This window comes from Rhodovulum strictum (assembly GCF_009649175.1).
Taxonomy (GTDB): domain Bacteria; phylum Pseudomonadota; class Alphaproteobacteria; order Rhodobacterales; family Rhodobacteraceae; genus Rhodovulum; species Rhodovulum strictum.
In genome coordinates, this window is record NZ_WJPO01000012.1 from 55,117 (window position 1) to 96,369 (window position 41,253).

The following is a 41,253-nucleotide window of genomic DNA, read 5'->3' on the forward strand; positions in this document are numbered from 1 at the left end:
GCCCAATGGCGGCACGATCCTGACGCTGACCTATCAGGGCTCGAACCGGGTGACGCCGTTCTACAACGCGATGGGCGTGGCCAAGGCGGCGCTGGAATCGGCGGTGCGCTATCTGGCGTCCGATCTGGGGCCCGAAGGGATCCGGGTGAACGCGATCAGCCCCGGCCCGATGAAGACGCTGGCGGGCGCGGCCATCGCAGGCGGGCGCAAGACCTTCCGCCATACCGAGATGAACGCCCCGCTTCAGGCCAATGCGTCGCTGGAATGTATCGGCGGAACAGCGGTCTACCTGGCCTCGGATTTCGGCGCCTGCACCACGGGAGAGATCATCACCGTGGATGGCGGCTATCACGTCCTCGGCATGCCGCGCTTCGAGAATATCTGAGGCACCCGAAATCGCTCCAGCCCCGGCCTTGTGCCGGGGCGGGCTTGCCGCGCCGCCGCCTCAGCCCGGCTTCTTCTGCAACAGCGGCATCAGGTCGGCCATTTCGGGGCCGCTCGCCCGGCCCGTGACGGCCTTGCGCAGCGGCAGGAACAGCCCCCTGCCCTTGCGGCCGGTCCGTTCCTTGACCGCGGCGGTCCATTCGCCCCAGCTTGCCGCCGTGTAGGGCGGCTCCCCCAGCAGCGCCAGCGCCTCGGCCACGAAGTCGCGGTCTTCGTCGTCCACCAGCGGCGCAGCACCGTCACGGCACAGCGCCCACCATTCGGCGATCCCGGCGCGGGTCTCGATGTTTTCGCGGATCACCGACCAGAACCCTTCGGCCAGCGCGTCCGGCACGCCCAGCGCCGCAAGCTCGCCCTGCACCGCCGCAAGCGGCAGCCCATGCAGGTAACGCGCGGTCAGCGGGAACAGGTCGGCCGGGTTGAAGCTGGTCGGCGCGGCGCCGAACTGGCCGAGATCGAAGCCCGCCGCCAGTTCCTCGATGCTGCCCGCCAGTTCCACCGGCTGCGAGGATCCAAGCCGCGCCATCAGCGACAACAGCGCCATCGGTTCCACCCCCTGCGCACGCAGATCGCGCAGCGACAGGGTGCCAAGTCGTTTCGACAGCGCCTCGCCCTGCGCGCCGGTCAGCAGCGAATGATGGGCAAAACCGGGCGCCGTTCCGCCCAGCGCCGCGATGATCTGGATCTGGGTGGCGGTATTGGTCACATGGTCGGCGCCGCGCACGATATGGGTAACGCCCATCTCGATATCGTCCACCACCGAGGCCAGCGTATACAGCACCTGCCCGTCGCCGCGGATCAGCACCGGGTCCGAGATGCTGCCGGAGTCGATGGAGATCTCGCCCAGGATGCCGTCGGTCCATTCGATCCGCTGCTGGTCGAGCAGAAACCGCCAGTGGCCGGGGCGTTCGGCGCGCAGCCGGGCGCGCTCCTCGTCCGACAGCGCAAGTGCTGCACGGTCATAGACGGGCGGCTTGCCCATGTTCAGCAGTTTCTTGCGCTTCAGATCCAGTTCGGTCGGTGTCTCGAAACACTCATAGAACCGCCCCGCCGCGCGCAATTCATCGGCCGCCGCATGATAACGGTCCAGCCGGGCCGATTGGCGTTCCAGCCGGTCCCAGCGCAGCCCCAGCCAGTCGAGATCCTGCATGATCCCGTCGGCATATTCCTGCGTCGAGCGTTCGGTATCGGTATCGTCGAGGCGCAGGATGAACTGCCCGCCGGTCTTGCGCGCGATCAGATAGTTGAACAGCGCCGTGCGCAGGTTGCCCACATGCAGGAAACCGGTGGGCGAAGGGGCAAAGCGGGTGACGGTGGTCATGGGCATACTCCTGGGACGCCGTCGCTCTTTCACAGAAGCGGGCTTTTGTCCATATGAGGGCCAGCGAGAGAGGACCGCCCGATGACCGAGTTGCGCGTGCTGACCACCCCCCCGAGCCTGGACGAGATCGCCGCACTGGCGCATGAGGCGCGCGAAACCCTGCCCGAGCCGTTTCGCGGCCCCGCGCTGGCGGTGGCGATCCGGGTCGAGGATTTCGCCCCGGACGACATCCTGGACGAAATGGAAATCGACGATCCCTTTGAGTTGACCGGCCTTTATGACGGGATCCCGCTGACCGAGAAATCGGTGATGGACCAGCCCGACCGGCCCGACACGATCTGGCTGTTCCGCCGGCCGATCCTGGACGAATGGATCGAGCGCGAGGATGTCGACCTGCCCGCGCTGGTCGCGCATGTGCTGGTGCATGAATTCGCCCATCATTTCGGCTGGTCGGATGACGATATCGCCGCGATCGACCGCTGGTGGGAATGACGCCCTCGCGGTCTCGTGACATGGACGGGGGGGCGGTCGGGGCTATCCTTGCGCCCTGACGCCACAAGGGAGAGAGCCGATGACCGCACCCAGATTGACCCGCCGCCACGCGCTGATGGCCGGGGCCGCCCTGCCGCTGGCCGCCGCAACCGCCGGAACCGCACGCGCCGCAGCCCCGATGCTGGGCGCCGCGATGGCGCCATTCCACCGCTTCACGCTCGGCGGTTTCGAGGTCACGACGCTGCTCGCGGGAACCCGGACGGTCGAGGATCCGCAGACCATCTTCGGCATGAATGTCGCGCCCGAGGAATTCGCCGAAGTGTCTGCCGCGCACCGGATCCCGACCGACAAGGCGCAGTTCTTCTTTACCCCCACCGTGGTCAATACCGGGTCCGAGCTGATCCTGTTCGATACCGGCCTGAACCCCGAGGGGATCACCGGCGCGCTGGCGGCAGCGGGCTATTCCGCCGATCAGGTCGACAAGGTGGTGATCACCCACATGCATGGCGATCATGTCGGCGGCCTGATGGGCGCGGGCGGCGAGACCTTTGGCAATGCCGCCTATTATACCGGTCAGGTCGAGTTCGATGCCTGGAACACCGCGGGCGACGAGAATTTCGAAGCCAAGGTCCGGCCGCTGGCCGAGAAGATGACGTTCCTGGACGATGGCGGCAGCCCCGCCTCGGGCATCACGGCGATGGCGGCCTTCGGGCATACGCCGGGGCATATGGTCTACATGCTGGAAAGCGAGGGGCGGCAGATCGTGATCGCGGCGGATTTCGCCAATCACTATGTCTGGTCGGTCGGCCATCCCGACTGGGAAGTGCGCTTTGACCGCGACAAGGAGGCCGCCGCCGCGACGCGGCGGCGATTGCTGGGGATGATGGCCGCCGACGGGGTGCCGTTCATCGGCTATCACATGCCCTTCCCCGGCTTCGGCTATGTCGAGACGCAGGGCGAGGGGTTCCGCTATGTGCCCGCAAGCTACCAGATGATGCTGGGCTGATCGGCGCGGGCGGGGTGCGGCCCGATATGGGCTTGGCGGCGGCGGTCCGGGGTGGCACTCTCGCCCGGAAGTTGACAACTGGTGCCGCGCCCGATGCCGGAAATCCTGACCGTCACGCTGAACCCGACCGTGGATCTGTCGACCTCGGTCGATCATGTCGTTCCGGGCGAAAAGCTGCGCTGCACCGCCCCGGTGGTCGATCCGGGCGGCGGCGGCATCAACGTGGCCCGCGCGATCCGGCTTCTGGGCGGCGAAAGCCGGGCGCTGGTCGCGCTGGGCGGGCATAATGGCGACAAGTTGCGCTGCCTTCTGGAACGCGAAGGGATCCGGCTGATCCCGCTACAGGCCCCGGGCGAGACGCGACTGAGCCTTGCGGTGATGGAAGAGGCGACCGGCCAGCAATTCCGCTTCGTGCTGCCGGGGCCGGAATGGAACGCGGCGGGGCTCAAGGCGGTGCTGGCCGCGATCACGACAGCAGTTCCCGACGAGGGATATGTGGTCCTGTCGGGCAGTGTACCCAGCGGGTTGCCCGATGATATCGCCTGCTGCATCGGCGCCAAGCTGGCCACCCGCGGCGCGCGGCTGATCGTGGACACCTCGGGCCCGGCGCTGACCCGGCTGGCCGAGGGGGACGGGGCGCCGCCCTACCTGCTGCGGATGGATCAGGCAGAGGCGCAGGCCCTTGCCGGCCACCGGCTTGAAACCCGCGCCGACAGCGCCGCCTTTGCCGCCGGTCTGGTGGCGCGCGGCGTTGCGCCGGTGGTGGTGCTGGGGCGCGGCTCGGACGGCTCGGTTCTGGCGGCCGAGGGGATGCGGCTGCATGCGGCAACGCCGCCGGTGCCGGTGCGTTCCAAGGTGGGGGCGGGCGACAGTTTCCTGGGCGCCTTTGCCCTGTCGCTGAGCCGGGGCGAGGATCTGGAAACCGCCCTGCGCTGGGGCGTGGCGGCGGCAAGCGCGGCGGTGATGACCGATGCGACGGGGCTCTGCACCCGCGAGGATACCGAAGCACTGTTCGGCCATTGCAGCGCAACCAGCTTGCCCCCGGTCTGACGCGGAATTTCCGGCCCATTATCGCGCAGGCACAATGCGGCGGGAAATGCCGTCCGAATAGGCGACAATGGAACAATTGCAATTCCAGAATGTGCCCATTGGCCCGAATCAGCTTCATCGGAGGACTGATTCACGATAAGTTCATTCTGGGGCATTTCATTATGAACGAGTGCGATTTCGACGACCCGATCGAGGTCTGGCTTGCCGCCGAGGGTGATTCCTCAGCCCTCGTGGTTGTTTTATCGAGCAACCTTGTTCTATCCCGCCGCATGCGGGATGCTCTTGCGGCATGGCTGTCCGGCGCATTCGACGCCGAACCCACGATCAGAAGAAACCATGATCCGCCGCCGCTGACACCCGACAGCATCAGGCTTCTGAACGCGGCCGAAGACTATCTGCGGGTTGCCGACTGGGTCGCAGAGCGCGGCTTCGATATCGACGCCAACAGCCTGCTGACCCAGGTCGCGCAGATGTGGCACCTCAGCACCCCGACCCTGAACGCTGCCGTCGCCAACCTGCGCAGGACCGGACGGCGCAATCCCCTGCGGATCGAGGCGCAGGCCTTCCGCAACTGGCAGCAACAGGGCCGCCCCGGCAAAGGCAGAACCAAGGTCTGACGCGGCGGGAACGGGTTCAGCCCGGATCGCGCCAGCGGTTGACGATGGGATAGCGGCGATCCAGCCAGAACGCGCGCGGCGTCAGGCGCGCGCCGGGGGCGGACTGGAAACGTTTGTATTCGCTCAGATAGATCAGCCGCTCCACCCGCTTCACGGTATCGCGGTCGAAGCCTTCGGCAACCAGATCGGCAATGGCGCAATCGCGGTCGATCAACCCTTCGAGGATCGCGTCGAGCACCGGATAGGGCGGCAGGCTGTCCTCGTCCTTCTGATCGGGGCGCAGCTCGGCGCTGGGCGGCTTGTCGATCACGCGCGGCGGGATCACCTCGCCCGCCGGGCCCTGCATCCAGTCGCGGTGGTTATCGTTGCGCCACCGGCAGGTCTGGAACACGCGCGTCTTGTAGAGATCCTTGATCGGATTGTAGCCGCCCGCCATGTCGCCATAGATCGTGGCATAGCCCACCGCCACCTCGGACTTGTTGCCCGTGGTCAGCAGCATCGCGCCGAACTTGTTGGACAGCGCCATCAGGATCAGCCCGCGCAGGCGGGACTGGATGTTTTCCTCGGTGATGTCGGGGGCGGTGCCCGCGAAAAGCGGCGCCAGCGCCTGCGTGACGGCGGCGCGCGGCCCGTCGATCGGCACCTCGTCCAGACGGCAGCCCAGCGCGCGGGCCACGGCGGCGGCGTCCTCCAGCGACTCGGGCGAGGTATATTCCGAGGGCAGCATCACGCAATGGACATTGCCGGGGCCGATGGCATCGGCGGCAATCGCCGCCACCAGCGCCGAGTCGACGCCGCCCGACAGCCCCAGCAGCACGCGGGAAAACCCGCTTTTCGCGAGGTAATCGCCCAGCGCCACGACCATCGCCCGGTAATCCTGTTCCCATTCGTCGGGATGAACCGCGCGCGCCCCGGTTTCGGCCCGCCAGCCCCGGTCGGTGCGGGTGAAATCGACATGGATCATGGCCTCGTCGAAAACCGGGGCCTGCACCGCCAGTTCCCCGCCCGGGTTCAGCACGAAGGACCCGCCGTCGAACACCTGATCGTCCTGCCCGCCGACAAGGTTCAGATAGGCCAGCGGCAAGCCGGTCTCGACCACGCGGGCGACCATGTGCGACAGCCGCAGATCGGCCTTGCTCCGGTGATAGGGCGAACCGTTGGGCACCAGCAGGATCCCGGCCCCGGTCTCGGCCAGCGCCTCGGCCACATCCTCGAACCAGGCATCCTCGCAGATCGGGGTGCCGATGCGGACCGGCCCGACCGTGTAGGGGCCGTTGATCGGGCCGCTGTCATAGACGCGCTGTTCGTCGAACACGCCGTCATTGGGCAGGTGATGCTTGAAGATCCGCGCCGTGACCGCACCGTTCTGGCAGATGTAATAGGCATTGTAGAGATGCCCATGCGCGGCAAAGGGCGCCCCGATCCCCAGCGCGGGGCCTTGCGCACACTCTCGCGCCAGCGCCTCGACCTGCGCCATGGCATCGGCGGTAAAGGCGGGTTTCAGCACCAGATCCTGCACCTGATAGCCCGCAAGGAACATCTCGGGCAGCGCCACCATGTCGGCGCCCGCGCGGCGCCCCTCCTCCCAGGCGGCGCGGGCCTTGGCGGCGTTCTCGGCCAGCGCCCCGGTGGTGGGGTTCAACTGGGCCAGTGTCAGGCGAAACCTCTCTTCCATGGGCGTTCCCTTGATGCCTGTCCGTGACTTAGCAGACTGACGCGCAAGTGAAAGCAGGCAGAGGGCGAAAACCGTTGTAAGCCCCGCCCCGCTCAATTACGGTTTGGGCGCTTTCACAAGATCGGGGCAAAGGGGGCTCGGGTGCACAAGGCTGGCAAGGCACTGGCACGTCTGGCAATGACAGGCGTCCTTCTGGGTGCAGGCGCTGCGGCGGCCCAGACCGGGGGCGATGTCGTCACCCGGCAATATGACGATGGCGGCATCTACGAGGGCACCTTTCGCGACGGCAAGCAGCACGGGCGCGGCACCTACCGGCTGCCCAACGGCTACGAATATACCGGCGACTGGATCGAGGGCCGGATCGAGGGCGAAGGCACCGCGCGTCTGGTCAACGGCTCGGTCTACGAGGGCCAGTTCCTCGACGGCAAGCCGCATGGCGTCGGCAAGATCATCTTTGCCGATGGCGGCACCTACGAGGGCGAGTGGGAAGACGGCAAGATCACCGGCACCGGCATCGCGATCTATGCCAACGGCGTGCGCTACGAGGGCGAGTTCCGCAATGCCGTGCATCACGGCGTCGGCACCATGCAAAGCCCCAACGGCTATGTCTACGAAGGCACCTGGATCAACGGCATCAAGGAGGGCAAGGGGCGCATCACCTATCCCGGCGGGCGCTTCTACGAGGGAGAGATGAAGGGCAACCAGCGCGCCGGCAAGGGTACGCTGACCACGCCCGAGGGTCTTGTCTATTCCGGCGCCTGGAAGGATGGCGAGATGAACGGGCTCGGCACGCTGACCCAGCCCAATGGCGACATCTACGAGGGGCTGTTCCTGAACGGCGAACGGCACGGCACCGGCAAGGTCACCTATGCCAATGGCGATGTCTACGAGGGCGACTATCGCGCCGACAAGCGCCACGGCAAGGGCGTGTTCCGCGGCGCGGACGGCTATCTCTACGAAGGCGACTGGGTCGCGGGTCGGATCGAGGGCACGGGCCGACTGACCTATCCCGACGGCTCGGTCTATGAAGGAACCTTCCGCGAGGATCTGCCCGACGGCACCGGCAAGGTCACCTATGCCGACGGGGCCACCTATGAAGGCGCCTGGAAGGCCGGCGTGATCGAGGGCCAGGGCCGCGCCACCTTCCCCAACGGGCTGACCTACGAGGGCATGTTCAAGGACGCCGCCTATGACGGCGAGGGCACGATGACCCATGAGGGCGGCTATGCCTATACCGGGCAATGGCAGAACGGGCTGCGCCACGGCCAGGGCTCGGCCAGCTATGCCGACGGGTCGGTCTATTCGGGCAGCTTCGTCAAGGGCCAGCGCGAAGGCCAGGGCACCATCACCATGCCCGACGGCTTCAGCTATTCGGGCGGCTGGCAGGACGGCAAGTTCCACGGCCAGGGCACGGCCACCTATGCCAATGGCGACGTCTACGAAGGCACCTTCTCGATGGGCAAATACGAGGGCGAAGGCGTGATGCGTTATGCCGACGGCGAAATCCGCTCGGGCACCTGGCGCAACGGCGTCCTGACCACCGGCACCGCACCCGCCCAGCCCGAATAAGGGCGCGGCCCGGACCTGCGCGCGGGCGGGCGGTGGGTTGGCACCGACCCTGCGGGCCGCACCCCTCAGTCGCCCTGGCTGGCGCGTTGCAGCTTGACCGGTTCACTGCGGGCAAGCCGGATGAAATGGGCGATATAGGGCCGCGCTGCGTCCTCGGTGCGGGTGGCGGCATAGATGCGTTTGGTCAGGCCCGGTTCGGTCACCCGGCGGATCGCCAGATCGGCCGCGCCCCGCGCATCGCGCACCACCCAGTCGGGCAGCACCGTGACCCCGCGCCCCGAAGCCACCAGCATCAGGATCACCGCCGTCAGTTCCACCACCCGCACCGCCAGCGGTTCGACCCGCGCGGGCCCCAGAAGCCCGGTAAAGATATCCAGCCGGCTGCGGTCCACCGGATAGGTGATAAGCGTCTGGTCGCGGAAATCCTCGGCCTCGACAAAGGGTTTCGCGGCCAGCGGATGGGTGGCGGCACAGACGAAGACGGGTTCGTAGTCGAAAAGCGGCGCAAAGGTCAGGTCGTCGTGATCCTCGGGGTCCGACGAGATCACCAGATCGACCTCCTCGCGGGCCAGCGCGGGCAGCGCGTCAAAGGACAGGCCGGGGCGGATATCGACATCGACCTCGGGCCAGACCTTGCGAAAGGATTCGAGCACCGGCAGCAGCCAGTCATAGCAGGCATGGCATTCCAGCGTGATATGCAGCCGCCCCGACCGGCCCGACCGCAGACCCTGGAACTCCGCCTGTAGCGCGGCAATCTCGGGCAGGATCCGCTCGGCCGCCCGCAGCAGCCGCAGCCCCGCCGCCGAAAGCCGCAAGGGCTTGGTGCGGCGGACGAAAAGCTCCATCCCGACCTGTTCTTCCAGCCCCTTGACCTGATGCGACAGCGCCGACTGGGTGATGTTCAGCCGCTCGGCCGCGCGCGCCAGCCCGCCCGCATCATGGATGGCCTTGATCGTGCGCAGGTGGCGAAGTTCGAGGTGCATATTGTCGCGACACTCATATTGATCTTGAGAACTATGAGTTTGTTTCACAACCCGCATCATGCGACAAGCGTGCGAAGCCGAATCCAGCCGGAGCAAGTGCCATGTCCGCCCCCCGTGTGTCCTTCGAGTTCTTTCCGCCGAAATCGCTTGAGGCGAGTTTTCAGCTCTGGGAAACGGTGCAGGCACTGGCGCCCCTGAAGCCGCAATTCGTGTCGGTGACCTATGGCGCGGGCGGAACCACGCGCAAGCTGACCCATGAGGCGGTCGAGACGATCCATAACCGCTATGGCGTGAACGTCGCCGCGCATCTGACCTGTGTGGATGCCACCCGGGCCGAGACGCTGGAGATTGTCGACGCCTATGCAAGGGCCGGGGTGACCGAGATCGTGGCGCTTCGGGGCGACCCGCCGCAGGGGCAGGGGGCCTTCGTGCCGCATCCCGAGGGCTTTGCCAATTCCTGCGAGCTGATCGAGGCGCTGGCGGCGCGGTCGCTGTTCCGCATCCGCGTCGGCGCCTATCCCGAACCGCATCCCGAATCGCGCGGCGTCGGCCATGACGTGCAATGGCTCAAGCGCAAGTTCGAGGCCGGGGCGGATTCGGCGATCACCCAGTTCTTCTTCGAGGCCGAGACTTTCTTCCGCTTCCGCGAGGAATGCGATGCGGCCGGCATCGACGGCTCCAGGATCATCCCCGGCATCCTGCCGATCGAGAAATGGGCGGGCGTGCGCCGCTTCGCCGAACGCTGCGGCACCAGAATCCCCGCCTGGCTGGACGAGGCGTTCGACAAGGCCGTGCGCGACGGGCGCGAGGATCTGCTGGGCAAGGCGCTGGCGACCGAGCTTTGCACCGAACTGATGGAGGGGGGCGTGCAGGATTTCCACTTCTACACGCTCAACAAGCCGCACCTGACGCGCGACATCTGCCACGCGCTGGGCGTGCTGCCCGCAGGCCATCTGGAAAAGGTCGCCTGAGCCCCGGCCCGCACGGGGCCAGACCGGGGGCGGCGTTCAGTGCTGGTGCCCGTGCGAGTGGCCCGTGGCGGGCGCGGCCGGGCTGTCGCGGGTCACGTCGACCGGGATCTCGACCACCACCTCGCCCGCCTTCTCGAAATTCAACGTGACGGTCACGCTGTCGCCCTGCGCCAGCGGCCGCGTCAGGCCCAGGAACATCACGTGGTCGCCGCCGCGTTTCAATTCGTGGCTGCCGCCCGCGGGTATCGCAAAGCCCTCCTCGACCTCGACCATGCGCATCACGCCATTGGCGTCGGCCTCATGGGTGTGCAACTCGACCCGCTCGGCCACGTCCGAGGCGGCGGACACCAGCCGGTCATCCTCGGCGCCGGTATTGACCAGCACCATGAAGGCCGCCCCCGATTTCGACATCATCGTGGACGCGCGGGCATAGGGATCCTGTATCTCGATATTGTCTGCCAGTGCGGGCAGGACAGGCGCAAGCGCCAGGGCGCCCGCAAGCAGGAAGGTTTTCGGGGACATCTGTCCCTCCGTTCTTTCGGTTGGATTTCTCGGCGCGTTCGTCTCAGGCCACAGCAGCGGGTGGGCCACGCGATCGCGGTTGCGGGCTGTCGCGCCCATCCGCCATGGCAGCGACCAGAGGCAGACGCGTCGCGCCGGGTTGCAGGGGGCGCGCAGGCGGCGCCAGGGCGGGCAGCGTCACGGCCGCCAGCGCGGCCAGCCCGTCGGGACAGATATGGGGCGGCCCGGCCGGGTTGCCCTGGGCATCCACGGCAATCGCCTGCAACCCCATGCCGGTGCAGATCACAAGCGTTCCGACAGGCCCGGGCTGGCCGCGCGCGGCCGCAAGACCCAGCGAGGCAAGCACAAGACCGAGCGCAAGGCCAAGAGCCAGAAGCGGGCGGATCTGTCGCATGGACATCAATCTAACCCCGGCCCGCCCGCCGGGCAAACGGAAAGCGTCCCGCCTCAGCCCCGGCCGATGAAGGGCATGGCGGTGGCCATCACCGTCATGAACTGGACATTCGCCGACAGCGGCAATTCGGCCATGTGCAGCACCGAGGCCGCGACATGGGCCACATCCATCACAGGCTCGACCGCGATCTCGCCATTGGCCTGCGGCACGCCCCGGGTCATCTGCTGCACCATCTCGGTCAGCGCATTGCCGATGTCGATCTGCCCGCAGGCGATGTTGTAGCGCCGCCCGTCCAGACTTAGCGCGCGGGTCAGCCCCGTGACGGCATGTTTCGACACCGTATAGGGCGCCGAGCCCCAGCGTGGCACATGGGCCGAGATCGAGCCGTTGTTGATGATCCGCCCGCCCTGCGGATCCTGCCGCCGCATCAGGCCAAAGGCCGCGCGGGCGCACAGGAACATCCCGTCGATATTGATCGCCGACAGACGCCGCCAGTCGTCCAGCGCGATCTCGTCAATGGGCGCCGCGCGCAGGCCGATGCCCGCATTGTTGAACAGCACATCCAGCCGCCCCCAGTCGGACGCGATCCGGGCAAAGCCCGCCTCGAGCGCCGCGGCGTCGGTCACATCCATCGGCAGGATCAGCGCATCGGCATTGCCCTGCGCGGTTTCGACCAGCGGCGCCTCGCGGCGGCCCGCCAGCGCGACGCGCCAGCCCGCATCCAGAAACGTCCGGGCCGTGGCGCGGCCGATGCCGCTGCCCGCGCCGGTAACAAGGATGGTCTGCATGATGGTTCCCCTGTCCTTCCCCTTGGCAGAGTCCCAGCCAAACCGCCCGGATGCAAGGCCGATCCGCCCTGCCCGCGCTTGATACCCCCTGCCCCCACGCCCTATGTCTGGTCAGACGCGACATGAAAGAGGTTCCCAGATGCGCATGACCCCGCCCGCCCCCGTCTTCGACGCCAATACCACGGGTCCGGGGGGGCTTGGCGCGCTGCCCGAATGGGATCTGGCCGATCTGTACACGGCCCCCGACGCGCCCGAGATCGCCCGCGACATGGACTGGCTGGAGGCGGAATGCGCCCGCTTCGCCGCCGATCACGAGGGCAGGCTGGCGGGGCTGGATGCGGGCGGGTGGCTCGACTGCATCGCCCGCTACGAGGCGATCAACCGTATCTCGGGGCGGATCATGTCCTATGCGGGGCTGCGCTATTACCAGAACACGGTGGACGCGGCGCGCGCCAAGTTCCTGTCGGATTGCCAGGACAGGATCACCACCTTCACCACGCCGCTGGTGTTCTTCTCGCTGGAGATCAACCGCATCGAGGACGGCGTGCTGGAGGCGCTGTTCGCGGCGAATGCCGACTTTGCCCGCTACAAGCCCGTCTTCGACCGGCTGCGGGCGATGCGCCCCTATCAATTGTCGGACGAGCTGGAAAAATTCCTGCATGACCAGTCGGTGGTCGGCGCCTCGGCCTGGAACAAGCTGTTCGACGAAACCATCGCCGCCCTGGAATTCGAAGTCGACGGCGAAAGCTACGGGATCGAGGGCACGCTGAACTTCATGACCGATCCCGACCGCGCGAAACGCGAGGCCGCGGCCCATGCGCTGGCCGAGGTGTTCGAAGAGAACGTCAAGCTCTTTGCCCGCGTCCACAACACGCTGGCCAAGGAAAAGGAAGTCGAGGATCGCTGGCGCAAGATGCCGACGCCGCAGACCGGGCGGCATCTGTCGAACGATGTCGAACCCGAAGTGGTCGAGGCGCTTCGCAATGCCGTGGTCGCAGCCTATCCGCGCCTGTCGCATCGCTATTACGCGCTGAAGGCGAAATGGCTGGGGCTGGACAAGTTGCAAGTCTGGGACCGCAACGCGCCCCTGCCGATCGAGGAACCCAAGACGGTGGATTGGGAAACCGCCAAGGCGACCGTGATGGGCGCCTATGCCGATTTCTCACCCAGGATGGCCGAGCTTGCCGCGCCGTTCTTCGACAGGGGCTGGATCGACGCGGGCGTGAAACCCGGCAAGGCGCCGGGGGCCTTCGCGCATCCGACGGTGACGGATGTCCACCCTTACGTGATGCTGAACTATCTGGGCAAGCCGCGGGACGTGATGACGCTGGCCCACGAGTTGGGCCATGGCGTCCATCAGGTGCTGGCCGCGGCACAGGGCGAATTGCTGTCCTCGACGCCGCTGACCCTGGCCGAAACGGCCAGCGTGTTCGGCGAGATGCTGACCTTCCGCAAGCTGCTGGCGGCGGCCGAGACACCGGCGCAGCGCAAGACCCTGCTGGCGGGCAAGGTCGAGGACATGATCAACACGGTCGTCCGCCAGATCGCGTTCTACGATTTCGAGTGCAAGCTGCACGACGCCCGCCGCCAGGGCGAACTGACGCCCGAGGACATCAACGAAATCTGGATGAGCGTGCAGGGCGAAAGCCTCGGCCCCGTCTTCGAGTTCATGCCGGGATACGAGACCTTCTGGGCCTATATCCCGCATTTCGTCCACTCGCCCTTCTATGTCTATGCCTATGCCTTTGGCGACGGGTTGGTGAACGCGCTTTACGCGGTCTACGAGGAAAGCGGCGCGGATTTCCAGGACAGGTATTTCGACATGCTGAAGGCGGGCGGCTCGAAGCACCACAAGGCGCTGCTGGCGCCCTTCGGGCTGGATGCGGCGGATCCGGCCTTCTGGGACAAGGGGCTTTCGATGATCGAGGGGATGATCGACGAGCTGGAAGCGATGGAAGGCTGAAGGGGGGCCGGGCGCCCGCCCATCGAGGGCGGGCACCCGGCAGCCTCCGGCGGGGATATTTCCGGCCAGAAGAAGCCCGGGGCGTTATTTCCAGGGCGTCCAGGGAAAGGGCTTCTGCTCGCTCGCAACCGCCTGATAGCGCGCCGTGATCGCCATCCAGTTGCCCAGCCGCGTGCCGAAGTCGGAGATGTTGGGGTTCTTCTGCTTGGCAAAGAGCATCCAGCCGAATTGCAGCAGCGTGGTGGCCACCAGCAGGGTCTGGGCGACCGAGAACAGGACCAGAAGCACCAGCATCCAGGCCCCGCGGATCCAGACCGCGCGGGGTTCCAGCGGATCGGAGGAGGCGGGGCCGCCCGTTGCACCGCCTGCGGGGCCACCGGCAGGGGCGTCACCGGAGGCACCGCCGGGGCCGGGCTCGGCGGCGGCGCTGCCGGACGGGGCAGCAGAGGCAGCAGCGGGACGCGGGGCGGGTTCGGGGACCGCCGCGCTGGGCGGGGCAGCGGGTGCAGCCGCGGGGCGCGGGGCGGGCGCAGGGGTCGCCGCCGCGCTGGCGGGCGCGGGGGCCGCCCCGCCCGTCGTGCCATTGACGGCCGGCGCCGGCTTTGCGGCAACGGCGTCGGGCGGCGCAGCCGTTGCGGGCCGGGGTCGCGGACCCGGTTCGGGCGCGGGTTGCCAGTTCGGATTGGGAGCGGGCGTGTCGGACATCGGAGCCTCCGGGCATTGCGCCGGGGCGCCGATGCCCCGGCTCAGAACAGGATGATGTCCTCGAAATGGCGCGGCAGGTCGGCCGCCGCAACCCCCACCAGATCCTTGTTGAGGTCTGCGGCAAGGGCCTCGGCCAGCGGCGCGGCGATATGTCCGCGCAGCGCGCCCAGCATCGCGGGCGGCGCGCTCATCGCAAAGCGGTCATAGCTGCCATTCGCCCATTCCGTCGCCGCAATATCCAGCACGTCGCGGGCAAAGGCCTCGCGATTCTGTTCCCGCTCGGGGGTGGAAGGCTCGAATCCGTGGCGCGCGGCCCCCGGCGCGGCCTGGCTGCGGCCGGGGCGTTCCGAATAGCGGATCTCGGTCGCCTTGTCGAAGGCCGAGAGTTCCTCCAGCCCCTTGCCCGGCCCGGTATTGACCAGAAGCCGCGCCTCCTTCTCGTTGGCGATCAGCACCAGCGTTCGAACGGGTTTCATGGCATCCTCCGCTTTGACCACGTCCCAAGTCTGGCCAGCCCGGGCGCGGGCCGCATTGATGTGGCGCAAGCCCGCGATCAGCCCGGCGAAAGCCCCCGCAACCGCTCCGACCGGCGGCGCAACAGTTCGACCGCGGTCAGCAGCAGGATCGAGACCGCCACCAGCACGGTCGCCACCGCCAGGATCGTCGGGCTGATCTGTTCGCGAAGCCCGATGAACATCTGCCAGGGCAGCGTCTTCTGGTTGGCCGAGCCCACGAACAGCACCACCACCACCTCGTCGAACGAGGTGATGAAGGCGAAAAGCCCGCCCGAGATCACGCCCGGCAGGATCAGCGGCATCTGCACCTTGAAGAAGGTGCGCAGCGGCCCCGCGCCCAGGCTGGCCGAGGCCCGCGTCAGCGAGCGGTCGAACCCAACCAGCGTCGCCGTCACGGTGATGATGACGAAGGGAATGCCCAGCGCGGCATGGGCCAGCACCACGCCCAGATAGGTGCCCTGCAACCCGATCCGCGCATAGAAGAAATACATCCCCGCCGCCGAGATGATCAGCGGCACGATCATCGGCGAGATCAGGATCGCCATGATCGTGCGCCGGAACGGCACATGGTCCTGGCTCAGCCCCACCGCCGCCAGCGTGCCCAGCACCACCGACAGGATCGTGGCCGAGGGCGCGATGCGGATCGAGTTCGCCAGCGCCTGCTGCCAATCCGGGCTGTTGAAGAAGGCGCGGTAATGCTTCAGCGAATAGGCGTCCGGGTCAAAGGCCAGCATGCCGGGCGTGAAGGTAAAGAAATCCTGCGCGTTGAAGCTGAGCGGGATGATCACCAGGATCGGCGCGATCAGGAAGAAGAAGATCAGCCCGCAGATCAGCTTGAACGTATAGTGCCAGAGCCGTTGGCCGAGCGTGGCATAGGGGGGAAGATCCATCTGTGACATGCGCTTACCCCAGGTTCACCTTGTCGATGCCCACAAGCCGGTCATAGGTCCAGTACAGCGCCAGAACGACCGCCAGCAGGATCGTGCCCAGCGCGGCCGCGAGCCCCCAGTTCAGCGAGCTGGAGATGTGATAGGCGATCCGGTTCGAAATGAACGTGCCCGAGGTGCCCCCCACCAGTTCCGGCGTGATGTAATAGCCGATGGCCAGGATGAAGACGAGGATGCAGCCCGCCCCGATGCCGGGCACCGATTGCGGGAAATAGACCCGCCAGAACGCCGTCCAGTTGGTCGCGCCCAGCGATTTCGCCGCGCGGACGTAAGAGGGCGGGATCGTCTTCATCACCGAATAGAGCGGCAGGATCATGAAGGGCAGCAGGATATGCGTCATCGCGATGATCGTGCCGGTCTGGTTGTTGATCAGGATCAGCCGACCCGCATTGTCCACGATCCCGATCCACACCAGGATGTCGTTGATGACGCCCTGCTGTTGCAGCAGCACCTTCCAGGCCGAGGTCCGCACCAGAAGCGAGGTCCAGAACGGCAGCAGAACCAGGATCAGCAAAAGGTTCGAGGTTCTGAGCGGCAGGTTCGCCAGCAGGAAGGCAATCGGATAGCCCAGCAGCACGCAGGCCGCCATGATCGCCAGGCTCATCACCAGCGTCCGCTGGAACAGCATGATATAGATCTTCTGGTCGGCGGGCTGGCTTACGATGCCGTCCGGGGTCTGTTTCAGATCGACGGCGGTCAGGAAATAGCCGGGCGTATAGGCGGGCGAAAAGGTCTGGATCGTGGCCCAGACCGTGGGCTGGCCCCAGGCGCGGTCGATGTCGCGATAGATCGCGGCCAGATCGGCCCGTTCAAAGCTGCGCACGGCATAATGGGCCGGGTCCAGCAACGCCTGCGCCTCGGCGTCAAGCGTCGCGATGCGGCCCACACCGATCGCGGTCAGGTCGCGGTAAAGCGCCAGGTAGACCGGCGGCCAGGGCGCGCGGGCCGCCGGATCGCCGTTGCGGTTGCCCTGCACCGCACGGGCGAAATCCAGATAGGCATCCGCCGTTTCGGGCAGCACATCGGCCAGATCGTCGTTCAGGCGAAAGGCGGGCACCGGCTCGGCAAAGGGGCGGCCTGCGGTGCGCGCGGCGGCGCGGGCGGCCTCCCAGGCGTCGTGATCGGCACGCCAGGACGGGTCGGCGAACAGGTTGGCCCAGATCCCGGCGTCTTTCCACGCCGGATCGAGCGCGGCGAACTGGTCGCGATAGGTCTCGCCTATATCCGCAACACCCCGGCCGGTCTTGCGGAACAGCGACGACAGCCCGTTCTGTTCATAGTTCAGCCGCGTGCCAAGCCGGGTGTGCTGCTTGCGCTCGACCGCGGCGATCATGTCGATGGTAAAGGCGGCCAGCACATCGTCCCCGGGCGGCTCGCCGGAATTGTGGTCCCAGCCGCGGATCGCCTGCGCGGTGCGCGGCAGGGTATCGGACACGATCTGGTTCTCGACCGACCGGAACAGCATGTCCGCAATCGGCGCAACGAAGGTGACAAGGATGAATGCCAGCAAGGGCGCGATCAGCATCAGCGCCCGCAATTTCTGCGCCCTCAGCGCGCGTTGCAGGCTGCGCTTGAGCGGCGTTCCGTCGGCGGCCAGCATCGGGCCGGTCCGGGTTGCCTCGGTCATCCCCAATCCCCTTGTCAGATGGCGGGGGGCCGGTTGGCGGCCCCCTGCCCGGTCATGCGGTCGAACCGGCCCTTACTGGGCCAGCCACGCCTGGAAGCGGGCCTCGACATCGTCCTGGTTGTCGGCCCACCACTCGATATTGTTCACCAGATAGTTCTTCTGGTTCTCGGGATTGGTCGGCATGTGCGGCGCCATCTCGACGCCCAGATCGGCATGGGTCGAGACCAGCGGCTGCGACGAGGCCCGCGCCGGGCCGTAGCTGATGTATTTCGCCTGATCGGCCAGCCGCTGGGTGTCGGTCGCGAAATGCAGGAAATGCAGCACGCGGTTCAGCCGGTCCTCGGGCAGCCCCTCGGGGATGATCCAGCCGTCGAAATCGAACACCTGCCAGTCCCACAGCATGTCCACGGGCTGGTTCTGTTCCACGATCACGCTGAACAGCCGCCCGTTATAGGTCGAGCCCATGACCACCTCGCCATCGGCCAGGCGCTGCGGCGTCTCGGCCCCGGCCGACCACCAGATCGTCTCGGACTTGATGGTGTCCAGCTTGGCCAGCGCGCGCTCGACGCCCTCTTGCGTGCTCAGAACGTCATAGAGATCGTCCTTCTCGACACCGTCGCACAGCAGCGCCCATTCGATGTTCTTCTTCGGCCGCTTTTCCAGGCTGCGCTTGCCGGGGAAATTCTCCAGGTCGAACAGCGCGCACAGGTTGTCGGGCGTGCGTCCTTCCCATTCGGCGACATTGGTGCGGTAGCCGAAGGTGGTCGAGAACACGATCTGCGGAATGTAGCAGTCGTTGACGACCGAATCGGCGAAATCCTCGCGCGGCGTCGAGCCATCGTCGCCCGCGGCGAGGATCTCGTCGATATCGACCTCCATCGCCAGACCCTCGTCGCACAGCCGCTGGCTGTCGGGGCCTTCGACATCGACCAGATCCCAGGTGATGTTGCCCGCCTCGTTCATGGCGCGCAGCTTGGCCACCGCCTCGTTCGAGCTTTCGTCCCAGGTAAAGCTGACGCCGGTCATCGCGGCATAGGGCTCGGCATAGGCCTTGATCTGGCTGGTCTGATAGGCCCCGCCCCAGGATACAACGGTCATGCTGTTGGCACAGTTCTCGCAGGGCGGCAGATCCTGCGCCATCGCCGCGACGGGCAGCGCCACCAGCGCGGTTGCGGAAAGAAGTCCTCTGATCGTCATGGTCGTCTCCCAGTTGTGTTTCCCGGGTTCTGGTCGAGGAGTCCGCTGCCCCGGGCGCGGCGGACCCGAAGCGGTCAGGCCGGGGCGTCCAGCGCGCGGCAATCCTCGGGCAGCCAGCCGATCTCGATATGCTCGCCCGGCTTCAGGCGGCGCTGATCGGGGGCGTTGCGGGTCTTGATGACGAAATCATCATTGCCCGCCACCCGCAGCCGGGTGCGGTAGATGTCGCCCATATAGATGAATTCCAGCACCTCGGCATGGATCAGGTGGGCGTTGGGCGACAGCCGCTCCTTGTTGATCTCGACCCGTTCGGGGCGGATCGAGACCAGCGTCCGGTCGCCCGGCTTCGTGACATTCACGGGCTTGGCGTCGATCAGCTCGCCATCGTCAAGCCGGACCACCGCCACCCCGCCCTTGATCTCGGTGACGGTGCCCAGCAGCGTGTTGTTCTCGCCGATGAACTGCGCGACAAAGCTGTTGACCGGCTCCTCGTACAGCACATCCGGCGCGGCAAGCTGCTGGATGCGGCCATCGTTGAACACCGCCACCCGGTCGGACATGGTCAGCGCCTCGGTCTGGTCATGGGTCACATAGACCGTGGTGATGCCCAGATTATGCGCCAGCCGCGTGATCTCGAACTGCATGTGCTCGCGCAACTGCTTGTCCAGCGCGCCCAGCGGCTCGTCCATCAGCACCAGTTCCGGCTCGAAGACCAGCGCCCGCGCCAGCGCGATGCGCTGCTGCTGGCCGCCCGACAACTGCGCGGGGCGGCGCCCGCCAAAGGCCCCCATCTGCACCATCTCAAGGGCGCGCTGGACCTTTTCCTCGCGCTCGGACTTGCCGAACTTGCGCACCTCCAGCGGAAAGGCCAGGTTCTCGGCCACCGTCATGTGCGGGAAAAGCGCGTAGTTCTGGAACACCATGCCGATCCCGCGCTTGTGCGGCGGGATGTTGTTGATCGGCTTGCCGTCAAGCAGGATCTCGCCATGCGTGGCGGTCTCGAAGCCTGCCAGCATCATCAGGCAGGTTGTCTTGCCCGAGCCCGACGGCCCCAGCATCGTCAGGAACTCGCCCTTGCCGATCGACAGGTTCAGATCTTTGACGACGAGCGTCTCGCCATCATAGCTTTTCTGGACGCGGTCAAAGACCACGAACCCGTTGTCCGTTGCAGCGGTCAACCGTAACCCCCTGTTGTGCCGCACGCCCTTGCCGGGCGTGTCCTGCCGGATCGTCTGTCCGTTTGACCAAACGGTATCATTTGCCCGCCCAAGTGCAACGCCGAACTTGGAAACAGATGAAAGACCCGGTTTTCCCTTTCTTTTCATACCATCCTGAGCGGCCCGCCCACAGGATGCACGCATCGCCGCGACATTTCCTGCGGCGGTTGCGACCAATCCCCGGACCGCAGCCACCCCTGCCCCAGCCCGCGATCCTGCCCGCGCCGCCACTGGGCCAAGACCTGCCGGAGCCCGACAGCACAGGCCAGCTCAACCGCTCGGCGCCCAACGCGGGGCGGCGCGGTTGCCCGGTCTTTCGGCACAAGGACGGCAGGCTGCACAGGAACGCGGCAGAGCGCGGGCATCACCGCGCGCCGATCCCGAAACGCGCCGGGGTCCGCCCTGGCGGGGCATGCCTGACAGCCAATGTTCAGAGGGGGAGAGTGATTGGTGCGGTCGAGAAGACTCGAACTTCCACGGGAGTTACCCCACAGCGACCTCAACGCTGCGCGTCTACCAATTCCGCCACGACCGCACGTGATCAGGTAGTGCGGCGCTTCTTACCGGCTTGGTTCGCCGATGTGAAGGGGGATTTTTCACCCATTTGCAGGGGCGTGGGCGATGCGGGGGCGGATCGACCCGCCGCCCCCGCAAGGGCCGTCAGTTCTGGACCGCAAAGGTCGGCAGCGCGGCGGGCACCGGCCGCGTTTCCGGCGTGGACAGCGATGCGCCGTCCTCCCGGCCGCCGACGCGATAGGCCGCCTTGCGGATCAGATCCGCGCGTTCGGGCTGGGCCGGGGCAAAGGCCGCGACCACCCCGCGATCCGCCGCGCCCAGCGCCGTGTCGTACCAGTCCAGCGCCAGATCGACCCGCCGCGCGGCGCCGAATCCCTGGGCAAGGTGATGGCCCATCAGTTCGGCATAGACATCCTCGCCCATCGCGGCCAGCAGCAGCCCCGAGCCGATGGCCACATCCATGTTGTCGGTGCGGTAGCCGACCGACAGACAGACCCGCGCCGTGCCCGCAAGCTGCGCAGGCGGCATGCCCGAGGCCATGACGAATCCACGCACATCCTCAAGCACCTTGTCCTTGGGCTTGAACGACAGCGCCGCGACCTGATCCTTCAGCGCCGGGCCGAAGGCCGCGCATTGCTCGGCGATCTGGTCGGGCGTGACACCGGGAATGCGGGCAACCAGCTCCTCGCCCTCGGCAATGGCATAGGTCCGCGCCAGGCAGAACTGTTCCTCCAGCACGAAGCCCGCATCGGTCATGCTGGCCGCCGTGGTGAACCCGCCATTGCTGCTGGTCACCAGGCTGACCTTGTTGCAATGCGAGGCCAGCGACTGGCCGCTGCCCTGGCTCAGGAAATTCGGCAGCGCAGGCGTCGCCGCGACGGCGCCGACCGCGGCCGCCGTGGCGGCAACCGCCGCCGCAGGCGCGGGCGGCGCGGCGGGCACGACAACGGTGGTGGGCGCGGGCGGTTGCGCCACCGGCTGTTGCGGGTTGATGACGACCGTGGTGCCCGGCTGCATCGGGGCCATCGGCGCGGCCATGCCGCCGCCCGCAAGCTGCTGCTGATAGGTCTGCAACAATCCCCGCGTTCCCAGCGGGTTGGCCGCCACCATCTGCGTCGTCGCAGGCCCGCCCGCAATCGCGCGGTGATACGAGGTCACCAGGAAATCGCGCTCATAGGGGGTCAGGTTGCCGCTGGGCGGATAGCCCATGAACGCCTGATATTGCGAAATCGCCGTGCGCGAGTTGCGCCCCAGCACGCCGTCCGGCGTGCCCGCGGGAAAGCCGAAATAGTTCAGCGAGGTCTGCACCTCGCGGTTCTGTGCCCGGGTGGCCTCGGAAATGCCCGGATTGGGCGCGGTCCGGCGCACCTGCTGTTGCGGTTGCTGTTGCTGGCGCTGGCGGTTCTTCGCCGCCTCGTTGACGATCACACCCCCGATGATCCCGCCGATGATCCCCCCGGCAATGTCGCTTCCGCCGGCCGCGACCTGAGTGGCCGGGGTGGCTGCGACGCTGGCCGCAAGGCAGGCCATTGCAAATTTCTTCCTCATCATGCCATCTCTCCCGAAAAGCGGTTCGGCGCCAATCCACACACGCGCGCCCGGTGACACCCGGATCCGCAAAGTGTCGCGGCGACCCGTCAAACCTGTCAAGGGAGGAATGGACGACCATGCGGCCGGAATGGACCGTTTTCGAGGGTTTTTCGTCCTATCCCGAGATCTGCACCGCGATGGAGGCCCGCGCCGAGGCGATCGCGGCAGGCCGGGCGGGCGAGGCGATCTGGCTGGTCGAACACCCGCCGCTCTATACCGCGGGCACCTCGGCCGACCCCGCCGACCTGACCGATCCGGGCCGTTTTCCGGTCTTCCGCACGCCGCGCGGCGGGCAATACACCTATCACGGGCCGGGCCAGCGGGTGGTCTATGCGATGCTCGATGTCGGCGCGCGCGGCCGCGACGTGCGCCGATTCGTCTGGAGCCTGGAGGAATGGGTGATCGCCACGCTGGCCGAGTTCAACGTGGCGGGCGAACGGCGCGCGGGCCGCGTCGGCGTCTGGGTGGTCCGCCCCGACCTGCCCCCCGGCCCCACCGGCACCCCGCGCGAGGACAAGATCGCCGCCATCGGCGTGCGGCTGCGCCGCTGGATCAGCTTTCACGGCCTCTCGATCAATGTCGAACCGGATCTCGGCCATTACGACGGCATCGTGCCCTGCGGCATCCGCGAACATGGCGTCACCAGCCTTGTCGATCTGGGCCTGCCGGTCAGCATGGCCGATCTCGACGTGGCACTCGCGCGCAGCTTCGACCGCGTGTTCGGCTAGAAGGCTGTCGAAAAGGGAAATCCGGCATTGGCCAAGGGGAACCCTCCCCGGCCCGACCTCGGTTCCCGGGCGCCAAGCCTCGGGCGCGGCCCGGGCTGATACCCGGGCCAGACCTGTTTCCGGCGCGGTTGGGAACGGTTTTCCGATCCGGTGCAGGCGACGGACTGCTTCAGCACCCCGACCCGCGCCGCGTCAGTCGCGATTGGTCCGCTCGGTGATGTCCTTCATCGACACCCGCCCCTCGATCAGCAGCGAGTCGCGCTCGGGCGGCGGGGTCTGGTCCTGCATCTCCATCAGGTCCTTCTCATAGGCCTGCGCCTTGAGCCGGAAGAACCGCTGGGCAAGATCCTCGTACATCTCGCGCGCAAGCAGCAGCCCCATCACCAGCGCCGTCAGGATGAACAGGACATGGGAATAGATGAAGAAGAACGCGATCAGATGGGTCACGATCAACACCAGCGCAGCGCCGCGCAGGATGACCGCGGGCCAGTCCTCGGGCCGCACGCTCTTGAGAAGTTTCATCAGCATCGTCTTGTTCCTGTCTCTGGTCCGCTGCCCAGCATAGCCCCGTGGCCGGGCCGGTTAAAGGCGCCCCCGACCACATAGCGCGAGTTTCCTGCCAATCCCCTTCGACGGCCGGACAGTCCCGGCCCGCCGCTCAGGCCAGCCGCGCCCGCACCATCGGGCCGACCGCGCCGAAATCCATCCGGCCCGCATATTCGGCCTTGAGCACGCCCATCACCCGGCCCATGTCGCGGATCGAGGCGGCGCCGGTGCTGGCAATCGCGGCGTCCAGCGCCTTTGCAACCTCCGCCTCGGTCAGCTGGCGCGGCAGGAATTCCTCGACCACGGCGATCTCGGCGCGCTCGGCCTCGGCCAGATCAAGCCGCCCGCCCTCCTCATAGGCGCGCGCGCTTTCCTGGCGCTGCTTGATCATGCGGCCCAGGATCGCCAGCACCTCGGCCTCGCCCACGCCTTCCTCGACGCCCTCGCCGCGCAGCGCGATGTCCTTGTCCTTGATCGCGGCATTGATCAGCCGCAGCGTGCCCAGCCGTTCGGCATCGCGGGCCTTCATCGCGGCGGTCAGTGCGGTCGAGATGCGGGTTCTCAGGTCCATCGGGGCTGCCTTGGGTCGCTTTCGCGTCAGGTCGGTCAGAATAGGCCCCCCGACCGGCTCAGGCAAGGTGGGCAGATCTACACAAGTCGTTGAAATCACGAAACTTCACATTTTGCCGCAACCCTTGATTCTTTGCCCCCCCGGGCCTAGTGTCCGCCGGATTCTGCCCAAGGAGAGCCCGATGTCCGCCGCCCCCCAAACCCGCCCGACCGCCTGCCTGACGCTTGCCGACGGCACCGTGTTCTACGGGCAAGGCTTCGGCGCAACCGGCGAGACGGTGGCGGAACTGTGCTTCAACACCGCCATGACCGGCTATCAGGAAATCATGACCGACCCCTCCTATGCCGGGCAGGTCGTGACCTTCACCTTCCCCCATGTCGGCAATGTCGGCGTCAACCCCGAGGATGACGAGACCGCCGAGCCGGTCGCCGCGGGCATGGTCGTCAAATGGGATCCGACCGAACCCTCGAACTGGCGCGCGGCCGGCGAGCTGAAGGACTGGCTGGCCCGGCGCGGCCGCATCGGCATCGGCGGCATCGACACACGGCGGCTGACCCGCGCGATCCGCCAGCAGGGCGCGCCGCATGTGGCGCTGGCCCATGATCCCGAAGGCCGCTTCGACATCGAGAAGATGGTGGCCCGCGCGCGCGCCTGGTCGGGCCTCGTCGGCCTCGATCTGGCCCGCGACGTGACCTGCGCGCAAAGCTATCGCTGGGACGAGATGCGCTGGGCCTGGCCCGAAGGCTATGCACGGCGCGAAGGCCCCGGGCATAGGGTGGTCGCCCTCGATTACGGCGCGAAACGCAACATCCTGCGCTGCCTGGCCTCGGCGGGCTGCGACGTCACCGTTCTGCCCGCCACCGCGACGGCCGAGGACGTGCTGGCGCTGAACCCCGATGGCGTGTTCCTGTCGAACGGTCCGGGCGATCCGGCGGCGACCGGCGAATATGCCGTCCCGATGATCCGCAAGGTGCTGGAACGTGACGTGCCGCTCTTCGGCATCTGCCTTGGCCACCAGATGCTGGCCCTCGCGCTGGGGGCAAAGACGATCAAGATGAACCACGGCCATCACGGCGCGAACCATCCGGTGAAGGATCTGGAAACCGGCAAGGTCGAGATCACCTCGATGAATCACGGCTTCACCGTGGACAGCCAGACCCTGCCCGCAGGCGTGATCGAAACCCATGTCTCGCTGTTCGACGGCTCGAATTGCGGCATCCGCATGGCCGACCGACCCGTGTTCAGCGTGCAGTACCACCCCGAGGCCAGCCCCGGCCCGCAGGACAGCTATTACCTGTTCGAACGCTTCGCCGCGGCGATGGCGGCGCGGGCCTGACGGCCCCCGCCGGGGGTGGTGCGGACGACGGGACTCGAACCCGTACTCTCGTGCGAGAAGCAGATTTTCGTACCACTTCGGCTTTCGCCGCCGCCATCTGGCGTTCGTGGTCTGGACTGTCCCTTCGCCATGGCCAGCAAGGGCTTTAGGCGCCGCCCGTCCAGTCTCTACACCTTCCCCTTGCGGGGCTTGGCTCGGGATTGGCCTGGGGCCTTGGCCCGTTAGCGTTCCCCGAGTTTGAGCGGTTCTGCACCGCGGGTTTCCCCGCGGGCACTCCAATCAAAGTCTGCTGCGTCTACCGATTTCGCCACGTCCGCAAATCATTGGCGCGGACCATAGCCGCCCGCCGCGCCCGGGGAAAGCCTTGGTGGGGGAAAAGCCTCAGCGCCGCGCGGTCGCCAGCACCGTGTCGCCCCCGATCAGCAGCAGCGCGCCATCCTCGGCGACATCGAACCGGTCCACCTGGTCCAGCAGCCTGAAAAAGCGCTGTTCCTGCTCCATCAGCGCCTCGGGACAGGCCATCAGCGTCGCCGCCACCGGGCCGATGCGCAGCCCCTCGCCGGACAATTCGGCCCCGCCCATGAACCGGTTGCAACTGCCGCTGCCCGACACGCGCCCGTCGCGGCCAAAGGCAATGCCGACATTCGAGGAATCGACGATGCCGCCGCCCCCGATATCCTCGACCCGCCAGGGATGCGCGGCCAACAGGTCCATCGGATCGCCGCCGCAGCCCGACAGGCTTTGCCCGCCGGTTTCAACCAGGGCCGTCGCCGGATAGGGCATGCCGGTCATCGTGTCGCGGCACAGCGCCTGATCCAGCACCAGCACCAGATCCGCCCCTTCGGCGGCATAGCGGCGCGCGCCGTCCACGATTTCGGGCTCGGGCAGCGGCGCCGCGATCTCGGTCGCGCCGTAATCGCCCGCATAGCGCATCTGCCCGCCCGCGATTTCCAGCGTCCAGCCCGGTTCGTTGCCCCGCGCCCGATAGCTGGCCCCCGGCAGCGCCGCGCGACATTCGGGAAATTCGGAACCATGCAGGCTCAGCGTCGCAGCATCGCCCTTGGTCCAGATCCAGGTATCCGGATCGCCCTCGGCCACGAATTTCGCGCCAGAGGCGGTGACTTCCTGCACCAGATCGACATATTGCCCGCCGATCCGCAGCCGCGCGCCCTCGCCGACAAAGCCCAGTTCCACCACCAGTTCGCCGCAGTTCATCGTGCTGGCAAAGCCCATCGGGCGAAAGCCCGTCAGCATCAGCGCACCCGCCTCCACGGCATCCTCGCCCGCCTCGATCTCCACCGCATCGCTCAGCCAGCGGATTTCGCCGCCAAGCCGCAGCGCCGCGCGCAGGGTCAGGTCCGTGCCCGCCGGAGCGTCCAGCGCAAAGGGCAGCGGCACCTGCGCACCCTCGGTCGGATGCTGCGCGCTCTCGACCAGCGCCCCGGCCCCGTCGCGCAGTTCCAACAGCATTTCGGCATCGGGCGGCAGCGCGATCCGCTCGCGATAGATCAGGCTGCCGGTGATCGCGCGCATCTCCTCGGCCAGCGCCGCCACGGGCAGCGCGACACAGGTCAGCAGGCTCAGGACGAATCGCATGGCTCTCTCCCCGGTGGTTGTCCTGCGCCGAACTCTAGCACGCAGCGGGCGCCCCCGCGCAAACCCTCACCCCGGCCGGGCAAGCCCCGCATCCTTCACCGCCTCCATCGCCACATAGGTCGAGGTATTGGCGACATGCGGCAGCGCCGACAGCCGCACGGCCATGACCTCGCGATAGCGCGCCATGTCGGCGGTGCGCACCTTCAGCAGATAGTCGAACCCGCCCGCGATCATGTGACATTCCTCGATTTCCGGGATCGCCCGCACCGCCGCGTTGAAGGCCCGCAGCGCCGCCTCGCGCGTGTCCGACAGCCGCACCTCGACAAAGGCGACATGCGCAAGCCCCAGCCGGATCGGGTTCAGCATGGCCCGGTAGCCGGTAATCACGCCGGCCTCCTCCAGCCGCTTCAGCCGCGCCAGCGTCGGCGTCTTGGACAGCCCGATCCGGCGGGCCAGCTCGGCCACGGCGATCCGCCCCTCCCCGGCCAGAATGTCCAGAATCGCGCGGTCATGGCGGTCCAGCAACGCAGGATCATTCGGCATGAAACACCCCCCGATTTTGGACGGATCGCCCATCATATCCTGGAAACCCGGACGAACAGGCCACGACAACGGCGCTATACTGCCCCATCCCCAGGGGAAACGCCATGACAGACCAGATCGCCGCCCTGCGCACCCGGATCGAGGCCGCCACCTACGCGCCCGAGGCCGACATCCTGCCCCGCCTGCTGGCCGAAACCGGGCTGGATGCCGCCGCCCGCGCGCGCATCTGCGCCGCCGCCGCCGATCTGGTCCGTGGCATCCGCACCCAGGACCGCCCCGGGTTGATGGAGGTTTTCCTGGCCGAATACGGCCTTTCCACCGACGAGGGCGTGGCGCTGATGTGTCTGGCCGAGGCGCTGCTGCGCGTGCCCGACACCGACACGATGGATGCGCTGATCGAGGACAAGATCGCGCCGTCGGACTGGGGCCGCCATCTTGGCAAATCCGCCTCGCCGCTGGTCAATGCCTCGACCTGGGCGCTGATGCTGACCGGCCGGGTGCTGGACGAACCGGGGCCGGGGCTTGCCGCCACGCTGAAAGGCGCGCTCAAGCGGCTGGGCGAGCCGGTGATCCGCGCCGCCGTCGCGCGCGCCATGCGCGAGATGGGCCGCCAGTTCGTCCTTGGCGAAACCATCGCTTCCGCCATGGACCGCGCCGCCGCGATGGAGGCGCAGGGCTACACCTATTCCTACGACATGCTGGGCGAGGCCGCCCGGACCGAGGCCGACGCCACCCGCTATCTGGACGCCTATCAACAGGCCATCGCCCGGATCGCCGGGGCCGCCACCAGCGCCGATATCCGCGCCAATCCCGGCATCTCGGTCAAGCTTTCGGCGCTGCATCCCCGCTACGAATTTACCCAGCGCGACCGGGTGAGGACGGAACTTGCGCCCCGGCTTCTGCATCTGGCGCGGCTGGCGCGTGAGGCCGGGATCGGCCTGAACATCGATGCCGAGGAGGCCGACCGGCTGTGCCTCTCGCTCGACGTCATCGCCGCCGTTCTGGCCGATCCGGGGCTTGCGGGCTGGGACGGGTTCGGCGTGGTGGTGCAGGCTTACGGCCCGCGCGCGGGGCTGGTGATCGACTGGCTGCATGCGCTGGCCGAACGCCATGACCGCCGCCTGATGGTGCGGTTGGTCAAGGGCGCCTATTGGGATACAGAGATCAAGCGCGCGCAGGTTCTGGGGCTGGACGGATTCCCGGTCTTTACCCGCAAGGCCGCAACCGATGTGAGTTACCTGGCCAATGCGCGCAAGCTGCTGGGGCTGACCGACCGGCTCTATCCGCAATTCGCCACCCATAACGCCCATAGCGTGGCCGCGATCCTGGACATGGCACCCGATCGCGATGCCTACGAATTCCAGCGCCTGCATGGCATGGGCAGTTCTCTGCACGACCTGGTGATGGCGCAGCTCCCGGGCACGCGCTGCCGCATCTATGCCCCCGTCGGCGCGCATCGCGACCTGCTGGCCTATCTGGTGCGGCGGCTTCTGGAAAACGGCGCCAACAGTTCCTTCGTCAACCGGATCGTGGATGAAAGCGTGCCGCCCGAAGCCGTCGCCGCCGATCCGCTGGCCGAGATCGAGGCGCATCTGGCCGCCCCCGAACATCCCGCGATCCCCCGCGCGCCCGCGCTGTTCGCCCCCGCCCGGCGCAACTCCCGCGGCCGGGATCTGACCCATGCCCCCGATCTGGCCGGGATCGAGGCCGCCCGGGCGCCGCATCGCAGCACGCAGTTTCAGGCCGCCCCCCTGATCGCCGGAACCGCGGCCCCCGAAACGGCGCAGCCCGTCCTGAACCCCGCAGATCCGGCCGATATCGTGGGCCATGTCCACCCGGCCTCGGCCGCGGATGTCGAAACCGCCCTTGCCACCGCCCGCCCCTGGGACGCGCCGCCCGCCCAGCGCGCCGCCATCCTGCGCCGCGCCTCGGATCTCTATGAACGGGAATTCGGCCCGATCTTCGCCCTGCTCGCGCGCGAGGCGGGCAAGACCCTGCCCGACGCGATGGGCGAACTCCGCGAGGCGGTGGATTTCCTGCGCTATTACGCGGCGCAGGCCGAAGCGCTGGACGCCCCGCCGCGTGGGCTTTTCGCCTGCATCTCGCCCTGGAACTTCCCGCTGGCGATCTTCACCGGCCAGATCGCGGCGGCGCTGGCCGCGGGCAATGCGGTGCTGGCCAAGCCCGCCGAACAGACGCCCCTGATCGCCCATTTCGCCACCCGCCTGCTGCACGAGGCGGGCGTGCCCCGAACCGCGCTGCACCTGCTGCCCGGCACTGGCGAAACCGTGGGCGCGCGGCTCACCTCCGATGCGCGGGTCAATGGCGTGGCCTTTACCGGCGCGACCGAAACCGCCCGGATCATCGCCCGCGCCATGGCCGATCACATGGCGCCGGGCACGCCGCTGATTGCCGAAACCGGCGGGCTGAACGCGATGGTGGTGGATTCGACCGCGCTGCCCGAACAGGCGGTGCGCGACGTGATCGCCTCGGCCTTCCAGTCGGCGGGCCAGCGCTGTTCGGCGCTGCGCTGCCTCTATGTGCAACAGGAAATCGCGGACGCTTTCCTGACCATGCTGACCGGGGCCATGGCCGAACTGCGCCTTGGCAACCCCTGGGATCTGTCAACCGATATCGGCCCGCTGATCGAGGCCGCCGCCCTTCGCGATTTCACCGCCCATATCGCACAGGCCCGGGCCGAAACCCGCGTGCTGTGGCAGGCCCCGGCGCCCGGAACCGGCCATTTCCTGTCCCCCACGCTGATCCGCGTGCCGGGCATCGCGGCCCTCGGGCGCGAGATCTTCGGCCCCGTGCTGCATGTCGCGACCTTCCGCGCCGAGGATCTGGACGCGGTGATCGACGCGATCAACGCCACCGGCTACGGGCTGACCTTCGGGCTCCATTCGCGCATCGACGACCGCGTGGCCCGCATGGCGGATCGGCTGGCGGTCGGCAACATCTATGTCAACCGCAACCAGATCGGCGCCGTCGTGGGCAGCCAGCCCTTCGGCGGCGAGGGGCTGTCGGGCACCGGCCCCAAGGCCGGCGGGCCGCATTACCTGACCCGCTTCACCGCCCGCCCTGCCCCCGCGCTGGCCAATGCCCCCGAGGGCCGCGCGACCGCAGAAACCCTTTCCCGCGTCCTGGCCAATACCCCCGCCGCAGGCGGCGTCGAAACCCGCGCCCTGCCCGGCCCCACGGGCGAATCGAACCGGCTGTCCACCCATCCGCGCCCGCCGCTCCTCTGCCTCGGCCCCGGCCGCGCGGCAGCACAGGCGCAGGCCGAGGCGGTGCGCGCGCTGGGCGGGGCGGCCGTGCCGGTGACGGACGCCCTGCCCCCCGATCTGCTGGAGCATCTCACCGGGTTCTCGGGCGTGCTCTGGTGGGGCGATGCCGAAACCGGGCGGGCCCATGCCCGGGTGCTGGCGCGGCGTGACGGCCCGCTGATCCCGCTGATCACCGGCCTGCCCGATACCGCGCATGCCCGCCATGAACGGCATCTGTGCATCGACACCACCGCCTCGGGCGGGAATGCGGCATTGCTGGCGCAGGCGGGTTCCGCTTGACCGGCAGGCGCCAGCGGCTAGCCTGACCCCATGTTCCCGCTGCGCGACCACAACCCGTCAACCAGGACGCCCTATGTCGTCTATGCCCTGATCGCGGCCAATGTGATCGTGTTCGTGTCCTACTGGCACCTGTTCGACAGCCCCGTGGCGCTGGGCCGGTTCTTCACCGAATGGGCGCTGATCCCCGCCGCGATCAGCGAGGGCATGCATCTGCACGGGCTTTTCACCTCGATGTTCCTGCATGGCGGGCTGCTGCATCTGGGCGGCAACATGCTGTTCCTGTGGATCTTCGGCGACAACATGGAGGACGAGTTCGGCCATCTGGGCTTTCTGGCCTTCTACCTGGCCGGGGGCGCCGCCGCGGGGATCGCGCAATATCTGGCCGCGCCCTATTCGATGGTGCCGATGGTCGGCGCCTCGGGGGCGATCGCGGCGGTGATGGGGGGCTATCTGCTGCTGTTTCCCCGGGCGCGGGTCGATATCCTGATCTTCCTGATCGTCATCATCCGCATCCTGCCGGTCCCCGCATGGCTGATGCTGGGGCTGTGGTTCGGCTTGCAGCTTTTCGCGGGCTTCGCCACTCCCGGCGACGGGGGCGGGGTGGCCTATTGGGCGCATGCCGGGGGCTTTGCCGCGGGGCTGATGCTGGCGCTGCCGCTCTGGCTCAGACGCGGCGGGCCGGGCTTCTGGGCGCGTACCCATGGCCATCCGCCGCATCCCGACGCCCGCTATCGCCCGACCCCGATCCCGCCGGTGGGACGGCGGCGCTAGGCGCCGCGCGGCCATCGGTCATTTCAGGATCGTGTCCAGCCGCGTCACCGTCATCGAGGACAGCCCGTCCCCCACACTGTCGCCCAGATCGCCCAGGCCATATTCGGCCGAGGTGAACAGCCCCACGGTCAGCACGGTAATCCCGGCGGTCAGCATCACCCAATCGGCGCTGACGGCCCCATCCTCGCGCCGCAGGAACGCCGCGCAGCGCGCCACAAGGCCGGGCCAGTCGACCAGTCCGGTCGTCTCGATCATCATGCGCTCCCCTCGTCAGCAGTCTTTGCGCCAGCCTGATCGGCAAAGGCGGCAGAACAAGGGCAGGTTGGGGGCCGTTAAGTGTTTCTTATGATTTTCGCGAAGGGCTCGTAAAGCGCGGTATTGGCGACCAGGATATCGCCATGCACCAGCGGTTCATGCCCTTCGCGCACCGGGCCGACCATGCCGCCCGCCTCGCGCACCAGGATCAGCCCCGCGGCGATGTCCCAGGCGTTAAGCTCGCGTTCCCAGTAGCCGTCATAGCGCCCCGCTGCGACATAGGCGAGGTCAAGCGCCGCCGAGCCCCAGCGCCGCACGCCCGCGCATTGCGGCATCAGCCGGGCCAGGTCCTGCAAGGTGGCGGGCAGCGTCTTCTTGGCGGCAAAGGGAACGCCCGTGGCAAAGATCGCCTCGATCATCCGCGCGCGCCCCGACACGCGCAGCCGCCGCTCGTTCATCCACGCGCCTGCGCCCTTCTCGGCCCAGTAAAGCTCGTCCTTGGCCGCGTCAAAGATCACGCCCGCGACGACCTCGCCCTTGTGTTCCAGCGCGATGGAAATCGCCCAATGCGGCAGCCCGTGCAGGAAATTCGTGGTCCCGTCCAGCGGATCGACGATCCAGCGCCGGGTCGGATCCTCGCCCGCCTCCTCGCCGGTTTCCTCGCCCAGCCAGCCGTAATTCGGCCGCGCGCCGCGCAATTCCTCCTTCAGGATCTTCTCGGCCGCGGTGTCCGCGCGGCTGACGAAATCGCCCGCCCCCTTCATCGAGACCTGAAGGTTCTCGACCTCGCGGAAATCCTTGACGAGGCTGCGCCCCGCTTTCCGCGCGGCCTTGATCATGATGTTGAGATTGGCGCTGCCTTGCATCGGGCTCTCCTTGGGCTTGCGCCGCCATACACGCGCGGGCCCGCGGTGCCAAGGGGCAGGGGCCGGGTTCAGCCCGCCGCGCGCAGCATCTGCCAGACCCGCAGCGGCGTGAACGGCATGTCGGCCTGCCGCACGCCGCGCTCCCACAGTGCGTCCTGAACCGCGTTCGCGATGGCGGCCAGCGCGCCCACCGTGCCCGCCTCGCCGCAGCCCTTCATGCCCAGCGGGTTCGCGGTCGAGGGCACGGGCGCGGTGGTAAAGGCGACAAAGGGCAGATCGTCGGCGCGCGGCATCGCGTAATCCATGAAGCTCGCGCTCAGCAACTGGCCGGTCTCGTCATGCACCGCGCGTTCGCACAGCACCTGCCCCAGCCCCTGCGCGATGCCGCCATGCACCTGCCCCTCGACCAGTTGCGGGGCGATCAGCGTGCCGAAATCGTCGGTGACGGTGTATTTCACCAGTTCGGTCCTGCCGGTCTCGGGGTCGATCTCGACCTCGGCGACATGCGCGCCATTGGGATAGGACCGCCCCGGCAGCCGGTATTCGGCGCGGTGGCGCAGCAGATCCGCCCGCCCCGCGGCCCGCGCCATCAGGGCTGCCTCGCACAGCGTCGGCGTCAGGTTCGAGCCCGGCGCGCGGAATGTCTCGCCATCAAAGGCCAGATCGGCCGGATCGACCCCCATCCGCTCGGCCAGAAACGGGGTGAACGCGGCCAGCATCGCCTGAACCGTGGCCAGCGTCGCGCTGCCCTGCGTCGTCACCGACCGCGACCCGCCCGTGCCGCCCCCCGTCGCGATCCGGTCGCTGTCGCCCTGGATCACGCGGATGTCATCGACCGGGATCCCGCTGCGCCCGGACAGGAAGCGGGCATAGACCGTCTCGTGCCCCTGCCCGTTCGACTGGGTGCCCACATACAGGTTCACGCCGCCATCCTCGCAGAACTCGACCTCGGCCGCCTCGGACGGATCGCCAAGGATCGACTCGATGTAATAGCACAGCCCCTGCCCCCGCAGCCGCCCCCGCGCCGCACTCTCCGCCCGCCGCCCCGCGAACCCCGCCACATCGGCCACGCCATGCACCCGGTCCAGCACATGGCCGAAATCGCCCACGTCATAGGTTTCGCCCGTCGGCGTGCGATAGGGGAATGCCCCCACCGGGATGAAGTTCCGCCGCCGCAACGCCCACGGGTCCACGCCCAGCACGCGGGCGGCATGGTCCATCGCGCGCTCCAGCGCATAGATCGCCTCGGGCCGGCCCGCGCCGCGATAGGCGTCAACCGGGGTGGTGTTGGTAAAGACGCCCTGCACCGCAAGGAATGCGGCGGGAATGTCATAGGCCCCGGTCAGCACCTTGGCGAACAGCCTGGACTGGATCGGCTGGGCATTCTCGGAATTGTAGGCCCCCAGATTCGAGACATTGCCAACCCGGTAGCCGATGATCCGCTGCCCCGCATCAAAGGCCAGTTCCACCCTCGAGACCACATCGCGCCCGGCATTGTCGCTCAGCATCGCCTCGGTCCGTTCGGACATCCAGCGCACCGGGCGCCCCAGCATCCGCGCGGCCTGGGCGATGACGTAATATTCGGGATAGGTCATCGCCTTCATCCCGAAACCGCCGCCCACATCCGGGTTCGTCACCCGCACCGCGTCCTCGGGCAGGTTCAGCATCCGCGCCAGCCGCGCCTTCTGGTCCCACACGCCCTGCCCGTTCACGCACAGATGCAGCCGCCCGCCCTGCCATTCGGCCCAGCAGCCACGCGGCTCCATCGCGTTCACGATCACCCGATGATCGGCCACCTCCAGCGTGACCACATGCGCGGCCTGGGCAAACGCCGCCTCGACCGCCGCCGCATCCCCCATCGCCCAGTCATAGGCCAGGTTGCCCGGCGCGGCCGGATGGATCGCGTCCCCGCCCGGGGCCAGCGCCAGATGCGGGGGCAATTCCTCGATCTCCAGCCCGATCGCCTCGACCGCATCGCGCGCCTGATCCAGCGTCCCGGCCACCACCAGCGCCACCGCCTCGCCCACGAACCGCACCCGGTCCCGCGCCAGCAGCGGCCGCGCCGTCGCCGCCCCCGAACTGCCATCGCGGTTGCGCACAAGGGCTGCGTCCATTTCCAGCGTCACGCCCGCCGCCAGCAGATCCTCCGCCGTCAACACCAGATGCACCCCCGGCGCCGCCCGCGCCGCCGCCACGTCCAGCGCCGCGATCCGGCCATGCGCGACCGGGCTGCGCAGGAACAGCCCATGCAGCGCCCCCGCAGGCGCGATATCGTCCACATAGCGCCCCTGCCCGGTCAGGAAGCGGCGATCCTCGATCCGCCCGCCCGGCTGGCTCTGGCCGAATTTGCTGCCCATCCCTTTCGCCCCCCTGCCTGACGGGCCGGACGATAGCGGCCGGGCGGCGGCTGTCCACCCCTTCCGGGGCTTGGCCTTGGCCCGGGCATTCGCTAAGTCACGCGCCAATGCCCATCCGATGCCGAGGACCGCGCCCCATGCCGATGGAAAAGACCTTCAACGCCGCCGAGGCCGAGGCCCGCCTCTATGACGCCTGGGAAAAGGCCGGGTGCTTCACGGCCGGGGCGAACGCATCCCGCCCCGAAACCTTCTGCATCATGATCCCGCCGCCCAACGTCACCGGCAGCCTGCATATGGGCCACGCCTTCAACAACACGCTTCAGGACATCCTCGTGCGCTGGCACCGGATGCGCGGCTTCGACACGCTCTGGCAGCCGGGGCAGGACCATGCGGGCATCGCGACGCAGATGGTCGTGGAACGCGAACTGGCGAAACAGGGCATCAGCCGCCGTGATTTCAAGCGGCGCGAAGATTTCGTCGCCAAGGTCTGGGAATGGAAGCAACAATCCGGCGGCACCATCATCAACCAGTTGAAACGCCTCGGCGCCTCCTGCGACTGGTCGCGCAATGCCTTCACCATGTCGGGCGCCCCCGGGGCACCGGCGGGCGAAGAGGGCAATTTCCACGATGCCGTCATCAAGGTCTTTGTCGATCTCTACACCAAGGGCTTCATCTACCGCGGCAAGCGGCTGGTGAACTGGGATCCGCATTTCGAAACTGCCATTTCCGATCTCGAGGTCGAACAGGTCGAGGTCGATGGCGCCATGTGGCGCCTGCGCTATCCGCTTGAGGACGGCGCGACCTGGGACCGCCCCACCGAATGGGACGAGGATGGCAACGTCACCGCGACCGAACCCTGCCCCTATCTGGTCGTCGCCACCACGCGGCCCGAAACCATGCTGGGCGATACCGGCGTCGCCGTCCACCCCGAGGATCCGCGCTACAGGCACCTGATCGGCAAGACCGTCCGCCTGCCGCTTTGCGGCCGCTCCATCCCCATCGTGGCCGACGAATATGCCGACCCGGCCAAGGGCACGGGCGCGGTCAAGATCACCCCCGCCCATGATTTCAACGACTGGGAAGTGGGCCAACGCGCGGGGCTGCGCGCCATCAACGTGATGACCACCCGCGCGGCGATGTGGCTCAGGGACAACCGCGATTTCGCCGAAGGCTGCGACCCCGATCTGGTCGCCAAGGCCATCGAACGTCTGGACGGCGCCGACCGCTACGCCGCGCGCGAAGCCATCATCAACGAGGCCACCGACGATGGCTGGCTCGACGGCATCGACCCCGACCGCCACATGGTCCCCCATGGCGACCGATCAAAGGTCGCCATCGAACCCTACCTGACCGACCAGTGGTTCGTGGACACGGCCAAGATCGTGGAACCCGCGCTCGCCGCCGTCCGCGAGGGCCGGACGAAGATCCTGCCCGAGCAGCACGAGAAGGTCTATTTCCACTGGCTTGAAAACATCGAGCCCTGGTGCATCAGCCGCCAACTCTGGTGGGGGCATCAGATTCCGGTGTGGTATGGGCCGAGAAAGACCGTCCTTGAAGATGGGCGGACGCGGCTTTCTTTCTCCATTTCGAACCCCAAGACATTCTGCGCCGCTTCCAAAGATGAAGCCATCTCACAAATGGTCGAGTATTACCAAATCGCTGGACCAGAAGAGCTTGAAGAGTTTTCCGCGCCGGCAGGTGCGAGGGATTTCGCCGAGGCATCTTTTGGCACGACATTCCTTGTTGGTGAAATTGAGCGGCGCAGCGATGGGGGCACGAAGGAATTTCGCATTCCATATTACCGCGACCCCGACGTTCTCGACACCTGGTTCTCCTCCGGCCTCTGGCCCATCGGCACGCTGGGCTGGCCCGAGGACACGCCGGAACTGCAAAGATACTTCCCCACCGATGTCCTGATCACCGGCTTCGACATCATCTTCTTCTGGGTCGCCCGGATGATGATGATGCAGCTTGCCGTGGTGAACGACATCCCCTTCCACACGGTCTATGTCCACGCCCTTGTCCGCGACGAGAAGGGCAAGAAGATGTCCAAAAGCCTGGGCAACGTGCTCGACCCGCTGGAACTGATCGACGAATTCGGCGCAGATGCGGTTCGTTTCACTCTGACGGCCATGGCCGCGATGGGCCGCGATCTGAAGCTTTCGACGGCCCGCATCGCGGGCTACCGCAACTTCGGCACCAAGCTCTGGAACGCCGCGCGCTTTGCCGAAATGAACGGCGTGTTCGAAAATCACAAGTCCGGAACACCCCCGGCCCCGGCCGAAACCGTCAACCGCTGGATCATCGGCGAGACGGCAAGGGTGCGCCAGACCGTCGACGACGCGCTTGCGAACTACCGCTTCAACGACGCCGCCAACGCGCTTTACGCCTTTGTCTGGGGCAAGGTCTGCGACTGGTATGTGGAATTCTCGAAACCGCTGCTGCTGGACGGCACACAAGCCCAGCAGGCCGAAACGCGGGCCACCATGGCCTGGGTTCTGGACCAGTGCCTGATCCTGCTGCACCCGATCATGCCCTTCGTCACCGAAGAACTCTGGACCATCACCGGCGCCCGCGAAAAAATGCTGGTCCATGCCGACTGGCCGACCTATGGCGCCGAGCTGATCGACGCCGAGGCCGACCGCGAAATGAACTGGGTCATTGATCTGATCGAGGAAATCCGCTCGGCCCGCGCCCAGATGGGCGTGCCCGCAGGCGCCCAGACCCCGATGCTCGCCACCCAGATCGACCCCGCCGCCCGCACCGCCTGGGACCGCAACGAGGCCCTGATCCGCAAGCTGGCCCGCGTCGAAAAACTGAGCGAAGTCAATGACTTGCCCAAGGGCTGCGTGACCATCGCCATCGAGGGCGCGCATCTTGCCCTGCCGCTGGCAGGCATCATCGACGTCGCCGCCGAAAAGACCCGGCTGGAGAAAAGCCTGGCCAAGCTCGACAAGGAACTGGCCGGGCTGATGGGGCGGCTGAAGAACCCCAAATTCATCGACAGCGCCCCCGAAGACGTGGTCGAGGAAACCCGCGACCTGGCCGAAGCCAAACAGGACGAGGCCGCCAAGCTGCGCGCGGCGCTGGGGCGGCTGGCCGAACTCGGCTGAGCGCGGCGGGGGCAAGCGGTGGGGTGACACCCACCCTACGCGCCCCCGCCGTCTTGACTTGCCCCCGGACCGGGTTCATCAGGGGCGCGACATAACCCGCAACCGGGCGTTCCGTGGGCGCCAAACCGACGAGGAGGCCGAAATGGGCCAGATCACGCTGACTTTTCCCGATGGCAACCGGAAAACCTTCCCCGCGGGGACGATTCCCGCACAGGTTGCAGCCTCGATCTCGACCTCCCTGGCGAAAAAGGCGATCTCGGCCCAGGTGAACGGGCAGCATTTCGACCTGCAATGGCCCATCCATGAGGATGCGACCATCGCCATCAACACGATGCAGGACGATGCCGCCGCGCTGGAACTGATCCGCCACGACCTGGCCCATGTCATGGCCCGCGCGGTGCAGGAGCTTTGGCCCGACGTCAAGGTGACCATCGGCCCGGTGATCGAGAATGGCTGGTACTACGATTTCGACCGCGCCGAACCCTTCACCCCCGAGGATCTGGGCCAGATCGAAGCGAAGATGAAAGAGATCATCAACCGCCGCGATCCGGTGACCACGGAAATCTGGGACCGTGACCGCGCGGTAAAATATTACGAAGCCAATAACGAACCGTACAAGGTGGAACTGGTCGGCATGATCCCCGAGGGCCAGCCGATCCGCATGTATTGGCACGGTCATTGGCAGGATCTGTGCCGCGGCCCGCATCTGCAACACACGGGCCAATTGCCCGCCGATGCCTTCAAGCTGATGAAGGTCGCGGGCGCCTATTGGCGCGGCGACAGCAATCGCCCGATGCTGCAACGCATCTATGGCGTCGCCTTCCGCAACCGCGAGGCGTTGAAGGATTACCTGCATTTCCTCGAAGAAGCCGAGAAGCGCGACCATCGGCGGCTGGGCCGGGAAATGGACCTGTTCCACATGCAGGAAGAAGCGCCCGGCCAGGTGTTCTGGCACCCCAATGGCTGGCGCATCTACACCACGCTTCAGGACTACATGCGGCGGCGGCAGAACGCGAATGGCTATGTCGAGGTGAACACGCCCCAGGTGGTGGACCGCCGTCTCTGGGAAGCCTCGGGCCATTGGGAAAAGTACCAGGAACATATGTTCATCGTCGAAGTGGACGAGGAACATGCGCGCGAGAAATCGGTCAATGCGCTCAAGCCGATGAATTGCCCCTGCCATGTGCAGATCTTCAACCAGGGGCTCAAATCCTATCGCGACCTGCCCTTGCGCATGGCCGAATTCGGCTCTTGCAACCGCTATGAACCTTCGGGGGCGCTGCATGGCATCATGCGGGTGCGCGGCTTTACCCAAGACGATGCGCATATCTTCTGCCGCGAAAGCCAGATCGAGGAGGAAACCCGCCGCTTCATCGCGATGCTGAGCGCGGTTTATGCCGATCTGGGGTTCGAGAAATTCCGGGTGAAATTCTCGGACCGCCCCGACATGCGCGCGGGCAGCGACGAGGTCTGGGACAAGGCCGAGGCGGCGCTGCAATCCGCGACCGAAGCCGCGGGCTATGCCTATGAGCTGAACCCGGGCGAAGGCGCCTTCTACGGGCCCAAGCTGGAATTCGTGCTGACCGACGCCATCGGGCGCGACTGGCAATGCGGCACGCTTCAGGTGGATTTCGTGCTGCCCGAACGGCTGGAGGCCAGCTATATCGGCGAGGATGGCGCGAAGCACCGCCCCGTCATGCTGCACCGCGCGATACTCGGGTCGTTCGAGCGGTTCATCGGGATTCTCATCGAGAACTTCGCGGGCAAGCTGCCCTTCTGGCTGGCGCCGCGGCAGGTGGTGGTGGCCTCGATCGTGTCGGATGCCGACGATTTCGTGCGCGAGGTGGTGGCCCGGCTGGTATCGGCGGGTGTGCGGGCCGAGGCCGATATCCGCAACGAAAAGATCAACTACAAGGTGCGCGAACACAGCCTTGGCAAGGTGCCCGTGATCCTGGCCATCGGCGCGCGCGAGGTCGAGGACCGCACCGTGACCCTGCGCCGGCTGGGCGAACAGGGCACGCAAACCGTGGCGCTGGACGCGGTGGTGGCAGAGCTTGCGGCCGCCGCCCTGCCCCCCGATCTGGCCTGATCTCAGGCCGGATCCGGGCGGCGGGCGGCCAGCGCCAGCACGCCGCCCAGACCGCACATCGCGATGGGGAACATGGTGAAGACGTTGAAGCCAAAGCCCCAATACATCCCCGCGCAGGACACCAGCATCATCAGCCCGCCCACGATGTTCTGGGCCCGCGCCATCGCGCCCCCGGCGATCGCCAGGATCGGCGCCAGCAGGGCAATGATGCGCGTGCGCTCGGGGTTATCGACCTGCCGGGCCAGATCGCCGATCTCGCCAAAGGTTTCGATGAACACCGTGTAGCCATAGCCGAAAAAGCCCACGATCAGGCCCAGAAGACCCGCGATCACCCCAAGGGTCAGGGCGGCGTTGCGCATTCCGTGCCTCCTTGCCTGCCTGCCCCGATCTAGGCGCCCGCCGCGCCCTTGCCAAGCAGCACCTCCTGCACCTCGCGGCCCCAGCCAAGGTGCAACTGCCCGCCCGCCTCGATCACCGGGCGCTTCATCAGGGCGGGATGCGCGGTCAGCAGCGCGGCGGGGTCGCGGGCGCGTTCGACGCCCGACAGCGCCCGCCATGTGGTCGAACGGCGGTTGACCAGCTCCTCGCCGAACGTGGCCAGAAGGCGCGCGATCTCGTTCGGGGCCAGCGGGGTTTCGCGCAGATCGCGCAGGGTCGCGGAATGTCCCGCAACCTGGATCGCGCCCTTTGCCTTGCGGCAGCTATCGCATGTTTTCAGCCCGTAAATTACCCCGGCTTATTCGTCCAATTCGGCCGGAAAAGTTGCGTGCGCCTGAAAGCGCTGTAGTTTCAAGCTGCTAGACCAGA

35 protein-coding genes, 1 tRNA gene and 1 pseudogene (1 of these 37 only partly in view) are annotated in these 41,253 nt (G+C 67.3%); 14 read left to right on the top strand and 23 right to left on the bottom strand.

The window, feature by feature from the left end; all coding sequences use genetic code 11:
• On the top strand, nucleotides 1-385 hold the 3' end of the coding sequence (locus tag GH815_RS09420; protein ID WP_153748520.1) for an enoyl-ACP reductase FabI. The gene continues 404 nt to the left of window position 1, outside the view; 385 of the gene's 789 nt are visible here — the last part of the coding sequence; its start codon lies off the left edge, out of view; the stop codon is at nucleotides 383-385.
• Between the two features lie 60 nt (nucleotides 386-445).
• Here GH815_RS09420 and gltX read toward each other — a convergent pair whose 3' ends face one another.
• Nucleotides 446-1,765, bottom strand: a complete 1,320-nt coding sequence (gene gltX, locus GH815_RS09425) for a glutamate--tRNA ligase (protein WP_153748521.1) — start codon at nucleotides 1,763-1,765, stop codon at nucleotides 446-448.
• An 81-nt stretch (nucleotides 1,766-1,846) separates the two neighbouring features.
• Between gltX and GH815_RS09430 the strand changes: the two genes are divergently transcribed.
• The 4 genes from GH815_RS09430 (at nucleotide 1,847) to GH815_RS09445 (ending at nucleotide 4,930) form a co-directional block, all read left to right on the top strand.
• Nucleotides 1,847-2,257, top strand: a complete 411-nt coding sequence (locus GH815_RS09430) for a metallopeptidase family protein (RefSeq protein WP_153748522.1) — start codon at nucleotides 1,847-1,849, stop codon at nucleotides 2,255-2,257.
• 79 nt (nucleotides 2,258-2,336) lie between these two features.
• Nucleotides 2,337-3,263: an MBL fold metallo-hydrolase gene (locus GH815_RS09435; RefSeq protein WP_153748523.1), complete on the top strand. Its 927-nt coding sequence runs from the start codon at nucleotides 2,337-2,339 to the stop codon at nucleotides 3,261-3,263.
• 93 nt (nucleotides 3,264-3,356) lie between these two features.
• The gene (locus tag GH815_RS09440; RefSeq protein ID WP_153748524.1) at nucleotides 3,357-4,313 is read left to right on the top strand and encodes a 1-phosphofructokinase family hexose kinase; all 957 of its coding nucleotides are present in this window, start codon (nucleotides 3,357-3,359) and stop codon (nucleotides 4,311-4,313) included.
• Nucleotides 4,314-4,411: 98 nt separating this feature from the next.
• Nucleotides 4,412-4,930 (top strand): hypothetical protein, encoded by a 519-nt coding sequence (locus GH815_RS09445; protein ID WP_153748525.1) that lies wholly within the window; start codon nucleotides 4,412-4,414, stop codon nucleotides 4,928-4,930.
• 16 nt (nucleotides 4,931-4,946) lie between these two features.
• Here the strand turns inward: GH815_RS09445 and GH815_RS09450 are convergent, their stop codons facing one another.
• Nucleotides 4,947-6,605 carry an NAD+ synthase gene (locus GH815_RS09450; RefSeq protein ID WP_153748526.1) on the bottom strand — a complete coding sequence of 553 codons (1,659 nt, stop codon included), beginning with the start codon at nucleotides 6,603-6,605 and terminating at the stop codon, nucleotides 4,947-4,949.
• Between the two features lie 177 nt (nucleotides 6,606-6,782).
• On the opposite strand from GH815_RS09450, the gene GH815_RS09455 reads away from it, so the two are divergent.
• Nucleotides 6,783-8,174 carry an MORN repeat-containing protein gene (locus GH815_RS09455; RefSeq protein ID WP_153748527.1) on the top strand — a complete coding sequence of 464 codons (1,392 nt, stop codon included), beginning with the start codon at nucleotides 6,783-6,785 and terminating at the stop codon, nucleotides 8,172-8,174.
• 65 nt (nucleotides 8,175-8,239) lie between these two features.
• Here GH815_RS09455 and GH815_RS09460 read toward each other — a convergent pair whose 3' ends face one another.
• Entirely contained in the window at nucleotides 8,240-9,157 is a 918-nt protein-coding gene (locus GH815_RS09460) for a LysR family transcriptional regulator (RefSeq protein ID WP_153748528.1), read from the bottom strand.
• A gap of 101 nt (nucleotides 9,158-9,258) precedes the next feature.
• Between GH815_RS09460 and metF the strand changes: the two genes are divergently transcribed.
• A complete protein-coding gene (metF, locus tag GH815_RS09465) occupies nucleotides 9,259-10,128 on the top strand; it encodes a methylenetetrahydrofolate reductase [NAD(P)H] (protein WP_153748529.1) in 870 nt (289 codons plus the stop codon).
• Between the two features lie 36 nt (nucleotides 10,129-10,164).
• Here metF and GH815_RS09470 read toward each other — a convergent pair whose 3' ends face one another.
• Genes GH815_RS09470 through GH815_RS09480 form a run of 3 tightly spaced genes read right to left on the bottom strand, consistent with a single transcriptional unit; the run spans nucleotide 10,165 to nucleotide 11,832 of the window.
• Nucleotides 10,165-10,650: a copper chaperone PCu(A)C gene (locus GH815_RS09470; RefSeq protein WP_153748530.1), complete on the bottom strand. Its 486-nt coding sequence runs from the start codon at nucleotides 10,648-10,650 to the stop codon at nucleotides 10,165-10,167.
• A gap of 43 nt (nucleotides 10,651-10,693) precedes the next feature.
• Nucleotides 10,694-11,044, bottom strand: a complete 351-nt coding sequence (locus GH815_RS09475) for a hypothetical protein (protein WP_153748531.1) — start codon at nucleotides 11,042-11,044, stop codon at nucleotides 10,694-10,696.
• A gap of 53 nt (nucleotides 11,045-11,097) precedes the next feature.
• Nucleotides 11,098-11,832: an SDR family oxidoreductase gene (locus GH815_RS09480; RefSeq protein ID WP_153748532.1), complete on the bottom strand. Its 735-nt coding sequence runs from the start codon at nucleotides 11,830-11,832 to the stop codon at nucleotides 11,098-11,100.
• 145 nt (nucleotides 11,833-11,977) lie between these two features.
• Between GH815_RS09480 and GH815_RS09485 the strand changes: the two genes are divergently transcribed.
• Nucleotides 11,978-13,795, top strand: coding sequence for a M3 family oligoendopeptidase (locus tag GH815_RS09485; RefSeq protein WP_407072171.1), 1,818 nt, complete (start codon nucleotides 11,978-11,980; stop codon nucleotides 13,793-13,795).
• A gap of 84 nt (nucleotides 13,796-13,879) precedes the next feature.
• Here the strand turns inward: GH815_RS09485 and GH815_RS09490 are convergent, their stop codons facing one another.
• The 8 genes and pseudogenes from GH815_RS09490 to GH815_RS09525 form a co-directional block, all read right to left on the bottom strand.
• Entirely contained in the window at nucleotides 13,880-14,500 is a 621-nt protein-coding gene (locus GH815_RS09490; protein WP_153748534.1) for a DUF4389 domain-containing protein, read from the bottom strand.
• A 41-nt stretch (nucleotides 14,501-14,541) separates the two neighbouring features.
• Nucleotides 14,542-14,976 carry a host attachment protein gene (locus tag GH815_RS09495; protein WP_153748535.1) on the bottom strand — a complete coding sequence of 145 codons (435 nt, stop codon included), beginning with the start codon at nucleotides 14,974-14,976 and terminating at the stop codon, nucleotides 14,542-14,544.
• Nucleotides 14,977-15,053: 77 nt separating this feature from the next.
• Nucleotides 15,054-15,908 (bottom strand): annotated as a pseudogene (locus GH815_RS09500) (ABC transporter permease); the annotation flags it as partial.
• A gap of 10 nt (nucleotides 15,909-15,918) precedes the next feature.
• On the bottom strand, nucleotides 15,919-17,589 hold the full coding sequence (locus GH815_RS09505; RefSeq protein WP_153748537.1) for an ABC transporter permease: 1,671 nt from the start codon (nucleotides 17,587-17,589) through the stop codon (nucleotides 15,919-15,921).
• Between the two features lie 72 nt (nucleotides 17,590-17,661).
• Nucleotides 17,662-18,786, bottom strand: coding sequence for an extracellular solute-binding protein (locus GH815_RS09510; protein WP_153748538.1), 1,125 nt, complete (start codon nucleotides 18,784-18,786; stop codon nucleotides 17,662-17,664).
• A 74-nt stretch (nucleotides 18,787-18,860) separates the two neighbouring features.
• Entirely contained in the window at nucleotides 18,861-19,964 is a 1,104-nt protein-coding gene (locus GH815_RS09515) for an ABC transporter ATP-binding protein (protein WP_246176379.1), read from the bottom strand.
• A gap of 487 nt (nucleotides 19,965-20,451) precedes the next feature.
• Nucleotides 20,452-20,538: transfer RNA gene (locus GH815_RS09520), tRNA-Leu, on the bottom strand.
• Nucleotides 20,539-20,663: 125 nt separating this feature from the next.
• Nucleotides 20,664-22,067, bottom strand: a complete 1,404-nt coding sequence (locus GH815_RS09525; RefSeq protein ID WP_246176381.1) for a peptidoglycan-binding domain-containing protein — start codon at nucleotides 22,065-22,067, stop codon at nucleotides 20,664-20,666.
• Nucleotides 22,068-22,186: 119 nt separating this feature from the next.
• On the opposite strand from GH815_RS09525, the gene lipB reads away from it, so the two are divergent.
• Nucleotides 22,187-22,837, top strand: coding sequence for a lipoyl(octanoyl) transferase LipB (lipB, locus tag GH815_RS09530; RefSeq protein WP_153748540.1), 651 nt, complete (start codon nucleotides 22,187-22,189; stop codon nucleotides 22,835-22,837).
• Between the two features lie 192 nt (nucleotides 22,838-23,029).
• Here lipB and GH815_RS09535 read toward each other — a convergent pair whose 3' ends face one another.
• Nucleotides 23,030-23,365 (bottom strand): hypothetical protein, encoded by a 336-nt coding sequence (locus GH815_RS09535; RefSeq protein ID WP_153748541.1) that lies wholly within the window; start codon nucleotides 23,363-23,365, stop codon nucleotides 23,030-23,032.
• 130 nt (nucleotides 23,366-23,495) lie between these two features.
• Complete coding sequence (locus tag GH815_RS09540) at nucleotides 23,496-23,954, bottom strand: GatB/YqeY domain-containing protein (RefSeq protein WP_153748542.1); 459 nt, start codon at nucleotides 23,952-23,954, stop codon at nucleotides 23,496-23,498.
• Nucleotides 23,955-24,135: 181 nt separating this feature from the next.
• Here GH815_RS09540 and carA point away from each other — a divergent pair, with 181 nt between their 5' ends.
• On the top strand, nucleotides 24,136-25,290 hold the full coding sequence (gene carA, locus GH815_RS09545; protein WP_153748543.1) for a glutamine-hydrolyzing carbamoyl-phosphate synthase small subunit: 1,155 nt from the start codon (nucleotides 24,136-24,138) through the stop codon (nucleotides 25,288-25,290).
• Nucleotides 25,291-25,671: 381 nt separating this feature from the next.
• On the opposite strand, the gene GH815_RS09550 is transcribed toward carA, so the two are convergent.
• Both GH815_RS09550 and GH815_RS09555 read right to left on the bottom strand, forming a co-directional pair.
• Nucleotides 25,672-26,886, bottom strand: coding sequence for an META domain-containing protein (locus GH815_RS09550; RefSeq protein WP_153748544.1), 1,215 nt, complete (start codon nucleotides 26,884-26,886; stop codon nucleotides 25,672-25,674).
• A gap of 66 nt (nucleotides 26,887-26,952) precedes the next feature.
• Nucleotides 26,953-27,429 carry an Lrp/AsnC ligand binding domain-containing protein gene (locus GH815_RS09555; protein ID WP_153748545.1) on the bottom strand — a complete coding sequence of 159 codons (477 nt, stop codon included), beginning with the start codon at nucleotides 27,427-27,429 and terminating at the stop codon, nucleotides 26,953-26,955.
• A gap of 104 nt (nucleotides 27,430-27,533) precedes the next feature.
• Between GH815_RS09555 and putA the strand changes: the two genes are divergently transcribed.
• Nucleotides 27,534-30,995: a bifunctional proline dehydrogenase/L-glutamate gamma-semialdehyde dehydrogenase PutA gene (gene putA, locus GH815_RS09560; protein WP_153748546.1), complete on the top strand. Its 3,462-nt coding sequence runs from the start codon at nucleotides 27,534-27,536 to the stop codon at nucleotides 30,993-30,995.
• Nucleotides 30,996-31,025: 30 nt separating this feature from the next.
• Nucleotides 31,026-31,766, top strand: coding sequence for a rhomboid family intramembrane serine protease (locus tag GH815_RS09565; RefSeq protein ID WP_153748547.1), 741 nt, complete (start codon nucleotides 31,026-31,028; stop codon nucleotides 31,764-31,766).
• An 18-nt stretch (nucleotides 31,767-31,784) separates the two neighbouring features.
• On the opposite strand, the gene GH815_RS09570 is transcribed toward GH815_RS09565, so the two are convergent.
• The 3 genes from GH815_RS09570 to GH815_RS09580 form a co-directional block, all read right to left on the bottom strand.
• Complete coding sequence (locus GH815_RS09570) at nucleotides 31,785-32,021, bottom strand: hypothetical protein (protein WP_153748548.1); 237 nt, start codon at nucleotides 32,019-32,021, stop codon at nucleotides 31,785-31,787.
• Nucleotides 32,022-32,098: 77 nt separating this feature from the next.
• The gene (locus GH815_RS09575) at nucleotides 32,099-32,887 is read right to left on the bottom strand and encodes an inositol monophosphatase family protein (protein WP_153748549.1); all 789 of its coding nucleotides are present in this window, start codon (nucleotides 32,885-32,887) and stop codon (nucleotides 32,099-32,101) included.
• A 68-nt stretch (nucleotides 32,888-32,955) separates the two neighbouring features.
• Entirely contained in the window at nucleotides 32,956-35,244 is a 2,289-nt protein-coding gene (locus GH815_RS09580; RefSeq protein ID WP_153748550.1) for a xanthine dehydrogenase family protein molybdopterin-binding subunit, read from the bottom strand.
• Between the two features lie 137 nt (nucleotides 35,245-35,381).
• Here GH815_RS09580 and GH815_RS09585 point away from each other — a divergent pair, with 137 nt between their 5' ends.
• Both GH815_RS09585 and thrS read left to right on the top strand, forming a co-directional pair.
• Nucleotides 35,382-38,357: a valine--tRNA ligase gene (locus GH815_RS09585; RefSeq protein ID WP_153748551.1), complete on the top strand. Its 2,976-nt coding sequence runs from the start codon at nucleotides 35,382-35,384 to the stop codon at nucleotides 38,355-38,357.
• A gap of 142 nt (nucleotides 38,358-38,499) precedes the next feature.
• Nucleotides 38,500-40,446 (top strand): threonine--tRNA ligase, encoded by a 1,947-nt coding sequence (gene thrS / locus GH815_RS09590; RefSeq protein WP_153748552.1) that lies wholly within the window; start codon nucleotides 38,500-38,502, stop codon nucleotides 40,444-40,446.
• A gap of 2 nt (nucleotides 40,447-40,448) precedes the next feature.
• Here the strand turns inward: thrS and GH815_RS09595 are convergent, their stop codons facing one another.
• Together GH815_RS09595 and GH815_RS09600 are read right to left on the bottom strand one after the other, a co-directional pair.
• The gene (locus tag GH815_RS09595; protein ID WP_153748553.1) at nucleotides 40,449-40,805 is read right to left on the bottom strand and encodes a hypothetical protein; all 357 of its coding nucleotides are present in this window, start codon (nucleotides 40,803-40,805) and stop codon (nucleotides 40,449-40,451) included.
• A 29-nt stretch (nucleotides 40,806-40,834) separates the two neighbouring features.
• Complete coding sequence (locus GH815_RS09600) at nucleotides 40,835-41,173, bottom strand: arsenate reductase family protein (RefSeq protein WP_343030769.1); 339 nt, start codon at nucleotides 41,171-41,173, stop codon at nucleotides 40,835-40,837.
• Nucleotides 41,174-41,253: the final 80 nt, after the last annotated feature.

Bases quoted from the DNA above. Each gene is read 5' to 3' on its own strand.
- gltX (WP_153748521.1), bottom strand. From the start codon at position 1,765: ATGACCACCGTCACCCGCTTTGCCCCTTCGCCCACCGGTTTCCTGCAT.
- GH815_RS09430 (WP_153748522.1), top strand. From the start codon at position 1,847: ATGACCGAGTTGCGCGTGCTGACCACCCCCCCGAGCCTGGACGAGATC.
- GH815_RS09435 (WP_153748523.1), top strand. From the start codon at position 2,337: ATGACCGCACCCAGATTGACCCGCCGCCACGCGCTGATGGCCGGGGCC.
- GH815_RS09440 (WP_153748524.1), top strand. From the start codon at position 3,357: ATGCCGGAAATCCTGACCGTCACGCTGAACCCGACCGTGGATCTGTCG.
- GH815_RS09450 (WP_153748526.1), bottom strand. From the start codon at position 6,605: ATGGAAGAGAGGTTTCGCCTGACACTGGCCCAGTTGAACCCCACCACC.
- GH815_RS09455 (WP_153748527.1), top strand. From the start codon at position 6,783: ATGACAGGCGTCCTTCTGGGTGCAGGCGCTGCGGCGGCCCAGACCGGG.
- GH815_RS09460 (WP_153748528.1), bottom strand. From the start codon at position 9,157: ATGCACCTCGAACTTCGCCACCTGCGCACGATCAAGGCCATCCATGAT.
- metF (WP_153748529.1), top strand. From the start codon at position 9,259: ATGTCCGCCCCCCGTGTGTCCTTCGAGTTCTTTCCGCCGAAATCGCTT.
- GH815_RS09470 (WP_153748530.1), bottom strand. From the start codon at position 10,650: ATGTCCCCGAAAACCTTCCTGCTTGCGGGCGCCCTGGCGCTTGCGCCT.
- GH815_RS09475 (WP_153748531.1), bottom strand. From the start codon at position 11,044: ATGCGACAGATCCGCCCGCTTCTGGCTCTTGGCCTTGCGCTCGGTCTT.
- GH815_RS09480 (WP_153748532.1), bottom strand. From the start codon at position 11,832: ATGCAGACCATCCTTGTTACCGGCGCGGGCAGCGGCATCGGCCGCGCC.
- GH815_RS09485 (WP_407072171.1), top strand. From the start codon at position 11,978: ATGACCCCGCCCGCCCCCGTCTTCGACGCCAATACCACGGGTCCGGGG.
- GH815_RS09490 (WP_153748534.1), bottom strand. From the start codon at position 14,500: ATGTCCGACACGCCCGCTCCCAATCCGAACTGGCAACCCGCGCCCGAA.
- GH815_RS09495 (WP_153748535.1), bottom strand. From the start codon at position 14,976: ATGAAACCCGTTCGAACGCTGGTGCTGATCGCCAACGAGAAGGAGGCG.
- GH815_RS09505 (WP_153748537.1), bottom strand. From the start codon at position 17,589: ATGACCGAGGCAACCCGGACCGGCCCGATGCTGGCCGCCGACGGAACG.
- GH815_RS09510 (WP_153748538.1), bottom strand. From the start codon at position 18,786: ATGACGATCAGAGGACTTCTTTCCGCAACCGCGCTGGTGGCGCTGCCC.
- GH815_RS09525 (WP_246176381.1), bottom strand. From the start codon at position 22,067: ATGAGGAAGAAATTTGCAATGGCCTGCCTTGCGGCCAGCGTCGCAGCC.
- lipB (WP_153748540.1), top strand. From the start codon at position 22,187: ATGCGGCCGGAATGGACCGTTTTCGAGGGTTTTTCGTCCTATCCCGAG.
- GH815_RS09535 (WP_153748541.1), bottom strand. From the start codon at position 23,365: ATGCTGATGAAACTTCTCAAGAGCGTGCGGCCCGAGGACTGGCCCGCG.
- GH815_RS09540 (WP_153748542.1), bottom strand. From the start codon at position 23,954: ATGGACCTGAGAACCCGCATCTCGACCGCACTGACCGCCGCGATGAAG.
- carA (WP_153748543.1), top strand. From the start codon at position 24,136: ATGTCCGCCGCCCCCCAAACCCGCCCGACCGCCTGCCTGACGCTTGCC.
- GH815_RS09550 (WP_153748544.1), bottom strand. From the start codon at position 26,886: ATGCGATTCGTCCTGAGCCTGCTGACCTGTGTCGCGCTGCCCGTGGCG.
- GH815_RS09555 (WP_153748545.1), bottom strand. From the start codon at position 27,429: ATGCCGAATGATCCTGCGTTGCTGGACCGCCATGACCGCGCGATTCTG.
- putA (WP_153748546.1), top strand. From the start codon at position 27,534: ATGACAGACCAGATCGCCGCCCTGCGCACCCGGATCGAGGCCGCCACC.
- GH815_RS09565 (WP_153748547.1), top strand. From the start codon at position 31,026: ATGTTCCCGCTGCGCGACCACAACCCGTCAACCAGGACGCCCTATGTC.
- GH815_RS09570 (WP_153748548.1), bottom strand. From the start codon at position 32,021: ATGATCGAGACGACCGGACTGGTCGACTGGCCCGGCCTTGTGGCGCGC.
- GH815_RS09575 (WP_153748549.1), bottom strand. From the start codon at position 32,887: ATGCAAGGCAGCGCCAATCTCAACATCATGATCAAGGCCGCGCGGAAA.
- GH815_RS09580 (WP_153748550.1), bottom strand. From the start codon at position 35,244: ATGGGCAGCAAATTCGGCCAGAGCCAGCCGGGCGGGCGGATCGAGGAT.
- GH815_RS09585 (WP_153748551.1), top strand. From the start codon at position 35,382: ATGCCGATGGAAAAGACCTTCAACGCCGCCGAGGCCGAGGCCCGCCTC.
- thrS (WP_153748552.1), top strand. From the start codon at position 38,500: ATGGGCCAGATCACGCTGACTTTTCCCGATGGCAACCGGAAAACCTTC.
- GH815_RS09595 (WP_153748553.1), bottom strand. From the start codon at position 40,805: ATGCGCAACGCCGCCCTGACCCTTGGGGTGATCGCGGGTCTTCTGGGC.